This window comes from Azonexus caeni, assembly GCF_048146105.1.
GTDB lineage: Bacteria > Pseudomonadota > Gammaproteobacteria > Burkholderiales > Rhodocyclaceae > Azonexus > Azonexus aromaticus_B.
The window spans coordinates 55,610-106,495 of record NZ_JBKJAD010000002.1; the positions used below are offsets into that span (position 1 = coordinate 55,610).

General features: G+C 62.1%; 70 protein-coding genes, 3 tRNA genes and 2 riboswitches (2 of these 75 only partly in view). Of the genes, 32 read left to right on the plus strand and 41 right to left on the minus strand.

Going from position 1 to position 50,886, the window contains the following annotated elements; all coding sequences use genetic code 11:
* From ACLIIZ_RS03115 to ACLIIZ_RS03195, 17 genes are all read right to left on the minus strand, one after another.
* A protein-coding gene (locus ACLIIZ_RS03115) for a phage portal protein (protein ID WP_416690747.1) crosses the window boundary here: on the minus strand, nt 1-560 show its start. It extends 721 nt beyond the left edge of the window; the window shows 560 of its 1,281 coding nt (coding positions 1-560); it begins with the start codon at nt 558-560; its stop codon lies off the left edge, out of view.
* Complete coding sequence (locus tag ACLIIZ_RS03120) at nt 557-2,281, minus strand: terminase large subunit (RefSeq protein WP_416690748.1); 1,725 nt, start codon at nt 2,279-2,281, stop codon at nt 557-559. Before ACLIIZ_RS03120 ends, ACLIIZ_RS03115 begins: the two co-directional genes overlap by 4 nt.
* A 3-nt stretch (nt 2,282-2,284) precedes the next feature.
* Nucleotides 2,285-2,761: a phage terminase small subunit P27 family gene (locus ACLIIZ_RS03125; RefSeq protein WP_416690749.1), complete on the minus strand. Its 477-nt coding sequence runs from the start codon at nt 2,759-2,761 to the stop codon at nt 2,285-2,287.
* Nucleotides 2,762-2,830: 69 nt separating this feature from the next.
* Nucleotides 2,831-3,289 carry an HNH endonuclease gene (locus tag ACLIIZ_RS03130; RefSeq protein ID WP_416690750.1) on the minus strand — a complete coding sequence of 153 codons (459 nt, stop codon included), beginning with the start codon at nt 3,287-3,289 and terminating at the stop codon, nt 2,831-2,833.
* Between the two features lie 455 nt (nt 3,290-3,744).
* Entirely contained in the window at nt 3,745-4,281 is a 537-nt protein-coding gene (locus tag ACLIIZ_RS03135) for a hypothetical protein (protein WP_416690751.1), read from the minus strand.
* A complete protein-coding gene (locus ACLIIZ_RS03140; protein WP_416690752.1) occupies nt 4,278-4,484 on the minus strand; it encodes a hypothetical protein in 207 nt (68 codons plus the stop codon). The genes ACLIIZ_RS03135 and ACLIIZ_RS03140 overlap by 4 nt, the downstream gene beginning before the upstream one ends.
* Nucleotides 4,481-4,897: a RusA family crossover junction endodeoxyribonuclease gene (locus ACLIIZ_RS03145; RefSeq protein ID WP_416690753.1), complete on the minus strand. Its 417-nt coding sequence runs from the start codon at nt 4,895-4,897 to the stop codon at nt 4,481-4,483. The genes ACLIIZ_RS03140 and ACLIIZ_RS03145 overlap by 4 nt, the downstream gene beginning before the upstream one ends.
* Nucleotides 4,894-5,094 carry a hypothetical protein gene (locus ACLIIZ_RS03150; protein WP_416690754.1) on the minus strand — a complete coding sequence of 67 codons (201 nt, stop codon included), beginning with the start codon at nt 5,092-5,094 and terminating at the stop codon, nt 4,894-4,896. Before ACLIIZ_RS03150 ends, ACLIIZ_RS03145 begins: the two co-directional genes overlap by 4 nt.
* The gene (locus ACLIIZ_RS03155; RefSeq protein WP_416690755.1) at nt 5,091-5,423 is read right to left on the minus strand and encodes a hypothetical protein; all 333 of its coding nucleotides are present in this window, start codon (nt 5,421-5,423) and stop codon (nt 5,091-5,093) included. The genes ACLIIZ_RS03150 and ACLIIZ_RS03155 overlap by 4 nt, the downstream gene beginning before the upstream one ends.
* The gene (locus tag ACLIIZ_RS03160; protein WP_416690756.1) at nt 5,420-5,701 is read right to left on the minus strand and encodes a DUF7696 family protein; all 282 of its coding nucleotides are present in this window, start codon (nt 5,699-5,701) and stop codon (nt 5,420-5,422) included. Before ACLIIZ_RS03160 ends, ACLIIZ_RS03155 begins: the two co-directional genes overlap by 4 nt.
* A 5-nt stretch (nt 5,702-5,706) precedes the next feature.
* Nucleotides 5,707-7,095: a replicative DNA helicase gene (gene dnaB / locus ACLIIZ_RS03165; RefSeq protein ID WP_416690757.1), complete on the minus strand. Its 1,389-nt coding sequence runs from the start codon at nt 7,093-7,095 to the stop codon at nt 5,707-5,709.
* Entirely contained in the window at nt 7,092-7,838 is a 747-nt protein-coding gene (locus tag ACLIIZ_RS03170) for a hypothetical protein (protein ID WP_416690758.1), read from the minus strand. The genes dnaB and ACLIIZ_RS03170 overlap by 4 nt, the downstream gene beginning before the upstream one ends.
* Nucleotides 7,838-8,011, minus strand: coding sequence for a hypothetical protein (locus ACLIIZ_RS03175; RefSeq protein ID WP_416690759.1), 174 nt, complete (start codon nt 8,009-8,011; stop codon nt 7,838-7,840). The genes ACLIIZ_RS03170 and ACLIIZ_RS03175 overlap by 1 nt, the downstream gene beginning before the upstream one ends.
* Entirely contained in the window at nt 8,004-8,201 is a 198-nt protein-coding gene (locus ACLIIZ_RS03180) for a hypothetical protein (RefSeq protein WP_416690760.1), read from the minus strand. The genes ACLIIZ_RS03175 and ACLIIZ_RS03180 overlap by 8 nt, the downstream gene beginning before the upstream one ends.
* A gap of 106 nt (nt 8,202-8,307) precedes the next feature.
* Entirely contained in the window at nt 8,308-8,550 is a 243-nt protein-coding gene (locus ACLIIZ_RS03185; RefSeq protein ID WP_416690761.1) for a hypothetical protein, read from the minus strand.
* 1 nt (nt 8,551) lies between these two features.
* Nucleotides 8,552-9,016, minus strand: a complete 465-nt coding sequence (locus ACLIIZ_RS03190; protein ID WP_416690762.1) for a phage regulatory CII family protein — start codon at nt 9,014-9,016, stop codon at nt 8,552-8,554.
* 104 nt (nt 9,017-9,120) lie between these two features.
* Nucleotides 9,121-9,345: a hypothetical protein gene (locus ACLIIZ_RS03195; protein ID WP_416690763.1), complete on the minus strand. Its 225-nt coding sequence runs from the start codon at nt 9,343-9,345 to the stop codon at nt 9,121-9,123.
* Nucleotides 9,346-9,410: 65 nt separating this feature from the next.
* Here ACLIIZ_RS03195 and ACLIIZ_RS03200 point away from each other — a divergent pair, with 65 nt between their 5' ends.
* The 22 genes from ACLIIZ_RS03200 (at nt 9,411) to ACLIIZ_RS03305 (ending at nt 22,340) form a co-directional block, all read left to right on the plus strand.
* A complete protein-coding gene (locus ACLIIZ_RS03200) occupies nt 9,411-10,133 on the plus strand; it encodes a LexA family transcriptional regulator (protein WP_416690764.1) in 723 nt (240 codons plus the stop codon).
* Entirely contained in the window at nt 10,133-10,534 is a 402-nt protein-coding gene (locus tag ACLIIZ_RS03205) for a hypothetical protein (protein ID WP_416690765.1), read from the plus strand. Before ACLIIZ_RS03200 ends, ACLIIZ_RS03205 begins: the two co-directional genes overlap by 1 nt.
* A 136-nt stretch (nt 10,535-10,670) precedes the next feature.
* On the plus strand, nt 10,671-10,880 hold the full coding sequence (locus tag ACLIIZ_RS03210) for a hypothetical protein (RefSeq protein ID WP_416690766.1): 210 nt from the start codon (nt 10,671-10,673) through the stop codon (nt 10,878-10,880).
* A gap of 2 nt (nt 10,881-10,882) precedes the next feature.
* The gene (locus ACLIIZ_RS03215) at nt 10,883-11,080 is read left to right on the plus strand and encodes a hypothetical protein (RefSeq protein ID WP_416690767.1); all 198 of its coding nucleotides are present in this window, start codon (nt 10,883-10,885) and stop codon (nt 11,078-11,080) included.
* Nucleotides 11,068-11,292 carry a hypothetical protein gene (locus ACLIIZ_RS03220; protein ID WP_416690768.1) on the plus strand — a complete coding sequence of 75 codons (225 nt, stop codon included), beginning with the start codon at nt 11,068-11,070 and terminating at the stop codon, nt 11,290-11,292. Before ACLIIZ_RS03215 ends, ACLIIZ_RS03220 begins: the two co-directional genes overlap by 13 nt.
* A 2-nt stretch (nt 11,293-11,294) precedes the next feature.
* Nucleotides 11,295-11,606 (plus strand): hypothetical protein, encoded by a 312-nt coding sequence (locus tag ACLIIZ_RS03225; protein ID WP_416690769.1) that lies wholly within the window; start codon nt 11,295-11,297, stop codon nt 11,604-11,606.
* Between the two features lie 8 nt (nt 11,607-11,614).
* Complete coding sequence (locus ACLIIZ_RS03230) at nt 11,615-12,007, plus strand: hypothetical protein (RefSeq protein WP_416690770.1); 393 nt, start codon at nt 11,615-11,617, stop codon at nt 12,005-12,007.
* On the plus strand, nt 12,004-12,633 hold the full coding sequence (locus ACLIIZ_RS03235) for a hypothetical protein (RefSeq protein WP_416690771.1): 630 nt from the start codon (nt 12,004-12,006) through the stop codon (nt 12,631-12,633). Before ACLIIZ_RS03230 ends, ACLIIZ_RS03235 begins: the two co-directional genes overlap by 4 nt.
* 166 nt (nt 12,634-12,799) lie before the next feature.
* Entirely contained in the window at nt 12,800-13,870 is a 1,071-nt protein-coding gene (locus ACLIIZ_RS03240; protein ID WP_416690772.1) for a DUF5131 family protein, read from the plus strand.
* Nucleotides 13,867-14,706 (plus strand): RecB family exonuclease, encoded by an 840-nt coding sequence (locus ACLIIZ_RS03245; RefSeq protein WP_416690773.1) that lies wholly within the window; start codon nt 13,867-13,869, stop codon nt 14,704-14,706. Before ACLIIZ_RS03240 ends, ACLIIZ_RS03245 begins: the two co-directional genes overlap by 4 nt.
* Before the next feature lie 26 nt (nt 14,707-14,732).
* Nucleotides 14,733-15,650 (plus strand): hypothetical protein, encoded by a 918-nt coding sequence (locus ACLIIZ_RS03250; protein ID WP_416690774.1) that lies wholly within the window; start codon nt 14,733-14,735, stop codon nt 15,648-15,650.
* Nucleotides 15,651-15,731: 81 nt separating this feature from the next.
* Nucleotides 15,732-16,667 carry a recombination-associated protein RdgC gene (locus ACLIIZ_RS03255; protein ID WP_416690775.1) on the plus strand — a complete coding sequence of 312 codons (936 nt, stop codon included), beginning with the start codon at nt 15,732-15,734 and terminating at the stop codon, nt 16,665-16,667.
* Entirely contained in the window at nt 16,664-18,478 is a 1,815-nt protein-coding gene (locus tag ACLIIZ_RS03260) for an AAA family ATPase (protein ID WP_416690776.1), read from the plus strand. The genes ACLIIZ_RS03255 and ACLIIZ_RS03260 overlap by 4 nt, the downstream gene beginning before the upstream one ends.
* The gene (locus tag ACLIIZ_RS03265; protein WP_416690777.1) at nt 18,475-18,657 is read left to right on the plus strand and encodes a hypothetical protein; all 183 of its coding nucleotides are present in this window, start codon (nt 18,475-18,477) and stop codon (nt 18,655-18,657) included. The genes ACLIIZ_RS03260 and ACLIIZ_RS03265 overlap by 4 nt, the downstream gene beginning before the upstream one ends.
* 199 nt (nt 18,658-18,856) lie before the next feature.
* On the plus strand, nt 18,857-19,309 hold the full coding sequence (locus ACLIIZ_RS03270) for a hypothetical protein (protein ID WP_416690778.1): 453 nt from the start codon (nt 18,857-18,859) through the stop codon (nt 19,307-19,309).
* A complete protein-coding gene (locus ACLIIZ_RS03275; protein WP_416690779.1) occupies nt 19,299-19,514 on the plus strand; it encodes a helix-turn-helix domain-containing protein in 216 nt (71 codons plus the stop codon). The genes ACLIIZ_RS03270 and ACLIIZ_RS03275 overlap by 11 nt, the downstream gene beginning before the upstream one ends.
* Nucleotides 19,515-19,569: 55 nt before the next feature.
* Nucleotides 19,570-19,646 (plus strand) — tRNA-Arg (locus tag ACLIIZ_RS03280).
* An 11-nt stretch (nt 19,647-19,657) separates the two neighbouring features.
* Nucleotides 19,658-19,933 (plus strand): hypothetical protein, encoded by a 276-nt coding sequence (locus ACLIIZ_RS03285; protein ID WP_416690780.1) that lies wholly within the window; start codon nt 19,658-19,660, stop codon nt 19,931-19,933.
* Between the two features lie 293 nt (nt 19,934-20,226).
* The gene (locus ACLIIZ_RS03290; protein ID WP_416690781.1) at nt 20,227-20,457 is read left to right on the plus strand and encodes a hypothetical protein; all 231 of its coding nucleotides are present in this window, start codon (nt 20,227-20,229) and stop codon (nt 20,455-20,457) included.
* A complete protein-coding gene (locus ACLIIZ_RS03295; RefSeq protein ID WP_416690782.1) occupies nt 20,420-20,821 on the plus strand; it encodes a hypothetical protein in 402 nt (133 codons plus the stop codon). The genes ACLIIZ_RS03290 and ACLIIZ_RS03295 overlap by 38 nt, the downstream gene beginning before the upstream one ends.
* On the plus strand, nt 20,796-20,936 hold the full coding sequence (locus tag ACLIIZ_RS03300; RefSeq protein ID WP_465221432.1) for a tyrosine-type recombinase/integrase: 141 nt from the start codon (nt 20,796-20,798) through the stop codon (nt 20,934-20,936). Before ACLIIZ_RS03295 ends, ACLIIZ_RS03300 begins: the two co-directional genes overlap by 26 nt.
* A 162-nt stretch (nt 20,937-21,098) precedes the next feature.
* Entirely contained in the window at nt 21,099-22,340 is a 1,242-nt protein-coding gene (locus ACLIIZ_RS03305; RefSeq protein ID WP_416690783.1) for an Arm DNA-binding domain-containing protein, read from the plus strand.
* Between the two features lie 16 nt (nt 22,341-22,356).
* On the opposite strand, the gene ACLIIZ_RS03310 is transcribed toward ACLIIZ_RS03305, so the two are convergent.
* Nucleotides 22,357-22,433: transfer RNA gene (locus ACLIIZ_RS03310), tRNA-Arg, on the minus strand.
* A gap of 22 nt (nt 22,434-22,455) precedes the next feature.
* Nucleotides 22,456-22,532 (minus strand) — tRNA-Pro (locus ACLIIZ_RS03315).
* Here ACLIIZ_RS03315 and ACLIIZ_RS03320 point away from each other — a divergent pair.
* Both ACLIIZ_RS03320 and dksA read left to right on the plus strand, forming a co-directional pair.
* Nucleotides 22,505-22,753 (plus strand): hypothetical protein, encoded by a 249-nt coding sequence (locus ACLIIZ_RS03320; RefSeq protein WP_416691095.1) that lies wholly within the window; start codon nt 22,505-22,507, stop codon nt 22,751-22,753. The genes ACLIIZ_RS03315 and ACLIIZ_RS03320 overlap by 28 nt on opposite strands.
* The gene (gene dksA, locus ACLIIZ_RS03325; protein ID WP_416690784.1) at nt 22,698-23,123 is read left to right on the plus strand and encodes an RNA polymerase-binding protein DksA; all 426 of its coding nucleotides are present in this window, start codon (nt 22,698-22,700) and stop codon (nt 23,121-23,123) included. The genes ACLIIZ_RS03320 and dksA overlap by 56 nt, the downstream gene beginning before the upstream one ends.
* A 91-nt stretch (nt 23,124-23,214) precedes the next feature.
* Here dksA and pnp read toward each other — a convergent pair whose 3' ends face one another.
* The 14 genes from pnp to ACLIIZ_RS03395 all read right to left on the minus strand — a co-directional run bounded on the left by pnp (nt 23,215) and on the right by ACLIIZ_RS03395 (nt 37,791).
* Nucleotides 23,215-25,341, minus strand: a complete 2,127-nt coding sequence (gene pnp, locus ACLIIZ_RS03330; protein WP_416690785.1) for a polyribonucleotide nucleotidyltransferase — start codon at nt 25,339-25,341, stop codon at nt 23,215-23,217.
* A 137-nt stretch (nt 25,342-25,478) separates the two neighbouring features.
* The gene (gene rpsO, locus ACLIIZ_RS03335; RefSeq protein ID WP_028995750.1) at nt 25,479-25,748 is read right to left on the minus strand and encodes a 30S ribosomal protein S15; all 270 of its coding nucleotides are present in this window, start codon (nt 25,746-25,748) and stop codon (nt 25,479-25,481) included.
* 105 nt (nt 25,749-25,853) lie between these two features.
* Entirely contained in the window at nt 25,854-26,759 is a 906-nt protein-coding gene (gene truB, locus ACLIIZ_RS03340) for a tRNA pseudouridine(55) synthase TruB (protein ID WP_416690786.1), read from the minus strand.
* Between the two features lie 7 nt (nt 26,760-26,766).
* Nucleotides 26,767-27,147 carry a 30S ribosome-binding factor RbfA gene (gene rbfA, locus ACLIIZ_RS03345; protein ID WP_416690787.1) on the minus strand — a complete coding sequence of 127 codons (381 nt, stop codon included), beginning with the start codon at nt 27,145-27,147 and terminating at the stop codon, nt 26,767-26,769.
* A complete protein-coding gene (gene infB, locus ACLIIZ_RS03350) occupies nt 27,147-29,915 on the minus strand; it encodes a translation initiation factor IF-2 (protein ID WP_416690788.1) in 2,769 nt (922 codons plus the stop codon). The genes rbfA and infB overlap by 1 nt, the downstream gene beginning before the upstream one ends.
* Before the next feature lie 17 nt (nt 29,916-29,932).
* Nucleotides 29,933-31,405, minus strand: a complete 1,473-nt coding sequence (nusA, locus tag ACLIIZ_RS03355; RefSeq protein WP_416690789.1) for a transcription termination factor NusA — start codon at nt 31,403-31,405, stop codon at nt 29,933-29,935.
* A gap of 21 nt (nt 31,406-31,426) precedes the next feature.
* Complete coding sequence (gene rimP, locus ACLIIZ_RS03360; RefSeq protein ID WP_416690790.1) at nt 31,427-31,867, minus strand: ribosome maturation factor RimP; 441 nt, start codon at nt 31,865-31,867, stop codon at nt 31,427-31,429.
* 150 nt (nt 31,868-32,017) lie between these two features.
* Nucleotides 32,018-33,031 (minus strand): 23S rRNA pseudouridine(2605) synthase RluB, encoded by a 1,014-nt coding sequence (gene rluB, locus ACLIIZ_RS03365; protein ID WP_416690791.1) that lies wholly within the window; start codon nt 33,029-33,031, stop codon nt 32,018-32,020.
* Complete coding sequence (gene scpB, locus ACLIIZ_RS03370; protein ID WP_416690792.1) at nt 33,018-33,563, minus strand: SMC-Scp complex subunit ScpB; 546 nt, start codon at nt 33,561-33,563, stop codon at nt 33,018-33,020. The genes rluB and scpB overlap by 14 nt, the downstream gene beginning before the upstream one ends.
* Nucleotides 33,532-34,404, minus strand: a complete 873-nt coding sequence (locus ACLIIZ_RS03375) for a segregation and condensation protein A (RefSeq protein WP_416690793.1) — start codon at nt 34,402-34,404, stop codon at nt 33,532-33,534. Before ACLIIZ_RS03375 ends, scpB begins: the two co-directional genes overlap by 32 nt.
* Before the next feature lie 43 nt (nt 34,405-34,447).
* Nucleotides 34,448-35,650, minus strand: a complete 1,203-nt coding sequence (locus tag ACLIIZ_RS03380; protein ID WP_416690794.1) for a tryptophan--tRNA ligase — start codon at nt 35,648-35,650, stop codon at nt 34,448-34,450.
* Between the two features lie 12 nt (nt 35,651-35,662).
* Nucleotides 35,663-36,310 (minus strand): site-2 protease family protein, encoded by a 648-nt coding sequence (locus tag ACLIIZ_RS03385; RefSeq protein ID WP_416691089.1) that lies wholly within the window; start codon nt 36,308-36,310, stop codon nt 35,663-35,665.
* Between the two features lie 11 nt (nt 36,311-36,321).
* Nucleotides 36,322-36,948, minus strand: a complete 627-nt coding sequence (locus ACLIIZ_RS03390) for an L-threonylcarbamoyladenylate synthase (protein WP_416690795.1) — start codon at nt 36,946-36,948, stop codon at nt 36,322-36,324.
* Nucleotides 36,949-36,951: 3 nt separating this feature from the next.
* Entirely contained in the window at nt 36,952-37,791 is an 840-nt protein-coding gene (locus tag ACLIIZ_RS03395) for a 3',5'-nucleoside bisphosphate phosphatase (RefSeq protein WP_416690796.1), read from the minus strand.
* 110 nt (nt 37,792-37,901) lie between these two features.
* Nucleotides 37,902-37,990: riboswitch (glycine riboswitch) on the plus strand.
* Nucleotides 37,991-37,997: 7 nt separating this feature from the next.
* Nucleotides 37,998-38,087, plus strand: a riboswitch (glycine riboswitch).
* 77 nt (nt 38,088-38,164) lie between these two features.
* Between ACLIIZ_RS03395 and gcvT the strand changes: the two genes are divergently transcribed.
* From gcvT to gcvP, 3 genes are read left to right on the plus strand one after another with little or no spacing between them, the layout of a single operon-like run.
* Nucleotides 38,165-39,256 (plus strand): glycine cleavage system aminomethyltransferase GcvT, encoded by a 1,092-nt coding sequence (gene gcvT / locus ACLIIZ_RS03400; RefSeq protein WP_416690797.1) that lies wholly within the window; start codon nt 38,165-38,167, stop codon nt 39,254-39,256.
* A gap of 20 nt (nt 39,257-39,276) precedes the next feature.
* Nucleotides 39,277-39,663 (plus strand): glycine cleavage system protein GcvH, encoded by a 387-nt coding sequence (gene gcvH, locus ACLIIZ_RS03405; protein WP_416690798.1) that lies wholly within the window; start codon nt 39,277-39,279, stop codon nt 39,661-39,663.
* A gap of 12 nt (nt 39,664-39,675) precedes the next feature.
* On the plus strand, nt 39,676-42,555 hold the full coding sequence (gene gcvP, locus ACLIIZ_RS03410) for an aminomethyl-transferring glycine dehydrogenase (RefSeq protein WP_416690799.1): 2,880 nt from the start codon (nt 39,676-39,678) through the stop codon (nt 42,553-42,555).
* Nucleotides 42,556-42,625: 70 nt separating this feature from the next.
* Here the strand turns inward: gcvP and ACLIIZ_RS03415 are convergent, their stop codons facing one another.
* The 3 genes from ACLIIZ_RS03415 to ACLIIZ_RS03425 are packed head-to-tail and all read right to left on the minus strand — an operon-like array spanning nt 42,626 to nt 44,376.
* Nucleotides 42,626-43,306, minus strand: coding sequence for a DUF799 domain-containing protein (locus tag ACLIIZ_RS03415; protein WP_416690800.1), 681 nt, complete (start codon nt 43,304-43,306; stop codon nt 42,626-42,628).
* On the minus strand, nt 43,303-43,680 hold the full coding sequence (locus ACLIIZ_RS03420; RefSeq protein WP_416690801.1) for a DUF4810 domain-containing protein: 378 nt from the start codon (nt 43,678-43,680) through the stop codon (nt 43,303-43,305). The genes ACLIIZ_RS03415 and ACLIIZ_RS03420 overlap by 4 nt, the downstream gene beginning before the upstream one ends.
* 18 nt (nt 43,681-43,698) lie before the next feature.
* Entirely contained in the window at nt 43,699-44,376 is a 678-nt protein-coding gene (locus tag ACLIIZ_RS03425) for a CsgG/HfaB family protein (RefSeq protein WP_416690802.1), read from the minus strand.
* Between the two features lie 226 nt (nt 44,377-44,602).
* Between ACLIIZ_RS03425 and ACLIIZ_RS03430 the strand changes: the two genes are divergently transcribed.
* On the plus strand, nt 44,603-45,139 hold the full coding sequence (locus ACLIIZ_RS03430; protein ID WP_416690803.1) for a DUF2946 family protein: 537 nt from the start codon (nt 44,603-44,605) through the stop codon (nt 45,137-45,139).
* Between the two features lie 6 nt (nt 45,140-45,145).
* Here the strand turns inward: ACLIIZ_RS03430 and ACLIIZ_RS03435 are convergent, their stop codons facing one another.
* Nucleotides 45,146-45,349 (minus strand): hypothetical protein, encoded by a 204-nt coding sequence (locus tag ACLIIZ_RS03435; protein ID WP_374326357.1) that lies wholly within the window; start codon nt 45,347-45,349, stop codon nt 45,146-45,148.
* A gap of 147 nt (nt 45,350-45,496) precedes the next feature.
* Here ACLIIZ_RS03435 and ACLIIZ_RS03440 point away from each other — a divergent pair, with 147 nt between their 5' ends.
* The 4 genes from ACLIIZ_RS03440 to ACLIIZ_RS03455 all read left to right on the plus strand — a co-directional run bounded on the left by ACLIIZ_RS03440 (nt 45,497) and on the right by ACLIIZ_RS03455 (nt 48,240).
* Nucleotides 45,497-45,871, plus strand: a complete 375-nt coding sequence (locus ACLIIZ_RS03440) for a hypothetical protein (protein ID WP_416690804.1) — start codon at nt 45,497-45,499, stop codon at nt 45,869-45,871.
* A 74-nt stretch (nt 45,872-45,945) separates the two neighbouring features.
* Nucleotides 45,946-46,395 carry a hypothetical protein gene (locus tag ACLIIZ_RS03445; protein WP_416690805.1) on the plus strand — a complete coding sequence of 150 codons (450 nt, stop codon included), beginning with the start codon at nt 45,946-45,948 and terminating at the stop codon, nt 46,393-46,395.
* Between the two features lie 14 nt (nt 46,396-46,409).
* Nucleotides 46,410-46,727 (plus strand): hypothetical protein, encoded by a 318-nt coding sequence (locus ACLIIZ_RS03450; RefSeq protein ID WP_416690806.1) that lies wholly within the window; start codon nt 46,410-46,412, stop codon nt 46,725-46,727.
* 25 nt (nt 46,728-46,752) lie between these two features.
* Entirely contained in the window at nt 46,753-48,240 is a 1,488-nt protein-coding gene (locus ACLIIZ_RS03455; RefSeq protein ID WP_416690807.1) for an esterase/lipase family protein, read from the plus strand.
* Nucleotides 48,241-48,244: 4 nt separating this feature from the next.
* On the opposite strand, the gene ACLIIZ_RS03460 is transcribed toward ACLIIZ_RS03455, so the two are convergent.
* The 4 genes in view from ACLIIZ_RS03460 to nqrF are tightly spaced (at most 18 nt apart) and all read right to left on the minus strand, a layout consistent with a single transcriptional unit that may run on beyond the window.
* Nucleotides 48,245-49,120 (minus strand): arginase, encoded by an 876-nt coding sequence (locus tag ACLIIZ_RS03460; protein WP_416690808.1) that lies wholly within the window; start codon nt 49,118-49,120, stop codon nt 48,245-48,247.
* A gap of 4 nt (nt 49,121-49,124) precedes the next feature.
* A complete protein-coding gene (locus ACLIIZ_RS03465; RefSeq protein WP_416690809.1) occupies nt 49,125-49,490 on the minus strand; it encodes a CBS domain-containing protein in 366 nt (121 codons plus the stop codon).
* Nucleotides 49,491-49,498: 8 nt separating this feature from the next.
* Nucleotides 49,499-49,729, minus strand: a complete 231-nt coding sequence (nqrM, locus tag ACLIIZ_RS03470) for a (Na+)-NQR maturation NqrM (protein ID WP_416690810.1) — start codon at nt 49,727-49,729, stop codon at nt 49,499-49,501.
* 18 nt (nt 49,730-49,747) lie between these two features.
* Nucleotides 49,748-50,886, minus strand: the 3' portion of a protein-coding gene (gene nqrF, locus ACLIIZ_RS03475; protein ID WP_416690811.1) for an NADH:ubiquinone reductase (Na(+)-transporting) subunit F. Its footprint extends 88 nt past the window's final position; only the last 1,139 of its 1,227 coding nucleotides appear in the window; the start codon falls outside the window, past its right edge; its stop codon occupies nt 49,748-49,750.

Below are 50,886 nucleotides of genomic sequence, written 5' to 3' on the forward strand. Positions count from 1 at the left end.
GAAACGCCGGACTTCCCGTCCAGAGAAAAGCCTGGGATGTTCCAGATACGGTCGGCTGGGATGATGCGCTGCCTGCCGTTCGACTCGGTGTAGCGATATTCAGACTTCCCATCCGCCCCACGGGTGATCGACAATCGGCTCGGGTTGAGGAACTGAAGGCCGACCAGGCGATTCCCGATCATCAGCTTCTCAGCCCGCGCATTCCCGCGAAGAAGCATCGCGGCGACGGTCGCCTCCCAATGCACAGCCGCCGTCGTATCGGCGTTCGGCATGTCGTGCAGAAGAACGTGCAGCGGGTGTTGCGTTGCGATGCGCTTCCCGCTCGCTGTCCGCTCGTACATCGAGAGCGGAAGCGTCGCGATGGTTTCGCTGATCAGCCGAGCGCAGGCCCACACAGCAGACAAAGACAACATGCTGTCAGCCGTCACGGACTGTCCGGATGCTGACGACGACACGGACAGTTCGCGCCAGAACTCAGGATCAGTCAGGCCGACCGGGACGCCGAGCCAGTCAAGGATCGCCGCCTTGATCCGGCCTGGTTGTTTCGTCTGTGTCGTCATCCGTGCACCGGGTTTCTGAAGAATGATTCAAGGTCGATCTGATCTTCTGCTTCACGCAACATCACTCGACCGATTGCCATGACCAGCGCCACAGCGCCGTCAATCTTGTTCTCGACGCCCTGCTTGATCGGGCGCATTACGTCGTCGTTTCCTGGAAGTGTTTTGGCGATCAGGTTGCCAACGCACCACGTCATGATTGGATTGCCGTCATGATGGAACCGGCCGGACATGATCGCGGCTTCCAGTTCCTTCATCGGGTCGGACATGTTCGTGTAGTTCTGCACCGTGGTGATCGGTGTCAAACCTTCGTCGTCCAAATGGTGCGAAAGGTTCGTCGCACCGTGCGGATCGATCGGGCTTTGCAGAACCGGCGCCGCCTTGTTGGCCTCGACCGCCTCCGCGAGGATTTCCCGATAGTCGATCTCGGCGCCGTCAGTCGCGACCAATAGGCCGGCGTTCAGCCACCCCTGGAACCGTTCTGCCATCCGGCGATTCTCGCTGTTGAAGACAGTGTCTTCCGGCACCCAAAAGCGCGGCGCCACGCTGTAGTAGTGACGCTTTCCCTCGATGTCGCGCCAGAACAGGCGCGCCATGCTGTTCATGTCGAGCTTGCGTGCCAGGTCGAAGCCAAGAATGCACTGCTGGCCCTCGAACTGCTCAAGCGTCAGCGATCGATCTTCGCAAAACCACCACGCCTCCATGTTGATGAACGCGGTCTTCGCGGTCACCCAGACGTTCAGGTGCTTCGTCTTGAAAGTGTTGGCAAAGCGCGCATTCTTGATTGCGCGCTGCTGCTGACTCTCCAGGTACTCCCGATAGACAGAGACGCCGATGTTCGGATTCGCTTTCGCCAATACCTTCGGATCGGTCCAGTCGTCTCCTTCGTCAATCGTCCAGATCCAGCCGAACAGCTCTGGGCTGTCGGTGGTGCCTTCCAGCATCTCGACAACCTCGCGCCGCTTGTCGTAGCACGGACCTTCGATGTCGGCGCCGGCCGTCGTGATGATGAACATCAGCGGCTGACGGCGCGCCCCCATGCCGGTGAGCATGGTCTCGTACAGCGCCGCGGTCTGGTGCTCGTGGTACTCATCGACAATGGCGCACGACGGCGACGCACCGTCGCCTGGCGTACCGATGATCGGCTCGAACCGGCTGCCATCTGCCGGAAGGTTCATGTTCGAGGCGTTGACCTCGATGCCGGCATGCTCGACCAGCAGCGGAGAGCGCTTGATCATCAGCCGCGCCGGCCTGAATACTTCCCAGGCCTGCTTTTCCGTCGTTGCGCCGGAATACACCTCCGCGCCTGATTCACCGTCGGCAACGAACATCCCGATTCCGACGCCTGCGGCGACCACCGACTTCCCGTTCTTGCGCGGCACTTCCCAGTAGCTTTCGCGGAAGCGGCGCAGGCCGCTTCCCTTCTTCAGCCAGCCGAACGTCGCCATCAGGCCAAAGCACTGCCACGGCTCTAGCGTCACAAGCTGGCGCTTGAAAGCCCACTCGCCCTTAGTGTGCGGCAATAGCTCAATCAGCCGCAGCTTCAGTTCAGCCGCCCCGGGATCGAACCGGTACGGGAAGTCCTTGTCGCGCTGGCGATCAAGGTCGTCAAGGTGGCGCTTGCACGCGAGAACGACGTAGCGGCCGGCTGGAATCTTTCCGCGCACGACATCGCGGGCGAACTTCAGCCCGGCCGCAACCAGGCGGTGCTTAGCCTCGGCCATGCATCAGGCTCCGAGCAAAGCCGCGAACGGGTTTCCGTCGCCTGCCGGCTTTGCACCGACCAGACGCTGCCGGCTTGACGGATCAAGGCCAAGCAGCGCACCGAATGTCGCCATCTGGCGAGCAGCTTCGTTGATGATGGTCGCCGCCGGATTCTTCTTCAGGTTGCCGTGGTCGTCGGTGACCAAGAGCCCGCGCATTGCAACCTCGTTCTCAGCAAGCCGGAACCGGCCGTAGGCAGAGCAATAAACCTCAAGGTTCTGAACGTCTGTCATCTGCAGTATTCGCTGCTCGCACAACTGCGGCGCGAGCAATTCCCACAGGTCGCGCGCCGGGCCATCCATCCAGACAGGAGCATCGATGTTGCGAAGCTCTCCGAAGTTCGGCTCGGCCTTGTTTAAGGCGCGTTTGCCAGGGTTCCCCGCTGCGGCCTTGCGCGCTACCGGCTTCGGCTTGCGGCCCCGGCCCGGGGCTACTGGCATGGTGGATCACCTCAAGTTCTAAATTCGCGGGCGTAAAAAAAGGATTGAGCGGCCGGTTTCCAAGAGCATTTATCCAAAGATTTGCCCCACCCCTCCCCGCACTCGTCCGCGCTGAGATTCGCGCTCAGTCTTGGCTTTGTGGCAGTCGTGGCACAGCCCCTGGATGTTGCTTATGTCATCGGTGCCGCCTTCTGACAGGGGGATGATGTGATCCCTCTGCGTGGCAGGCGTGATCATTCCGTGTCTCCTGCACTCAGCGCACAGAGGATCGTCTGCGAAGAGTTGATCCCGCAGCTTCTGCAATCTGCGCCCGGTTATGCGCTTCGGTGCGTTGTTCCGCTTCTTCCATGCGGCGCCTTCTGATGCGTGCTTGGCACAGTAGCCAGGAATATCGACAAGCTCAGGACACCCGCGATGACGGCACGGTGTCTTTGTTCGTCTTGGCATGGAGTAGGTGCAAAAAAACCCGCTATGGATTCCATGCGGGTTGTGTGCCGGCCCTGCTACGTCCGGGCCGTACGACTCCATCGGTTCTCCGACATATCTCCGTGACTTGCCCGGAGCGGCTTCACTGCTGATGCTGATGCTTCAACACGTGAGGCGGCTACCTAGCCGACGCATCGGCAATCTCTCGATTTGTCGCAACCGCCTTTCGTGTTAATGCCGGTTACGCTGTCCGGCGGGATGGTGCCAATCCCCGCATATGTGTCCGCTCGTCATGCACGACGTATCCGCTGGCAAGGCGGCCTTTTCACGGCCTAGAGATTTTCCGCGAGCCTAGGCGTTTTCCCGCGTCCTTCTGGCACGCCGTTATCGCGTACCGTCATCGGATTACCTGCCTTGTGCATGCCTCAAGGCGCCCCGCACAGGCAATAAAAAACCCGCGTTGCTTTCGCTTCGCGGGTTCTGTGCGCACGACTGGTACGGTATGTGAAACAGCGTAAATCAGAACATCAAATTCCGCAAGTTGAATCGCCACTGAATCATTCCACAAGCCCCCCATCCTTCAGCCTCTCGTCAATCGCCACCTGAGCCGCGCTCTCGATCTCGCGCAGCCTCTTGAACGCTGCCGACTTCCGCCGCGTCATCGTGTCGGCAGACATGTCGTACTTGTCGCACAGGTCGGCAAGCTTGATCTTGTGTCCGTTTGCGTCTCGGATGCCGAAGTACAGGCATACCAGCGCATGCACCATCCGCCGGTTGTGGCCGCCGGTACCGAGCGCCGGCATGACGAATTGAACCAGCAGCATCGCGTACTGCAGCAACTTCTCGCGGTTGAGTTCGTGCCGGCATGCGATGGCAAGCGGTGCGGGGAACGACATGGATTCGACGTACCGTTTGACCGTCCCGGCGATGGCTGCTCCGTCCAGTCCAACGAGTCCGCGCCCGCTTCCGCAAGGGCCGCCCTTCATCATCTTTGCCAGCGCTGTCATCGCGTACTGCTGGCTGGAGTAGGCGTAGGCGAACCGGCACGCGTCGTGACCGGACCGAAACAAGGGGGTAATCTCTTCTCGCTTCATTCAGTTTCCTTCCAGAGGGAGCATTTCCCCTTGCGGCCGACCTTTCGCCCGCGGTCGCAGTTGGCGATGATCGTGGCGCCAGAGGCGTCGATGTTGAGACGGGCGCAGCCATTGCAGCCCTTCAGGCGCTTCTCGATCGCGTTTTCCTTGGCGATCAGGACTGCGAGCGGGTCGCGGTATTGGTGAGAAGGCAGGATGCTCACAGCGCACGCACCTCCACCTCGGCCTCGGCGCGCTCCGCGTATTCCTTGCGCACTGTCAATTCGACGACCTGCTTGTCGTCGAGGAAGACGATGTTGTTCATTGCGTCGAAGATTCCCTTCACGACGTTGTCGATGTCGGGCTTGCTTGTCGGACGCAAATCTCCACAAATCGCTGCCATTCGTTTTTTATTCGACCAGCTAGCCGGAGGTACCAGGCGGATTGTGATCGTCGAACTGACGGCGATTTTGAAAGGATTGGCGCCGTTCATTGCCGACTGTGCGGCGACTTTTACAAGGTTTTCATAGCTCGCCGTCTTCTCCGGCGTATAGGTGCTGACGAAGTTGCCACGCCTCGCGAACTTTGGACGCCCCTTTCCAACCGGCGTACCGGGAACCACGAATTGAACTTTCATCCCTCTCCCCTTTCCTCGGCTTCCTTGGCCGCAGAAAACGCCTCTTCCTTCGATGCGTGACGCCCAACAGCACGCGGCCGCTTTTCGTGCCACAGCTCGAAGCTGACAACACCGTTGGTGCTGACGCTGCACACCGTCCAAGGCGAGCACTGCCAGGCGTAGTCGCTGACCTGGCGCCAGTAGCGAGCGTCGGTCATGGCTCGCCTCTCGCAAGATCCTCTGCAATGAACGCCGCCAATTCCTCGACTGTCGCCACCGTCCGCATTTCCTGGCCGACGAACCCGATGTTCAACGGACGCTCGCCGAAGTGGTTTTCACACCACCATGACTCGAGCGTTCCCCAATCCCAGCCGATTTGATCCGCTACCTGGCGCGTGTAGGCGCCCATAAGCCCATAGACGGCATCACCGAGTGGGCTTTCGACCACCGGGCCGGCGACTGCTGCAAGCTGATCCATGCGCTCTTCGCATAGCTGCATTGATGTCTGCCATGCAGTCAGGATTTGGAGGATTTTGGTTTCGGTCATGCCTGCCCCGCCTCTTCAAAACGCCGCTGCTTCCAGGCTGCGCGAACGTCATCGCGCAACCGGTCAGCGGCGGGCTTTCCGCGGCTTTTCTCGACCTTGTCGAAATACTCGGCGGCCTTGTCGCCTTTTTTTGGGTAGTACCGAAGCATCACGTCATTGATTTCGCAGCGATGAAGATCTTCGGCGGCCAGTTGCTCGGCATTCTCGACGCCGGATTCCTGCATGATCGCCAGGCGCTCGGCGTGGTGCTCTGTCATGGATTCGAAGAGGTCGGTCATCGCGCTTACTCCATCCCTCGACCACGCCTTGGCGCGACCTTTGTTTCGCTTGCACGGTAGGCCGCCGCCTTGTCCTCTGGTGCCAAGTTGTTGAAGCGCGAATACTCGCCCTGGAAGCCAACGATGACAGAGCCGGTCTCGCCCATGCGCTGCTTCGAGATGATGATTTCCGCCATCCCCTTGAACGCTGAATCCTTGTTGTAGTAGTCGTCCCGATACATCATCAAGATCAGGTCTGCGTCTTGCTCGATGGCGCCGGATTCGCGCAAGTCGGACATCATTGGGCGCTTATCCGCCCGGTCTTCGACTTTCCGTGAAAGCTGGGAAAGTGCGATTACCGGGCAGTTGAATTCCTTTGCAAGGCCCTTCAGGCCTCGAGAAATCGCTGACACCTCCTGCTCTCGGTTTGCCGCCTTCCCGAGATTCGCAGCAGCCAACTGGATGTAGTCGACGACAACAAGATCGACGCTTCCGAGCTTTCGAGCAACGCGCCGGCAGCGCGATCGCATCTGCATCACAGACAACCCGCCGCGGTCATCAATGACTAGCTTCGACTTGTAGAGCTTGCCGACCGCGTAGCTCATGCGAGAAAAATCGTCGTCGGTCATTTTCCCGGTTCGCAGCGCATTCAGGCCTACCCGTCCGACAGAAGAGACGGAGCGAATTCCAAGCTGCTCCGACTGCATTTCCATCGAGAACACGACGACAGCCTTGTCTTCCTCAATGGCTGCGTGCTCGGCGATATTGAGCGCCAAAGCAGTCTTACCCATCGATGGGCGGCCGGCGATGATTACCAGGTCTCCGGGCATGAAACCGTTGGTCTTGGCGTCCAGGTCGCCCAGGCCGCTGGACATGCCTGCCATACCGCCGTCGCTATCGAACCGCTCCTGAACCGACTGAACGACCTTGCTGAGCACGGAACCGATCGTGACCGACTCACTATCGCCAATGTCTGCCGACTCCGACAACGCATAGACCATTGCTGCGGCCTCGTCGATGCGCTCCGCTGCCGGAGTTGTTGAGTCCGCAGCAGCAAGGCTAGAGATGGTTTCTGAAGCAGCCATCAAGTCTCGCAACAATCGGCGTTCGCGCACGACATCAGCGTACCTTGCAATGCTCACGGCGCTCGGCGTGTTCATCTGCAACTCGCCGAGATAGGCAAGCCCGACGTAATCTGAATCGACGCCTGACGATTCCAAAAACTCGGCAACCGTAATCACATCGACCGGCTTGCGCTCTGCGATCATCATCGAGATTGCCCGGAAAATCACTCGGTGGTCTTCGCGGTAAAAATCACCTTCGGTCAGCCAGTCGATGCGGTCAATTGCCGCCGGGTCTTGCAGCAGCGCCCCAAGAACTGATTGCTCGGACTCGACGTGAAAAAGGTTGCTCACGCGGCCTCCTTGTTCTCGTAGTTGCCGCTCAGAACCTTGGCGAAGTTCTCGGCTTTCATCAGCCAGCCAAGGTCGCAGCCTTGCCACTTACCGTCGCGTCCGGTCAGGAAATCCGACCTCGAGACGTAGGCAAAGAAACGGTCAAAGAAGCTCAGTGCCGACTCGGTGTCGGTTGCATAGCGTGCGCCGTCTGGCTTCCTTGCCGTCAGAACCCATCGCCACCGAGACGCAAGGTTCTGTTGCCGCCGGCCTTCCCAAATCCTCGGGTAAGGCAGACCAGGAAGGTGCGATCCGTAGAGATCGATGATTTTTTGGTGAGGGCAGTTCGTCGCCTGCTTGCTGGCGACACAATCCTCGTTAGAGGATTGTTTACTCTCTTCTGTATCTGTATCTAGGCCGTTAGCTACCTGTTTCTGTAACGTTACATCTGCGTTTTTCTTCTTCTCTCGATGCCTTGCAACCCGCTCTGCGCTTGAATCTGAGCGCATTTGGCGCTTATCCCAATTGACGGGGTTTGCGCCTTCGTCGATCAGTCCTTTGCCAACAAGAACGGCCTTTGTTTTAGCCCATTCATCGGCGCTGACGCGAAGTTGAAACGCGATTTCTTCGTCGTGTAACGTTACATGTCCGTTACACCTAATGCACAACAACATGATGTAACGGCGCTGGTCAGCTTCAGAAAGCATCTGAACCTTCGGGTCGGTTACAAATTCTGCGTACATGCGGAACCATTGGTTCGCCATCACAGAATCCCCTTGTCGGATTCCATTCGCTCGACCTGGCGGTCGCTTCTCCCGTTGATTAGCTCTGTCATCCAGGCGCTTGATCGGCGAGCAATTAAGTAGCCAGCAACCATCAGGCGGCGAGCAATGGCAATCTTGAATTCCCTGAACAGATCGGCGGATAGATCAATCATTTCCGCACCTGTGGCAGACAAACCCGGCCTTGGCGTGCTCGCCAGTAGCCTCTGTCCGCATCTTTCCGCACCGCACGAAGCGGCAGCGCTTCGGCGTCGACGTGACGCCAAGCATCTTTCCGGCGCGCTTCGCTGTGTTGTCGCGAAGCTGCTGGTTAGCGACTGGCTCGCCGCGGTAGTAGATGCTCATTCCGCCGCTCCGCCGCGGTTATTCATGTAGTCGTCGCGCAGCTCAAGCGCCGCCGCGAACCACAGCAAAACCACCGCCCCCCAAAAACCAATCTCGAGAAAATCCATCACTTCATCCCCATGAATTTCAGGTCTGCTTCGACCTGGGCGCCTGTTGCTCCGAATTCGTAGATCCCGGCGAGGTCACCGGGGCGCTTTTCCATTCGTCTGGCGCAAAGCGCTGTGCCAAACATCGACCACTCGACGCTGTCGCGCTCCGGCGTGACGAAGACGGCCAGCTTGATCGGCTTTACTGCGCGCTCGATCTTGTCGATAACCTTGACGGCAGCGGCTTTCGCGGTGAGCGCCATGTCAGCCCCGCACCGATTGAAGTAGCTCGCCAGCGGAGCGCATCAAGCCGAGAAGCAGCGGCTCAAGCATCGCCCGCTCGTCGCTGTCGAAGCGGCCGTCCTTGGCCGCCTCGGAGCCCTTGCCGAGAACGTCGCCGACGGTGTGCATCAGCGTCAGAAACAGCCGGATCGACTCGGCCGGTGACCGGTGCGCCATCTCGAAATCCATCGGCACTTGGCAGACCATCTGGCACAGCGAGAAAACTGCGCGGCGCGCCTGAGCAACCTTGATGATCTCGAGAAGCACGGCCAGCGACGGCGGCTGCGTGTCGTTGTCTGGGTTCAGGCAGTTGGCGAGCGTGGTCGGGTTGATGCCGATCAGCTCGGCGAGCGCCCGAATACCGCCAGGGTAGTCCTTGGCGTCAGCCTGTAGCGCCAGGAAAAAGCTGCGGTCGATGTGCTTGGCGGGGCGGTTCTGAATTCTCATGCGATTGCCTCCTGGGGTTCGCCTATCGACGGCCGGGGCCGGCGTCGATACTGGAATCGTCAAAGCAGATGAAAGAGGTGTCCGAGATGGGAAAAGACAGCATTTCAGGCGGCCTTCTGCTCGGCTTCGGCGTCATCGCCGGACTGCTCGAAAACATCCGGGCGCGCCAGCTTCAGGAACATCAGGCGGGCGCGGGGGATTCCTCGCTTCTTCCATTCAGAAACAGATGGCTGCTCGACCTCGCAAAGCCGCGCCACTTCTGCGGTTCCGCCGAGTCGGTCGATTATTTCGCTTGCGTTCATGGTGATCCTTGCGTGTTCGTTGGACATGATGTTAGGCGCACCTAATCGCCGTGTCAAGGCACACCTAATTAATTGAAAGGTAGGATTGCCTAATGAAAACCCTTGCCGAACGCGCCAAATACCTTCTAGAACTCTGCGGCAATTCGCCTTCCGAACTGGCAAGAATTGCTGACGTAACACCACCATCCGTGTCGCAATGGCTGAGCGGAAGAACAAAATCGCTCGGCATAGAGCCGGCAACGCGGCTCGGGAAACGTTTCGGCCTGAATCCGATGTGGATTAGCAAAGGCAGGGGCAACAAGAACGAACTATCACCTTCGTCAGATACCACCGGCGGCAGCGGTGATGCATACTCAATATCCGGGCGGCCGGCAAAAGAACCGGCTGGCGACCAAGTCGTCATAAACCAGTTCGACGCCGGGGGATCGATGGGCGCGGGGTTGTTGTTACGTGACCAGCCTGGGGTGATTCAGAGCTGGAGCGTGTCTCAGGAATGGATAGCGAAAAACGTCAGGTCTCACACCGGAACGAATAATCTCTGCATCGTGACCGGGTTCGGTGACTCAATGCGGCCGATGTATGAACCGGGCGATCCGCTGCTTATCGACTCCAGCGTCAAGTCGGTTGATTTCGACGGGATCTACTTCTTCAGAGTTGGCAATGAAGGATTCATCAAGCGCCTGCAGCGCATTCCCGGCGAAGGCATTCGGGCGATCTCAGAAAACAAGGCCTATGAAACCTGGACGATCAAGCGCGACATGGACTTCGAGGTGTTCGGTCGCGTCTTGAAAGCGTGGAAAAGTGAGGATTACTGATGACAAAAATATTGTGCGCACTGATGCTGGCGGCTGCGCTATCGGCCTGCGCTTCGAACGGCGTCATGGTCAGCGACGACCAAGTCAAACAATTCAAGCGCGGAGAAACTACCGAGGCCGAGGTATTGGCGGCGCTTGGCAGGCCAACGTCCGTGACTTCACACAACGGCGAGCGATACCTGATCTATTCAGGCGCCTACGCGCAGGCGCGGCCGGCAAGTTTCATTCCGATCTTCGGGCCGCTGGTTGGCGGTGCGGATGTCAGGTCGAGCATGGTGATGTTCAGGATCGTTGGCGGAACCGTGGTAGACATCACGACATCACAGACCGCTTCTGGAACCGGAACCGGCCTTGCCGCTGGCGCCCCTATCGAACCGGTATCTGATCAGCCAAGAAAATAACCAGCAGGAACCGAAGCCGCCGAAAGGCGGTTTTTTTTGGCATTTTATTAGGCGTGCCTATTGACATTGATGTTAGGTGCGCCTAATCTACCTCCATGCCGCAGACAACGCGGCGCCACAAATGGAGGTTGTCGCGATGCTCAAGCTTTTCATGCTTCACCTGCAGCGCCTGTCGCTTTTGGCGACCGCTCAGGGCCAGATGGATGTTCTGGCGCTGCCGCTGGATGCGGAATACCGCATGCGCGTTTCGATGGCGCACGCCAGCACCGAAGCGGCGCTGCTCAAGGTTGATGCCGAAATTCGCAAGCTGCAGCGCGGCGCCGGCCTGCAGGCTGTCGGGGTTTGATCGTGGAAACCGAACTTCTTGCTGAACTCAAGGCGGCCCACCTGATCATCCGACACGCGCTGAGCATCATGACCGTCGAGCAAAAAAGGAAGTGGTCAGCTTTGAACGAGCGCGCTGGCGTATCTGGCGATGGCGTGACTCGCGCAAATGAGCGCGAGGCGGTAATCAACAAAACGGAGGAAAAGAAATGGACAACATGACCAAGGGCGAACAGTTAGCTGTGCGGCGCTTGAAGCGTGCTATTGCAGGCCTGCCTGATTCTCTGGCGGTCTATGTGCTGGATACCACTGTGATCGTTTGCAAGCGCGGAGTGGCATCCAAGGATGTCCAGGAAACGGTTGGCACAGGCTTTCAGCCATGTTGTTCTCTGACCGATTTGCATGATGACGAAGGCTGTGGCCTTTGGAAATGAACATGGATGATTTGACCGTCATTGACAAACTGCTATCGCCGGAGGCGCATGCGCTTCGCCCGGTGCGTGTCGTCAATAATGTGGCGATCCACTACACGGCCACCACGTTCCCGAATGGGCCGCGCGCCGGCTGCGAACTATATTTGCGCCGCATGGAATGCTTTGGCTACTTGGTCGGCGTTCCGGGCGACAAGCTGGAAGACCTTTGGGTAGATGTGCTTGATGTCAACGGCGACATCCTCCAAGAGTGGCCTATCAACCGCAATGGCATGGAATATCTACGCCGGACCTTTCGGTTCGTGCGTGAAGCATAGGAAAAATGATGGAACTCTGCGCAAACACCTCCTACCTGCGCAAGCACATGCGCGCCATAGACGACGCAGAGCGTCGCCGCGATGAAATCGATCGCCGCACATCTGCGCTGATGGAAACTGACTACTCGATCCCGGAAATCGTCGGCGACGTGTTCCCGGAATTCAACGCGGCCGCCATCGAAGCCATCGGCGTTCTGATGTGCAACATCAATGCCGAGATCGAGGCGCAGCGACCGGCGGTTGCTGATCGCCTGCGCGTGCAATTGAGCCGGTTGATCGAAGGCATGACCGACAACTACCGGGCGAAGCTGGCCAAGGCCAAGGCTGAGGAAGAGATCAACAACGCGATCTGCCAGCGGTGTTTCGATGCCGGGTGTCTGGCTTGTCGGGAGGCGGCATGAAAGAGCGCCCGATACTTTTCAGCGCGCTGATGGTGCGCGCCATTCTCGGCGGCCGGAAGACCCAGACGCGGCGGGTGGTGAAGCCGATCCCGCAGATGGTCACAAATAAAAGCATCGTGACATGGGACGGCGATGCAGCCTACCTAATGCGCCTGTTCGATCAAGTCGGTCGCTCTTGCCCCTACGGCCATCCAGGCGACCGGCTGTGGGTGCGGGAGGCCACACATCGCCGGCCGATGTTGAACCTGCTGACAGGCGAACCGCTAGCGCCAGAGTACGACGGCGGCGCATACACCGCTGATGGTGAAGACGTGCAGGACTCTGCCGGGTTCGACTTTGTTTGGTGGTACTCGCGCAAATCTTGCCCCTCCATCCACATGCCCCGCTGGGCCAGCCGCATCCTGCTGGAGATAACCGCCGTCCGGGTCGAGCGGTTGCATGACATCAGCGAAGCCGATGCAATGAAAGAGGGAGCCGAGCCGGTTCTTGTTCCTCCTGACGGCGGATCGTGCCCACACGCTGAAGGCTTCCGCGAACTGTGGGAGTCCATCAACGGCGCCGGATCATGGGGCGCAGACCCATGGGTTTGGGTCGTCGAGTTCAAGCGTCTGGAAGGTGGTTCGTAATGGCCTCAACAGATCAAGTCATTGAGGCTGTTCGAGCAGCCAAGAACGAATCCAGATGGGGATGGTACGCAGCCCGCAGGCATGCAGAAACCGCAGGCGTCCTGCGCCACTTTTACGCCGCTCTACGGTTTGAGATTCAGCGCGCCAAGCGCGCAGGAGGTGCTGTATGAGCGACAAAACAGGAATCGAATGGACCGACGCGACATGGAACCCGGTCACGGGATGCGCGAAAGTCTCGCAGGGCTGCAAGCACTGCTACGCCGAGCGCGAGTGGCCGCGCATGACGCGCCTGGTACCGGCCTACGCCGGGCGCGATTTCACCGACGTTAGGACGCACGAAGACCGTCTCGACCAGCCGCTGCGCTGGAAGAAGCCGCGCAAGGTGTTCGTGAATTCGATGTCCGATCTTTTCCACTCGGACGTGCCGGACGAGTTCATCGACAAAGTGTTCATCACAATGGCACTTTGCCCACAGCACACATTCCAGGTGCTGACGAAACGCGCTGACCGGATGCAGGACTATGTGACCCGCCTTAACGGTGGTCGGCTTCGTAATCGCCTGATCATGGTTGATGCTCCGAACTCTACTTTGGCATGGCCGCTTCAGAACGTCTGGCTCGGCGTCTCAGTCGAGGACCAGGACGCTGCCGACGAGCGTATCCCGCTGCTGCTCGACACGCCCGCCGCTGTGCGCTGGATCAGCGCGGAGCCTCTGCTCGGGCCGGTCGATCTGACCGATTTGTGCGATGGCGTAGCCTGGCCGGATGTGCCTCGCAACTACTGGAACGAAGGATTCGACAGTGACGACAGCCCGCCATCCCTGCGCCTCGACGCCTTGGCTGGTGAGAAGCTGCAGCGCTTCGGCAACTACAGCGAATACTGTGCGCGGCTGGATTGGGTCGTCGTCGGCGGCGAGTCCGGTCCAAAGGCTCGGCCGATGAGCATCCAGTGGGCTCGCTCCCTGCGCGACCAATGCGCCGAAGCTGGCGTGCCGTTCCTGTTCAAGCAGTGGGGAGAGTGGGCTCCCGCGGCGGTTCGGCAGAGCGAGACCCCTGGGCAATTCGCATATGGGGATTACGAGCATGAGCCCGGTCACTTCGTTAATACCGACCGCTACCCGCGCGCTTTCACCAGTTTCGGCGCGCGCGCCATTGTCGAGCGCGTCGGAAAGAAAACCGCCGGCCGCCTACTCGACGGCGTGAAGCACGACGGATACCCGGAAGGCGGTGCCGCATGAACGCCCCGGAACGCATCCCGGCCGAGCCCTTGGCAACCATCCGCGCCAGTTCGTGGCCTTCGCTCTTCGACTGCGCGCACAGATGGTATTTCCAGAACATCGTCGGCCTGCGCATGCCGTCGTCCGGCAATGCCGCCCTCGGCACCGCGATCCACGCCGGCACCGCGGCCTTCGACGAGTCCCGCCTGACCGGCGAGCACATCGACGTGGTCACGGCGGTCGATACCGCCCGCGCCGCGCTCCAGAGCCCAGAGCAGGAGGTCGCCTGGGACGACAGCCTGACGCCGGTCGAGGCCGACGGCTTTGCCGTGAAGCTGACCACCCGCTACTGCCAGGAAATCAGCCCGACCCGCCAATACGCCGCCGTCGAGCTGGCCTGCGCGGCGCTGGACATTGGCACCGAGTACGGCATGGTGCGCGTCACCGGAACGACCGACCGCATTCGGATCACCGACGACGGCCGCAAGGGCATCTCTGACCTCAAGAGCGGCGGCCGGGCCACCGAGAAGACCGCCGACGGCGGCCGGCGTGCCGTCACCAAGGGCCACCACATTCAGCTGGGCATCTACACGTTGATGGCCGAGCAGGCGAGCGGCGAACGTCTGGACGCCCCAGCCGAAATCATCGGCCTGCAGACCACCAAGGACGCCCCGGTCGCCACCGGCGAGGTCGCCGACGTGAAGACCCCGCTGCTGGGTACTGATGACAACCCGGGCCTGATCCAGATCGCCGCCCGGATGCTCAAGGACGGCATTTTCCCGCCCAACCCGAAAAGCATGCTCTGCAGCGCCAAGTACTGCCCGGCCTACGGCGCTCGCTGCCATTACCACGACTGATTCAATCAACAGGAGATCGCAACACCATGAACGCCACGACCAACACCGCAAACCTCGCCGAGATGCGCCAGCAGCAGCTGGCCCCGCGCGAGGCACAGATGCCAGCCGTCAGCGCCGGATTCTTCGACCTGCAGGCATTCGAACTGATCCAGCGCGTCAGCAAGGCCTTCGCATCCTCCGACCTGGTTCCGAAGCAATACCAGGGCAACCTCGCCAACTGCATGATCGCGATGGACATGGCCCAGCGCATCGGCGCCAACCCTCTGATGGTCATGCAGAACCTGTACATCGTGCACGGCACCCCGGGCTGGTCCTCCAAGTTCCTGGTTGCCACGATCAATGCCTGCGGCCGGTACTCGTCGCTGCGCTACGAGTGGAAGGGCGAGCCCGGCCAGATGGACTACGGCTGCCGCGCCTGGGCGGTCGAGCGCGAAACCGGCGAACGCCTCGACGGCATATGGGTCGACTGGAAAATGGTCAAGGCCGAAGGCTGGGACGCCAAGAACGGTTCGAAGTGGAAGACCATGCCCGACCAGATGTTCGTGTATCGCGCCGCAGCGTTCTGGCAGCGCGCCTACGCGCCGGAGCTTGGCATGGGCCTGCAGACCGCCGAGGAAATCCAGGACACCTTCGGCGCCAAGCCGATGGCAGACGGCTCGTTCCAGGTTGATGTCGCATCACTCAAGCCGGCCGCCGAAGCGCCGGCCACGACCACGGTCGACACCACGACTGGCGAAATCATCGACGCCAAGCCGTCCGCCAGCGACCCGGACGACGACGCCCTGCGCCAGGTCGAGCAACAGAACGCGCAAGGCGATTTCAACCCGACCCCGGAAGAAATCGCCGCGATCCGCGCCCGTGAGATGGCCGAGGCGCAGCAGCAGTCCGCTACCCCTGCTCCCCGCCAGCGCCGCGAGCGTGGCCAGGGATTGGGCCTCGAGTAACCAGGTTTCGGGGCGAAAGCGGCGATCTCCCTCCCTTGATCTCCCACCCGCTAGTAGCCCCACCCATTCATCAGGAAAACCATGTTCAAAAACGCCATTGCCTATCTCGTTACCGAAGGCTTTCGCCTCGATCCCGAGATGCTGTCGCGGCGACCGTCCCGCCCATGCTCGGCCAACGAAGGCCGCACCATGGGATTTGCGCCGCCATGCAGCCACTCGACGGCCGAGTTGGTGCACCACGTCTCCGGCCACACGTTGATCTGCCTGGAAACTGAAGACCGCCTGTTGCCCGGGTCGGTTGTCGCCGAGGAAGTTGAGGCACGCGCCATCGATCTCGAAAAGCAGCAGGGCTACAAGCCCGGCCGCAAGCAGATGCGCGAACTCAAGGAGCGCGTCACTGAAGAATTGCTGCCCAAGGCCTTCACCCAGAAGCGCCGCACGCTGGGCGTGTTCGCCGGACAGTTCTTCATCGTCGATACCAGTAGCCCAGCCCGCGCCGACATGATGATCGAGGCGCTGCGCAGCGTGCTGGATGCCCTGCCGCTCTCGATGATCCAGACCGAGAATCGCATCACGGGAGAAATGATCCAGTGGCTGCTCGGTTCGACTCCCTTTGGTCTGACGGTCGACGATTTCGTCGAACTGGAAAAAGCCGAGCCAGGCAAGCCGGCGATCGCCTACAAGCGGACCACGCTCGACGAATCCGACATGCGCCGCCGGATTTCGGACGGCTACGTGCCACGCAAGATCGGCGTCACGCTCAATGACCGCCTGTCGTTCAAGGTCGATGACAGCCTGCACCTGAAGCAACTGGCTGCGCTCGAGTTGATGCAGATCGACAAGCGCCATCAGGACGATCAGGCAGAGGACATGGCGCAGATATTCGACGCGGACGTCGCGCTGATGGTCGGCGAACTGGTCCGCGCCTACAACTTCCTGATTGCCAAGCTGGGCGGCCTGCTCGAATCCGAACCCGATCTGCTTACGGGCGAGAACGACGAAAGGAAAGCAGCATGAAAATCACCCGCATCACCACCAGCAACTTCCTCGGCGCCCGCGCCGTCGACATTGAACTGCGCAAGCCGGTCGCGCTGATCGCCGGCAAGAACGGCGCCGGCAAGTCAAGCGTGCAGGAAGCCGTCCGCATGGCCCTGACCGGCGAGCCGGTGCGCGTCAGCCTCAAGAAGGACTACGGCGCGTTGCTGTCAGAAGGCGCAGATGCCGGCTTTGCCGACATCATGACCGACCAGAGCAAGTATTCGGTCGTCCTTCCCGGCGGCAAGGGCGTTCATTGCGAGGCCGCGGCCCTCCCCTACGTCCTCGACGCCCAGCGCTTCGCCCGCATGGACGACAACGAGCGACGCACCTTCCTGTTCGGTTTGATGGGCATCAAGCTGGACAGCGCCAGTGTCACCCAGCGCATGCTCGACAAGGGCCTCGACTCTAAGAAGATCGAGCAGATCGCACCGTTCCTGCGTGGCGGATTCGATGCGGCACAGAAGGAGGCGGCAGCCAAGGCGCGCGACGCCAAGGCCGCATGGAAGACCGTCACGGGCGGCGAGACATGGGGCAAGGACAAGGCTGCGTCCTGGCAGCCGGCAGCCGTCGCATGCACGGCAGCCGATGCTGAAAAGGCGCTGATCGACATCCGCCGGGTGATCGCCGCCGACGAAGCCGACATCGGCAAGCTGCAGCAGGAAATCGGCGCCGCCAAGTCCGAGATTGCACGCCGCCAGTCGGCTGAGTCTCGCCGCATGGAATTGCACGCCCGGGCCGAGCAGATCGGCCGCATCCAGGCGCGGCTTGATCACGACACCGCCGAGCTTGCTGATTGGGAAAAGAAGGTCGAGGAAACCCGCGCCCGTGCCGGCGGCAAGCCGAACCCGAAGGCGCCCGGCGAATACCTGCTGCGCGGTCTGGCCGCCGTGACAGACGAATTCGTTGCCATCGCCAACGACAAATACTTTGGTCAGTTCGACGAGGCGCTTCTGAACCGCGCATCGACCCACCTTGCAGAATACAAGAGGCTGCACGGTTGGCCGCATGGCTCGAAGCCGGCAGAGCCCGACCCGGAAGCCATCACCGACCTGCCGAAGCATGAGCAGGCCCGCGACCTGATGAAGCGGGCCGTCGCCAACGCCCAGCGCGACCTCGAAGCCGCGAAGGCGGCCAAGGCCGAATACGACCGCATCCTCGCCGAGCATGGCACCGCGCTGCCGGACGTTGCCGGTCTGGAGAAAACGTTGCGCGAAATCACGCAGCGCCGCGACCAGTACCGCGAAGAAGAGCGTCAGACCATGGATAACGCTCGCATCGCCGCTGGTCGTGACAAGCAGATTGCCGATGCCGCGAAACATCACGCCGACGTGATGGCCTTGACGGACATCGCAGGAGCGCTGGCGCCGGACGGAATTCCGGCTGAACTGCTGACCAAAGCGCTTGATCCGATCAACGAGCATCTGCGACTCAGCGCCGCCAATGCAGAGTGGGAGCCGGTGCAGATCAATGCCGACATGACCATTACCTACGGCGTGCGTGACTACGCACTGGTCAGCGAATCCGAGAAGTGGCGCGCCGACGCCATGATTGCCGAGGCTGTGTCGTTCCTGTCAGGACTGCGCCTGCTTGTCCTGGACCGCTTCGACGTGCTTGACCTCAAGGGCCGCGAGGACTTGATGTACTGGATCGACGGCATGGCCGCAGACGGCGACATCGACACCACCTTGATCTTTGGCACGCTCAAGGCACTCCCGGCGATCAGCTTCGACAACATCGGCGCGCACTGGATCGAGGGTGGCGCCGCCGGACAGATGAAGGAGGCAGCGTGAGCATCGAAATTGAAACCAAGACCGACTTCGAAATCGAATGCGAGAAATGCGGCAGCCAACTCGAAGCGAGTCTCGGCGGAAAATATTCATGGAGCCGCGACATTATCAAGGTCAAGCCATGCGAACAGTGCCTCAAAGAGGCACGCGAAGAATGGGCGCAGGAAGGCGGTGTGGAATGACAGAACAAACCACCATCTGCGCCGGAACCAGCTGTCCCAGCCGCGCCAACTGCAAGCGCTACACCGAGCGCCCTGCCGGCGCAACCTACGCCGCGCTGTGGGCTCGCCGCGGCGCTGGCGACAGCGCGTGCGATCAGTTCCTCTCGAGTCTGACGAGCACGTTTGAAGCAAAGCCGTTCCGGGGGGTCGAGTAATGCCCATGACCCGCGCACAGCTTCGCCACGTTGCCGCATGTCAGCGTTACAAGGCCGACAGGAAGCGCCCGCCGACCAGAAAGCAGGCCAAGGCATGGCTGGCGCCGATCCGCAATGCGATCGCCGAGATTCGTACCGGCGAGGTGGCGGCATTCCGTGGCTACCCTATCACGCGGATTCACTGGGCCGACGAGGATTTCGCGCGCATCGACCACGCGATCAACGGCTTTGTGGCTCTGATGGATCGGCTGATGCCTGACATCGAGACCTGGCCAATGAAGCGCATGGCGAAGAAGCTTGAGGCTGGCGTCTTGATGACGCTCGACGAAGTCGAAGAATGCGCCGCGCTGCTCTATCGAGTCGAAGACAGGCTGGTGAACATCCCGCGCGAGACGCTGGTGGATGCGGCAAACACGGAGATGATCCTGATAGAACTTGAGCGGAAAAATGATCACTGAAATCGACATTGCGCTGAAAGCCATCCAGATTTTTTCCGAGCAGCACCCTAGGCCGTCGCACGTCAGCCAGAAGCAGGCAGCGGAAATGCTCGGCGTGTCGCATGTGACGGTGGAAAAGCTGGTGCGCGCCGGAGAGATTCGCATGAATGCTGTTGGGAAGATTCCGACGTGCGAAGTGGATAGGGTTTTAGCGGCGCGTGGGTAACGCTGGCGGTAACGCGACTGAGCGTAGCGAAGGTCGCGTTGACTGAAATGTTAGGCCGCCGGTAGCTCAATTGGATAGAGCAACCGAATTCTAGTCGGCGGGTTGATGGTTCGAGTCCTTCCCGGCGGGCCAAAGGAGATGAAATGCTTGGATACATGACTGCAAAAGAAGCCGTAGCGAATGGTTTCACACACCACGGCAAATACTTCGGCATTCCGGTATGGGTAGCGCCGGAGCTTGATTTCATGGTTGCTACGAAGTGGGCGCCCATGGAGTACGTGATGACTGCTGCGCATTACGTCGAAGGTTTTCTCCGCTCGGTTTTCTACCCGGATGACGAGCCGGTGTTTCAGTTCCTGCTTGGGCCTGAAATCAAGGTGCCTAACGCAGCGGTAAGCGGGCGCGGCGACGGGCAGTAGAGAAAACGACGTGCGTTTATTCCGCGTCCGCTTGACCAACGGGTTCGGCGACGATTGGTAATACTGATGATTTCAACGAGAAGGAGTTTCAGATGGCAGAAGTAATCGTTGCTCTAAACGGCCTGACGTGGCCTGGCGCATTTGGACTTGTAGCACTGACGGCCGGCACTGTCGGCGTTGCGTTTGCATTTGTCGCATGGTGGCGCTCGTGACGCCGAACGCTAGCAGTAACTGGCCGAGCGCGTAAGCGCGAAGGTCCGCGTTGACTGAAATGTTATGCGTGGAGACGCGAAATGCAGATTGAACTGACGGAAGACGGATGTTGGGTTGATGGCGATGGAAAACGCTGGAAGCTCGTGCCTGTGAAGGCAGAACCAAAGCAGACGGATGCAGCACTGGCGAAGGCTGAACGCTGTGGGCTGAAAGGAAAGCATGCCAGAGCCGCTGCCTGGGACTACATGATTGGCTACTACGAGTTGATTGAGCATGCCACTGCGCCTGCTTCGACGACGCATAACGATTGAATTCACCGGACTGCGCGGCTTTTCGCGCAGGTCCGGTGGAATTATTGGTTCGGCCCAACTGAGCCGAGGAAAGGACAAAGCGATGTACTTCGATTGGGAAGACTGGATAGGGCCGGCGCTGGCGGTTGCTTGCGTGGCGCTGATTATTCTTGTGGCCTGGGCGGCGATTGAAGACGGCAAGAAGTGGGACGCCTTCAAGACCGAGCACAACTGCAAGATCGTTCAGCATGTGCGCGGCGATGTTGTGGTTGGCACTGGCGTTGGCGTGATGCAGAACGGCCAAGTGGGCGTGGTGACAACGACCTCAACCACACCGGACAAGACGGCTTGGGCTTGCGATGACGGCGTTACCTACTGGCGCTGACATTCGCACGGTCCAGGAACTGCTTGGCCACTCCGACGTTTCGACCACGATGATTTACACCCACGTCCTCAACCGAGGCGGGCGCGGTGTCATCAGCCCGCTGGACAGAATCTGAAATAAAAGTGCGCTACAAGCTCATCCATCAATTCTGCGCCGAGACGGGTTACACCGAAGCGGCCATCCGTGCCAAGATTCGCGACGGAATCTGGCTGGAAGGTCGCGAGTATCGCAAGGCACCGGATGGCCATGTGCTGGTAGATGTCGAGGGATACTACAAATGGGTGGAACAAAGCATTACGACGGGGTTCGCTCCCGTAGCAACACGAGCATCGAGATCGATTTCCGATATCGCGGCGAGCGGTGTCGCGAGAGCTTCAAAATCCCCCCAACCCCTACAAACCTGAAAAAGGTTGCCCAGCACCGGGCGGCAATCCTCGATGCGATCGCCAGAGGTGTATTCGATTACGCGGTCACCTTCCCGGACTCGCCGGCGCGCTTCAAATTCGCCGAACGACCGCAGAGCGCCGGACTGAAATTCGAGGCCTATCTAGAAACATGGATCGAGACCAAGAAAAAGCAGCTGAAGGCCAGCACCTGGGCGAGCTACAACAAGATCGTCACGATGATCAGCCGCACCGAACTGGGGCCCATACTGCTGCCGGAGATCAAGCGGGCATCGATCAAGGTCTGGTGCCAGAAACAGGAGTGCAGCAACAAATGGCTGGCCAACGTCCAGAGCTGCCTTCGCACCGCGCTGCAGGATGCGGTCGATGAGGATTTGCTGGAGACCAATCCGCTTTACGGCTGGAAGTACGAAAACGCCGAGGCACTGAAAACCACCGACGACGTCGATCCATTCGACGCAAAAGAGCGTGAAGCGATTCTTTCGGCCTGCCGAGACCCACAGCACCGGAACCTGTTCGAATTCGCGTTCTGGACGGGCCTGCGCACGTCTGAGCTGGTGGCTTTGACGTGGGACGATATCGACTGGATCAATAGCGAAGTGCGCGTGAGCAAGGCAAAGACCCAATTCGCCGATGCCCCCGAACCAACCAAGACGCGAAAGAGCGTGCGCGACGTCAAGCTGCTGCCACCGGCGCTTAATGCACTGACTTGGCAGAAGTCGATCACCTTTTTCCTGGACGGCGGTCATATCTTTCGAGATCCACGCACCAACGACCCCTGGACTGGCGATGAGGGCATCAGGCAAGGCCCGTGGAAGTTTGCACTGCGCAAGGCCGGTGTCCGGTACCGCCGACCCTATCAGACCAGGCACACCTACGCGTCGATGATGCTCACCGCCGGCGAGCCTCTCGGCTGGGTCGCCGGCCAGATGGGCCACAGCGACCTCAACATGCTTGGACGCGTCTACGCTAGGTGGATCAAGTCGGCCACGCCAGACGTCGGGAGCAAGGCCGTGGCCATGTTTGCATCTTGTGACCAGAATTGTGACCAGGCAAAGCAAATTGACGATAAATCAGGGTCACAAGGCGGTCACAAAAAAACCGCAAGCAATTGATTTTATTGAGCATCAATGGCGCGCCCGGAGGGACTCGAACCCCCGACCTATTGCTTAGAAGGCAATTGCTCTATCCAGTTGAGCTACGGGCGCGCGGGTTGCCGCCGGAAGAGGATGGTCGGGGCGGTGGGATTCGAACTCACGACCCTCTGCTCCCAAAGCAGATGCGCTACCAGACTGCGCTACGCCCCGACAAGGCTGCGGATTGTATCAGCGAGATCGCCGCGACGCCAGCAATGCAGCGAAAATCGGCGATCCATGACAGCGACACATTGCGCCGCAGCAAGACTTCTCCTTGCTTCACTCCGGCCTTTCTGATATTTAATCGCTTTTTTCGTCACTGGAAGCGCTCACAAAATGGCAGAAGACCTGCTTCACAAACATTTCACTCCTTACGAGCCGAAGGCTGGTGAGGATTACATGAGCAACAAGCAACTCGGTCACTTCCGGAAGATTCTGGAGTCCCTGAAAAAGGAACTGAGCGAAGACATCGATCGCACGGTGCATACCATGCAGGACGAAGCGACGGTCTTTGCCGACCCCAACGACCGGGCCAGCCAGGAAACCGACATGGCGATCGAACTGCGCAACCGCGACCGCGAGCGCAAGCTGATCAAGAAGATCGACGAAACCCTCGCCCGCATCGACGAGGGCGATTACGGCTTCTGCGACAAATGCGGCGTCGAGATCGGCATCAAGCGCCTGGAAGCCCGCCCGACGGCCACCCTGTGCATCGACTGCAAGACGCTCGACGAACTGAAGGAAAAGCAAATGGCGAAATAATCGCCACAGACTTACCGAACAAGCGCTTCGCGCAAGCAGGCGGATGAAAAAAGGGCACCTCACGGTGCCCTTTGCTTTTGCCGGGAAGCGATTACTGCTGTTGCTGCTGTTCCTGCTGGGCAGCGCCCTCTTCTTCGGCAACCGCCTTCATCGACAGCTTGACGCGGCCGCGGTCGTCGGTCTCGAGAACCTTGACGCGGACGACTTGGCCTTCCTTGACGTAGTCTTCGACCTTGTTGACGCGCTCCTTGGCGATCTGCGAGATGTGCAGCAGGCCGTCCTTGCCCGGCAGGACCGAAACGATCGCGCCGAAATCGAGGATCTTGAGCACGGTGCCTTCGTAGATCTTGCCGATCTCAACTTCCGCGGTGATCGCGTCGATCTTGGCGCGGGCAGCAGCAGCGGCATCGCCCGAAGTGGCGGCGATGGTGATCGTGCCGTCGTCCTGGATGTCGATCGTGGTGCCGGTTTCCTCGGTGATGCTGCGGATCACGGCGCCGCCCTTGCCGATCACGTCACGGATCTTCTCCGGATTGATCTTGAAGGTGTACAGACGCGGGGCATAGGCCGACATTTCTTCACGCGGGCCGGCGGCAGCTTCCTGCATCAGGTTGAGGATGTGCAGACGGGCTTCCTGGGCTTGCGCCAGCGCAACCTGCATGATTTCCTTGGTGATGCCCTGGATCTTGATGTCCATCTGCAGCGCGGTGATGCCGCTGGTCGTGCCGGCCACCTTGAAGTCCATGTCGCCGAGGTGATCTTCGTCGCCGAGGATGTCGGTGAGGACGGCAAAGCGGTTGCCTTCCTTGATCAGGCCCATGGCGATACCGGCAACGTGGGCCTTGAGCGGCACGCCGGCGTCCATCAGCGCCAGGCAGCCGCCGCAGACCGAAGCCATCGACGAGGAGCCGTTCGACTCGGTGATTTCGGAAACCACACGCATCGAGTACGAGAAGTCTTCCGGCTTCGGCAGCACGGCCAGCAGCGCGCGCTTGGCCAGACGACCGTGACCGATTTCGCGACGCTTCGGCGTACCGACACGACCGCATTCGCCGGTGGCGTACGGGGGCATGTTGTAGTGCAGCATGAAGCGGTCGCGGTATTCGCCGGACAGCGCGTCGATGATCTGCTCGTCACGATTGGTGCCGAGCGTGGCGACAGCCAGCGCCTGGGTTTCGCCACGGGTGAACAGGGCCGAACCGTGGGTGCGCGGCAGGACGCCGGAACGCATGGTGATCGGGCGCACGGTGCGCGTGTTGCGACCGTCGATACGCGGCGCGCCGGACAGGATGCGGCCACGGACGATGCCGGCTTCGAGTTCGAAGAACAGGTTGCCGACGGTGTTGGCGTCCGGCGCACCTTCTTCACCGGTGCACAGGGCGGCAACGGCTTCGGCGGAGATTTCCTTGACGCGCTGGCTGCGGGCCTGCTTGGAGGTGATGCTGTAGGCCTCTTCCAGCTTGGCACCGACCAGATCCTTCAGGCGGGCGACCAGGGCTTCGTCCTTGACCGGCGGCTGCCAGTCCCATTCCGGCTTGCCGGCTTCCTCGACCAGTTCGTTGATGGCGTTGATCGCCTTCTGCATCTCGGTGTGGCCGAAAACGACGGCGCCGAGCATGACTTCTTCCGACAGCTGGTCGGCTTCCGATTCGACCATCAGCACGGCGGCTTCGGTACCGGCGACAACCAGGTCAAGCTGGCTGTCCTTGAGCTGCGACAGCGTCGGGCAGAGCACGTACTGACCGTTGATGTAGCCGACGCGGGCGGCGCCGATCGGGCCGGCGAAGGGGATGCCGGAGATGGCCAGGGCGGCGGAAGCGCCGATCATCGCCGGGATGTCGGAATCGATTTCCGGGTTCAGCGAGATGACGGTGGCGACGACCTGCACTTCATTGTAGAAACCGTCCGGGAACAGCGGACGGATCGGGCGGTCGATCAGACGGCAGGTCAGCGTTTCCTTTTCCGAAGGACGGCCTTCGCGCTTGAAGAAGCCACCGGGGATGCGGCCGGCAGCGTAAACCTTTTCCTGATAATCGACGGTCAGCGGGAAGAAATCCTGACCGGGCTTGGCATTCTTGGCACCGACGACGGTCACCAGAACGACCGTCTCTTCCATCGAGACGACAACGGCACCGCCGGCCTGGCGGGCGATTTCGCCGGTTTCCAGGGTGACCTGGTGTTCGCCGTAGGCGAAGGTTTTTTTCACGACATTAAACATTGATTTCCTTTCTCTCTCATCACATTAACGCAACAATAACAACAACTTACACAACAACAAGAAACAACGGGACAACAAGAAAACAAAAAAGCGGCCGGGAATTTTCCGGGCCGCTTTTCGTGGCTACGCCGTGCTGCTTATTTACGCAGGCCCAGCTTGGTGATCAGCGTGCGATAACGCTCGACATCCTTGCCCTTCAGGTAGTCCAGCAGCTTGCGGCGCTGCGAGACGAGGTGCAGCAGGCCACGACGCGAGTGGTGATCCTTGCTGTGCTCCTTGAAGTGCGGCTGGAGGTCGTTGATGCGGGCGGTCAGCAGTGCGACCTGCACTTCCGGGGAACCGGTGTCGCCCTTGGACTGTGCGTATTCGGCGACGATGCTCGCCTTTTGTTCGGTGGTAACGGCCATTTCAAAACCCTCTTTCATGAAAACGACGCAGCCCCGGTTTGATAGAGCGAACGCCAATTGGAAAATTTTTCCCGACACGATCGGAAAGCGGCGGATTGTACCAGCTTACAACGCCAGTTGCACCAGTCTTTTCGGCCACAGACGCTGGCCCGGCCCGGGCTCGCCGACGCCGATCAGGCGGTCTCCGGCATAGACCCGGATCTTGCCGCTCAAGCCTTCCGGCAGGTCGACCGGATTACCGTGGCTGAAGCGCTGTTCGGCTTCACCGCTAAGATCGATCCGGGGCAGGCTCTGCAGCAGCGCATCGACCGGACGCAGGCAAGCAACACGCGCGCCCTCCTCGATGCTGTCGATCTGCGCCAGCGTCATGGCGCCATCGAGCACCAAGTCACCAACCCGGGTCCGCCGCAAGGCAGTCAGATGTGCGCCGCAGCCCAGCGCGGCGCCGATGTCCTGGGCCAGCACGCGGATATAGGTCCCCTTGCTGCAACTGACCGACAGGCGCAAACGGCTGCCGGCGAATTCCAGCAGGTCGATGGCATGAATGGTCACCGGCCGGGCCTCGCGGTCGACAGTGATGCCCTGCCGGGCGAGTTCGTAGAGCGGCCGGCCATCGCGCTTCAGCGCTGAATGCATGGGCGGCACCTGCAGGATGTCGCCGGTGAATTGCGGCAGCACGCGGGCGATGTCGGCTGGCGTGAGATTGACCTCGGCAGTCGCCGTGACGACGCCCTCGGCGTCACCGGAATCGGTGCTGACTCCGAGCAGGAGCTCGGCTTCGTAGGTCTTGTCGGCGTCGAGCAGATCGGCGGAAAACTTGGTCGCCTCGCCAAAACAGAGGGGCAGCAGGCCGGTGGCCAGCGGGTCGAGGGTACCGGTGTGACCGCCCTTGGCGGCCGAAAACAGGCGCCGTGCCTTCTGCAGCGCGTCGTTCGAAGTCATGCCCTGCGCCTTGTCGAGCAGCAGCACGCCGTCGACCTGTTTCCAGGTTTTCCTGACCCTCGGCTCCATGGCGGGCCTAGTCTTCCGGCGTCTGGTCGCTGATCGCGTTGGCCTGCTGGATCAGCGCCGTCATGCTGGCGCCGTATTCCAGGGAACTGTCGTAGACGAAATGCAGTTCTGGCAGGGTGTGAATATGGATGCGCCGCCCCAGCTCACGCCGCAGGAAACCGGCGGCACGCTTCAGACCCTGCTCGATCTCGGGCAGGTGCTCGGCGTTGAGCGTGGTGAAGAAAACCTTGGCATGCGCATAATCCGGCGTCAGTTCGACCGAAGTCAGGCTGATCATGCCGACGCGCGGATCCTTCAGTTCGGTACGGATCAGGTCGGCGAGGTCGCGGCGCACCTGCTCCGCGACCCGATCGCTACGCTGGAATCCTCGGGGTCCCTGCTTCTTCATTACAGCGAACGCGCCACTTCCTGGATTTCGTACACTTCGAGCTGATCGCCTTCCTGGATGTCGTTATTGCCACGCAGCGACAGACCGCATTCGAAGTTGGAACGCACTTCCTTGACGTCGTCCTTGAAACGCTTGAGCGAATCCAGTTCGCCATCCCACTGCACCGTGTGATTGCGGATCAGGCGGACGCGGGAATTGCGCTTGACGATACCTTCCAGGACATAACAACCGGCGATCGCGCCAACCTTCGAAACGTGGAAGACCTGACGGATCTCGACCATGCCGATGACCTGCTCGCGCTTTTCCGGCGCCAGCATGCCCGACAAGGCCGCCTTGACTTCATCGACCGCGTCGTAGATCACGTTGTAGTAACGGATATCGACGCCGAAGCTCTCGGCCAGCTTGCGCGAACCGGCATCGGCGCGGATGTTGAAGCCGATGATGACGGCGCCCGAGGCTTGTGCCAGGTTGACGTCGGATTCGCTGATCGCACCGACCGCACCGTGGATGATCTGGACGCGGACTTCCTCGTTGGAGAGCTTGGACAGGGTCTGCACCAGGGCTTCCTGCGAACCTTGCACGTCGGCCTTGACGATCAGCGGCAGGGTCTTGACCTGGCCTTCTTCCATCTGCTGGAACATGTTTTCCAGCTTGGCCGCTTGCTGCTTGGCCAGCTTGACGTCGCGGAACTTGCCCTGACGGAACAAGGCGATTTCGCGCGCCTTCTTTTCGTCGGCCAGGACAATGGCTTCCTCGCCGGCCGCCGGCACATCCGACAGACCGAGGATTTCGACCGGAATCGACGGCCCGGCTTCGTTGATCGGCTTGCCGTTCTCGTCGAGCATGGCGCGCACCTTGCCGAAGACCTGACCGGCGAGCACGACGTCGCCGCGCTTCAGGGTGCCGGACTGGACGAGCATGGTCGCCACCGCGCCGCGCCCCTTGTCGAGACGGGCTTCGATGATCAGGCCCTTGGCTGGCGCATCCTTCTGCGCCGTCAGTTCGAGCACTTCGGCCTGCAGCAGGACTTGTTCGAGCAGTTCGTCGATGCCGGTGCCCTTCTTGGCGGACACCGGGCAGAACGGCGAATCGCCGCCGTATTCTTCCGGAATCACGCCTTCGGCAACCAGTTCCTGCTTGACGCGATCCGGGTTGGCATCCGGCTTGTCGATCTTGTTCACCGCCACCACCAGCGGCACACCGGCCGCCTTGGCGTGGTGGATCGCTTCCTTGGTCTGCGGCATGACGCCGTCGTCGGCTGCCACTACCAGGATGACGATGTCGGTGGCCTTGGCACCACGCGCCCGCATCGCCGTAAAGGCTTCGTGACCCGGGGTGTCGAGGAAGGTGATCATGCCGCGATCGGTTTCGACGTGATAGGCGCCGATGTGCTGCGTGATGCCGCCAGCTTCGCCCGCGGCGACCTTGGCGCGGCGGATGTAATCGAGCAGCGAGGTCTTGCCGTGGTCGACGTGGCCCATGACGGTAACCACCGGAGCACGCGGCTCCAGCGGCACGTCCTTGTGCTCGCCGGTTTCCTCGAGGAAGGCATCGGGATCGTCGAGCTTGGCGGCCAGCGCCTTGTGACCCATTTCCTCGACGACGATCATCGCCGTTTCCTGGTCGAGGACCTGGTTGATGGTGACCATCGAGCCCATCTTCATCATCGTCTTGATGACTTCGGTCGCCTTCACCGCCATCTTGTGCGCCAGGTCGGAAACCGAGATGGTTTCCGGCACGTGCACTTCGCGGGTGATCGGCTCAGTCGGCGCCTGGAAGCTACCCTGGCCATCGTCCGACTTGTGCGATTTCTTGTGGCCGTGGCGATTGTCCTTCCAGCCACCGCCAACGTCCGAACCGCGGGTCTTCAGACCGCCCTTTTTCTTGCCATCGTCGGCTGCACGACCGCCCTTTTCGCCCTTCTTCGGCGCATCCGGACGCTTGTGCAGGGTGCCCTTTTCGCCTTCGGCGGTCTTCGCCTGGGCAGCCGCCTGCTGTTTCGCCTGTTCAGCCTGCTTGGCAGCGGCGGCAGCGGCTTCCGCCTGCTGGCGCATCTGCACCAGCTGGGCTTCGCGGGCCTGTTTTTCGCGCAGTTCACGTTCCTGGATCTCGCGCAGGCGGCTGAAGCGACGCGCCTCTTCCTCGCGCGCCTTGAGTTCCTTTTCACCAATGATCGCGGCCCGGTCCAGCGGACGACGAACGGCCAGCGTTTCGCTCGGCGCGGCTTCGACGACAGCCTCGGCTACCGGCTCGGCTTCAACCGGCGCTGCGGGTTCCGGCACAGGCTCCGGCTCCGGCTCGGGTTGCGGCTCCGGCTCGATTTCCGGTTCCGGTTCCGGTTCAACAGCGACCGGCTCGACCATCTCGAGCAGCGTTTCGACAACGGGTTCCTGCACCAGATCGGCAGCCGATTCGACCAGCTCCTGCTCTTCGAGGCCTTCAGTAGAGCCCTCCGCCAGCGCATCCGGAACATCGCGCTTGACCAGCACGCGCTTCTTGCGCACTTCGACCTGCACCGTGCGGGCCCGCCCATGGGCATCGGTCGCCTTGATCTCGGACGTCTGCTTGCGCGTCAGCGTGATCTTGTTCTTCGGCTGCGCATCGCCATGCGCCCGACGCAGATAGTCGAGCAAACCGGCCTTGTCCTGATCGGTCAGTGTATCGCTACCACCGGACTTGCCGACACCGGCACGATTGAGCTGCTCGAGCAGCGCCTCGAGCGGCATCTTGAGTTCAACGGCAAATTGTGAAACGGTTGTTGCGGACATACTTGCTACCTCCCCGCTCACTCGAACCAGTGAGCCCGAGCCTTGAGAATGAGTTCCTTGGCACGCGCTTCGTCGATGCCGGCGATTTCCAGCAGTTCATCGACCGCCAGTTCGGCGAGGTCGTCACGTGTCTTGATGTTGTGTTCGGCCAGCTTGGCCGCTAGTTCCTTGGTCATGCCTTCGAGACCGATCAGGTCCTCGGCGACGCTTTCGAGCTTCTCCTCGGTGGCGATGGCTTCCGTCAGGAGCACATTGCGCGCCCGGTTGCGCAACTCGTTGACGATGTCTTCGTCCAGGCCGTCGATCTCGAGCATTTCGGCGAGCGGCACATAGGCCACTTCCTCCAGCGTCGAGAAACCTTCCTCGATCAGCAGGTCGGCCAGTTCCTCGTCGATGTCCAGTTTTTCCATGAACATCACGCGGGTCACCGCGTATTCGGCCTCGGCGCGCTTGGCCGACTCATCCTGGGTCATCAGGTTGATCGTCCAGCCGGTCAGTTCCGAGGCCAGGCGCACGTTCTGCCCGCTGCGGCCGATGGCGATCGCCAGGTTGTCCTCGTCGACGACGACGTCCATGGCATGCTTTTCTTCATCGACGACGATCGAGGTCACTTCGGCCGGCGACAGCGCGCCGATCACGAACTGCGCCGGATCGGCCGACCACAGCACGATGTCGATGTTCTCGCCGCCGATCTCGTTGCGCACGGCGGTGACGCGCGAACCGCGCAGACCGACGCAGGTACCGATCGGGTCGATGCGCGGGTCGTTCGACTTGACGGCGATCTTGGCACGCATGCCGGGATCGCGGGCGCAAGCCTTCAATTCCATCAGACCGTCCTCGATCTCCGGAACTTCCAGCTCGAACAGCTTGATGACGAATTCCGGCGCCGTGCGCGACAGGATGATCTGCGGACCGCGGGCACCACGGTCGATGCGCAGCAGGTAGGCACGGACACGGTCGCCGACACGCAGATTTTCCTTCGGAATCATCTGGTCGCGCGGCAGCATGGCTTCGATCTTGCCTGCCTCGACGATGGCGTTACCACGTTCCATGCGCTTGATCGTGCCGGAAACGACGTGTTCCTTGCGCTCCAGGAAGTCCTGCAGGATCTGCTCGCGCTCGGCGTCGCGGATCTTTTGCAGGATCACCTGCTTGGCGGCCTGGGCACCGATGCGACCGAAATCGATCGGCTCCAGCGGCTCCTCCAGATAATCACCAGCCTCGACATCGGCGTCGTCCTTGCGCGCATCCGACAGCGGAATCTGGAGGTATTCGTTGACGTATTCGTCGTCCGCCACCACCTGCCAGCGGCGGAAGGAGTCGTAATTGCCGGTGGCGCGATCGATCGCGACACGGACTTCAGCTTCGTCGTGGATACGTTTCTTGGTCGCCGAAGCGAGCGCCAGTTCAAGGGCACCGAAAACGATTTCCTTGTTGACGTTCTTTTCGCGGGCCAGGGCATCGACCAGCAGCAACAGTTCACGGCTCATGGGCTAAGACCTCCAGGGACTTCAGTCGAATTTGGGCACCAGACGTGCCTTTTCGATATTGTTGAATTCGAGTTCCACGTCTTCCTTCTCGAGGCGAAGACCGACCTTGCCGTTCTCGCAGCCGAGCAGCAGCCCCTGGAAGTTGCGGCGGTTGTTGTGCGGGATGCGCAGCTTGATCTGGATCGACTGACCGGCGAAGCGGGCGAAATCCGCTTCCTTCTTGACCACGCGATCCATGCCCGGCGAGGAAATCTCGAGCCGGTCGTAATCGATGTTCTCGACCTCGAAGAGGCGCGACAACTGGTTCGAGACCTTGGCGCAGTCTTCGACATCGATACCACCTTCCTTGGCCGGCGCATCGATGAAGACGCGGATGGTTCTGCCGCGGGGCGACATCTCGACATCGACGAGCTCGTAGCCGAGGCCGGTCACCGTCGTTTCAAGCAGCGTATTCAAATCCATAGGCACAAATAAAAAATGGGCGAAACGCCCACCTCAGAAAAATAAGATGCCTGCAAAATTGCAGGAGAAACAAACCCGTGAATTATAACGGGTTTATTCCCTCCCGACAATTGCTTTCGCCGCTTTCCACCGTCCGACGGGCCTTCCCGCTCAGGGTTTCGGCGCCGCCTTCGGCGCTCCCAGCTCGCGCATCAGCGCCTTGACTTCAGCTTCCTCAAGCTCGTGGCAACGACCGCGCTTCAACTGCGGCGGCAGCACGAACGGACCGTAACGGACACGGATCAGCCGACTCACCGTGCACCCGACCGCCTCGAACATGCGCCGCACCTCGCGGTTGCGGCCTTCGAACAGGCTCACCCGGTACCACTTGTTGGCGCCTTCGCCACCGGCGTCGGTCAGACTGGAAAAATTCGCCGGCCCATCCTCGAGTTCGACCCCTTTGAGCAGTTGCTGCTGCGCTTCGTCAGTCAACTCCCCGAGGACGCGCACCGCGTACTCGCGCACCAGTTCCGAGCTCGGATGCATCAGCTTGTTGGCCAGCTCGCCAGAGGTGGTGAACAGCAGCAGACCCGAGGTGTTGAAGTCGAGGCGGCCGACCGCGATCCAGCGCCCGCCGCGCATCCGCGGCAAGGCGGCGAACACCGACGGACGACCGTCCGGATCGTCGCGCGAGACGATCTCGCCTTCCGGCTTGTGGTACATCAGCACGCGCGGCGCGCGGGCACCTGCCCCGGTGAAGCGGATGTTGATCAGGCGACCGCCGACCTTCACCTTGTCGGTCGGAATCACCGACTGGCCAAGCGTCGCCACCTCGCCGTTGACGCTGACCTTGCCGGCGGCGATCCATTCTTCCATCTCGCGCCGCGAACCGACGCCGGCCTGGGCCAGGATCTTCTGCAGACGCTCCGGCTTGGCCTCGATCAATGGCTTGCCGTTGCGGCCGATGTTGCCGCGATTGGCGCGCCCGGTCTGTGGTTTGCCCTGCCGCCGAGGCGCCGGCTTGGGCGCCGCCTCGGCGGCGTCCGGCAGATCGTCGCCGGCATCCGGCGCACGCCCGGCGGGCAAGGGCTGGTTGCGCCCGGCACCACGGCGCGGCCGCCCGCCAGCCGGGGCTTCAACCGCCCCGCCCGGGGCGCGGAAAGGAGTACGTTTATTGGTTTTCATGAGTCAGCTCCAGTGTCTGGCTGATTTGCTCCAGCGGCGGCAGTTCGCTGACGCTACGCAGGCCCAGATCATCGAGAAATTGTTTGGTCGTGGCAAACAGCGCCGGTCGACCGGGGGTGTCGCGGTGGCCGACGACGTCGATCCAGCCACGCTCTTCAAGGGTTTTGACGACATTCGGATTGACCGCGACGCCGCGGATCTCCTCGATGTCGCCACGCGTCACCGGCTGCCGGTAGGCGATGATGGCCAGCGTCTCCAGCACGGCGCGCGAGTATTTCGGCGGTTTTTCCGGATTCAGCCGCTCGAGGTAAGGCAGGAATTCGGCGCGCGTCCGGAAACGCCAGCCGGACGCCAGCTGCACCAGCTCGACCGGGCGCTCGGCCCATTCGGCACGGATCTGGTCGAGCAGCTTCCTGAGCGTTTCCGACGACAGTTCCTCGTCGAACAGCTTTTTCATGTCGTGCGTCGTCAGCGGCTCGCGGGTGGCGAGCAGTGCCGCTTCAAGCACTTTCTTGATCAGGCTCGCCGCCATCGCCCTCCTCCAGCATTGTTTCCTCCGCTTCGCCGTCGCGCAGATTGACGTAGATCGGCGCAAAAGCCTCGGTCTGCGTGATGCGGATCAGCTTCTCCCGCCCCAGTTCGAGCATCGCAATGAAATGCACGACCAGGCCGGGCGGTCCCATCGCCGGGTCGAACAGGGTCTCGAACTGCACGAAACCGCCCTTTTCCTGCAAAGCCCGAAGAATGATGCCCATGTGCTCGCGCACCGACAACTCCTCGCGGCTGATCTTGTGGTTGCGCTTCAGGAGCGCCTGGCGGACGACCGCCATCCAGGCATCGCGCAGATCGGCCGCCGACACTTCCGGCAGACGTTCGATCAGCGATTTCTCGACCAGCGTCTCGACCCAGAAGAATTCGCGCTCCGCCTGCGGCATCGCATTCAGCCGCTGACCGGCGAGCTTCATCTGCTCGTACTCCATCAGCCGGCGCACCAGTTCGGCGCGCGGGTCCTCGGTCTCGTCATCGCCGGGCAGCTTGGGGCGCGGCAGCAGCATGCGCGACTTGATCTCGATCAGCATCGCCGCCATCACCAGGTACTCGGCAGCGAGTTCGAGGTTACTGGCGCGCATCGCCTCGACGTAATCGAGATACTGCCGGGTCAGCGGCGCCATCGGAATGTCGAGGATGTCGACGTTGGCCTTGCGGATCAGGTAGAGCAGCAGGTCGAGCGGCCCCTCGAAGGCGTCGAGCATGATCTCGAGCGCATCCGGCGGGATGTAGAGGTCCTGCGGCAGCGTCTCGAGCGGCTCGCCGTAGATGCGGGCAACCGGCTCGAACAGCGTCGCCTGCGGCAGGTCGACCGCAAGGTTCATGCGGCAACCGCCGGGCGGCAGTGGCGGAGCGCCGCACTCGCCATCAGTGGTATTCCAGCCCCATCGACTCGCGCACGTCGCGCATCGTCTCGCGCGCCAGTTCGCGCGCTTTCTCGCAACCGTCGGCAATGATGTTCTTGACCAGCACCGGATCGTCGAGATACTGCTGGGCGCGCTCGCGCATCGGCGCCTGCTCGCGCAGGATGCCCTCGATCACCGGCTGCTTGCAGTCGATGCAGCCGATGCCGGCGGTACGGCAGCCTTGCGCCAGCGTCTCGCGCGTCGCCGCGTCGGTATACACCTGGTGCAATTGCCAGACCGGGCAGCGCGCCGGATCGCCGGGATCGGTGCGACGCACGCGCTGGGTGTCGGTCGGCATCGACTTGACCTTCTTGGCCACCGATTCTTCGGACTCACGCAGGGTGATCGTGTTGTTGTACGACTTCGACATCTTCTGCCCGTCGAGCCCCGGCATCTTCGATTCTTCGGTCAGCAGGTAGCCCGGTTCGACCAGGATCATCTTGCCGGTGCCTTCCAGGAAACCGAACAGGCGTTCGCGGTCGATCGCCGACAGGTGCTGGATTTCGTTGAGCATGGCTTTACCCTGCTCAAGCGCTTCCTTGTCGCCTTCCTGCTGGAAGCGCGTGCGCAGCTCCTCGTAGAGGCGAGCCTTCTTGCCGCCCAGCTTCTTGACCGCGTCGCGCGCCTTGTCCTCGAAACCGGGTTCGCGACCGTACATGTGGTTGAAGCGGCGCGCCAGCTCGCGGGTGAATTCGACGTGCGGAATCTGGTCCTCGCCGACCGGCACCTTGTCGGCGCGGTAGATCAGGATGTCGGCGCTCATCAGCAGCGGATAGCCGAGGAAACCGTAGGTGGTCAGGTCCTTGCCGGCCAGCTTTTCCTGCTGGTCCTTGTAGGTCGGCACCCGCTCCAGCCAGCCGAGCGGCGTCATCATCGACATCAGCAGGTGCAGTTCGGCGTGCTCAGGGACGCGCGACTGGATGAACAGCGTCGCCTGGTTGGGATCGACGCCGGCTGCAAGCCAGTCGATGACCATGTCCCAGGTCGCCTTTTCGATGCTCTGCGGGTTGTCGTAGTTGGTGGTCAGCGCGTGCCAGTCGGCGACGAAGAAGAGACAGGGATATTCGTGCTGCAGGCGGACCCAGTTCTTGAGGACGCCGTGGTAATGGCCGAGATGCAGCGCCCCGGTGGGACGCATGCCGGAAAGGACACGTTCTGCGTACATAGCGGTTGTCGTTTAGTAAAGACCGAAAAGGAATTCGATGGCGTGCGCCGTGAAGAGCACCAGAGGATTCATGATGTCGCCGAGGATACCGGTGAACAACAGGACCAGCAAAATCGGGAAACCCCACGGCTCGATGCGCGAGAACTGCCAGGCCAGCCGGTGCGGCAACAGGCTGACGGCAATCCGCCCGCCGTCGAGCGGCGGCAACGGCAGCAGGTTGAGGACCATCAGCACGCAGTTGATGATGATGCCGATCTCGGCCATGCGCGCCAGCGGCACCGCGAAGAAATCCGGCACCACCCACGACAGCTTGAACATCAGCGCCCAGAAACAGGCCATCGCCAGGTTGGCGGCCGGCCCGGCGGCGGCAACCCAGAGCATGTCCTTCTTGGGCTGGCGCAGCCGGGTGAAATCCACCGGCACCGGCTTGGCGTAACCAAACAGGAAGTTGCCTGCCGAAAAAATCAGGATCGCCAGCGGAATCAGCACGGTACCCACCGGATCGATGTGACGCAGTGGATTGAGGCTGATGCGCCCGAGCTGCCAGGCGGTCGGATCGCCGAAATGGCGGGCCGCGTAACCGTGCGCCGCCTCGTGCAGGGTGATCGCGAAAACCACCGGCAGCGCGGCGATGGCGATGGTCTGGATCAGCGCATTGATATCGAGCATGTTCAATCCAGCCCAAAGGGCGCCAGCGGCCCGCGCCCGGCGCGAACCAGCTCGGGCGAAGGCCCGGTCAGGTCAACGACAGTGGTCGGTTCGATGCCGCAGGGGCCGCTGTCGAGGATCAGTTCGAGCTGCTCGTCGAGGCGATCCTGGATTTCCCAGCCCTCGGTGAGCGGCGCGTCGTCGCCCGGCAACTGCAGCGTGGTCGTCAGCAAGGGCTCGTTCAGCTCCTCAAGCAGCGCGAGCGCCACCGCGTGCGCCGGCACGCGCAGGCCGATCGTCTTGCGCTTCGGATGCAGCACGCGGCGCGGCAACTCCTTGCTGCCTTCGAGGATGAAGACGTAGCAACCGGGCGTCGTCGCCTTGAGCAAGCGGTACTGCGCGTTATCGACGCGAGCGTAGGTGGCAATCTCCGAGAGGTCGCGCACCATCAGCGTCAGATGATGGCGCTCGTCCATCTGCCGGATCTGGCGGATGCGGTCCATCGCCTCCTTGTCACCGAGATGGCAGGCCAAGGCATACGAGGAATCGGTCGGCACGGCGACGATCGCCCCGTTGCGGATGAATTCCGCAGCCTGGACGAGCAGTCGCGGTTGCGGGGAATCGGGATGGATATTGACGACGCGGGCCATGATTCAATGAAAAAGACGCCACACCGGCTTGAGGTCCGGGGGCAGTTGAAAGGCGCGACCGAGTTCGACGTGGCTTTCTTCCGGCCCGTGAAAATCCGAACCGCGCGACGCGTGAAAGGCGTAATGCCGCGCCAGGCGGGCGAAATGCAGGACGTGGTCGGGCGAATGGCTGCCGCTCGACACCTCGATCGCCTGACCGCCGAGATCCTTGAACTCATCGAGGAACTTGCGCATGTCGCCACCCGACATCTTGTAACGCCCGGGATGCGCCACCACGGCAACGCCGCCGGCGGCGCGGATCCAACCCACCGCATCGGCCAACGTCGCCCAGCGGTGATCGACGTAACCCGGCTTGCCCGGCGTCAGATAGTGCTGGAAAACGCCGGAAATGTCGCGGGCGATGCCGATCGACACCAGATAGCGGGCGAAATGGGCGCGCGAGATCAGGTTCGGATTGGTCACATAACCGAGCGCACCTTCGTAAACACCGGAAATACCGATCTTTGCCAGCGCCTCGCCCATTCGCCGGGCGCGCTCGACACGGCCGCCGCGCAGACTTTCGAGACCGCCGACCAGCGCCGGATGCGCGGGATCGAAGGCAAGGCCGACGATATGGATCGGCATTTCCCGCCACTCGATCGAGATTTCCACGCCATTGACAAAGCTCATGCCGGCCGCTGCAGCCGCTTCAGCCGCCTCGGCCAGGCCGCCGATGTCGTCGTGATCAGTCAGCGCCCAGCAATCGACACCGTTCGCCGCCGCCCGGCGGGCGACCTCCGCAGGCGCCAACAGGCCGTCGGAAACCGAGGAATGGCAATGGAAATCGAAATTGGCTGGGGTCACGGAAATGAGCAAAAAAGCAAACCGGGAGTTTATCACGAAGGCGTGAAGCGGCCGCCGAACCTTGTGCGGCGCAACAAGTTGCTTGGACATTGATCACCGGCTATAGTGCCAACCGTTCCACGGGAGAGCGCAGCGCAAGCTGCCGCCGAAGGCGCAATTTCACCCGAAAACGCTCAGGCAAAAGGACCGCGGAACCAGTGGCAGGCCACTGAAACTCTGGAGAGCGATGACGGCCCGCCCGGCTATCATCCACCGATGGGGCAAATCTCTCAGGTATCAAGGACAGAGGGGTGAAACGCAAGACGCAAGTTTTCCGTTTCACCCCTTTTCCGTTTCCAGAAACGGCTTTAACAAAAGCCAGCAAAGGATTGATATGCTGAAGAAAACAGTGCTCAACGCCGCTCACCGCGCGCTCGGCGCCCGGATGGTCGATTTCGGCGGCTGGGACATGCCGGTCAACTACGGCTCGCAGATCGAGGAACACCACGCCGTCCGTAACGATTGCGGCATGTTCGACGTCTCGCACATGTGTCCGGTCGACCTGGTCGGCACCGATTGCCGCCCCTTCCTGTCGCGCCTGGTCGCCAACGATGTCGCCAAGCTGACGGTTTCCGGCAAGGCGCTCTACTCCGCCATGCTCAACGAGGCCGGCGGCGTCATCGACGACCTGATCATCTACTTCCTCACCGACACGCGCTTTCGCATCGTCGTCAATGCCGGCACCGCCGACAAGGACGTCGCCTGGATGCTGGCCAAGGCCGCCGAGTGGAAGCTGGACGTGACGATCACGCCGCGCCGCGACGGCAACGTGCCGCTCGGCATCATCGCCGTACAGGGTCCGAATGCCCGAGCCAAGGTCTGGCAGGTACTACCCCAGGTCAAGGCGGCAACGGAAGGCCTGAAGCCCTTCTTCGCTGCCGAAGTGGACCAGTACTTCATCGCCAGCACCGGCTACACCGGCGAGGACGGCTACGAGATCATGCTACCGGCCGGCGAAGCCGAAACCATCTGGACCGCCCTCAAGGACGCCGGCGTCGCACCCTGCGGCCTCGGCGCGCGCGATACCCTGCGCCTGGAAGCCGGCATGAACCTTTACGGTCAGGACATGGACGAGACCGTCTCGCCGCTCGACGCCGGCCTGGCCTGGACCGTCGCCATGAAGGACGAACGCGATTTCGTCGGCCGCGCCGCTTTGGCCGCCAACGGCCAGCAGAAGCAGTTCCTCGGCCTCGTCCTGCTCGACAAGGGCGTCTTGCGTGGCCATCAGAAAGTAATTACCAAACAAGGCGATGGCGAGATTACTTCAGGTAGTTTCTCACCAACGCTGCAGCAATCCATCGCCCTTGCCCGGCTGCCGCTCGGCGTCGCCGTCGGCGACGAAGTCGAGGTCGACATTCGTGGCAAGCTGCTCAAGGCCAAGGTCACCAAACCCGTTTTTGCCCGCAACGGCAAGGCTGTTCAATAACCCCCATTCAGGAGAAAACCATGTCCAACGTCCCGTCCAACCTCAAGTACGCCGCCTCCCACGAATGGGTCCTGAAGAACGAAGACGGCTCCGTCACCGTCGGCATCACCGACCACGCGCAGGAAGCGCTGGGCGATCTGGTCTTCGTCGAGCTGCCGGAAGTCGGCGCCCATTTCGACAAGGAGCAGGAAATCGCCGTCGTCGAATCGGTCAAGGCCGCCGCTGACGTCTATGCGCCGCTCGCCGGCACCGTCACCGAAGTCAACGCGGCCGCCGCCGACGCCCCGGAATCGGTGAACCAGGACGCCTACGCCGCCTGGCTGTTCAAGATGACGCCGGACAACCTGGCCGACGTCGACGCGCTGCTCGACGCCGCCGCCTACCAGGCCGTCGCCGACGCCGCCTGAGAAGGACCACCCATGCCGCTCAATCAAACGCTCTCGCTGCTCGAGCAGCACGACGAGTTCATCGACCGTCACATCGGCCCCTGCGCCGCCGAGACTGGCGAAATGCTGGCCGCCATCGGCGCCGCCAGCCTCGACCAGTTGATCGACCAGACGGTGCCGGCGGCCATCCGCCTGCCGGCCGATCTGCCCTTGCCGGCACCGCGCCGCGAACACGAGGCGCTCGCCGACCTGAAGGCGATCGCCGGCAAGAACCTGATCAAGAAGTCCTGCCTCGGCATGGGCTACTACGACACGCTGACGCCCAAGGTGATCCTGCGCAACGTCATGGAAAACCCCGGCTGGTACACCGCCTATACGCCCTACCAGGCCGAGATCGCACAGGGCCGTCTGGAAGCGCTGATGAACTTCCAGCAGATGGTGATCGACCTCACCGGCCTGGAGATCGCCAACGCCTCGCTGCTCGACGAAGCGACCGCCGCCGCCGAGGCGATGACGATGGCGCGACGCGTCTCCAAGTCGAAGTCGAACCGTTTCCTGGTCGACACTGCCTGTTTCCCGCAGACCATCGACGTCGTCCGCACGCGCGCCGGCTACTTCGGCTTCGACGTTGTCGTCGCTGCCGCCGATGCGGCGGACGGCGAATTCTTCGGCGCCCTGCTCCAGTACCCGGACGACAACGGCGAAGTACGCGACCGCAGCGCGCTGATCGCCAGCCTCAAGGCACGCGGCGCCACCGTCGCCGTCGCCTGCGACCTGATGGCGCTGGTGCTGCTCAAGTCGCCGGGCGCCATGGGCGCCGACATTGCGCTCGGTTCGAGCCAGCGTTTCGGCATCCCGATGGGCTTCGGCGGCCCGCACGCCGCCTTCTTCGCCACCCGCGAAGCCTTCGTCCGCTCGATGCCCGGCCGCATCATCGGCGTCTCCAAGGACGCCCGCGGCAACACCGCCTACCGCATGACCTTGCAGACGCGCGAACAGCACATCCGCCGCGAGAAGGCGAATTCCAACATCTGCACCTCGCAGGTGCTGCTCGCCAACATGGCCGGCATGTACGCCGTCTATCACGGCCCGCAGGGTTTGAAGACGATCGCCGCGCGCATCCACCGCCTGACCGCGATCTTCGCCGAGGGTCTGAAGCGGGCCGGCGTCAAACTGCTCACCGGGCAGTTCTTCGACACTGTCCATGTCGACCTCGGCGCCCGCGCCGAAAGCGTCTACCACGCTGCCATCGGCGCCGGCTACAATCTGCGTCGCGTCTCGGTCGGCGTCCTAGGCCTCTCCTTCGACGAAACGACGACGCGCGGTGATGTCGCCGAACTGTTCAAGCTGATCACCCAGGTCACGCTCGACATGGCCAGCCTCGACGTCCAGGTCGCCGCCGCCACGCCCGCCCTGCCGGCGGCGCTGCTGCGCAGCGATGCGATCCTGTCGCACCCGGTGTTCAACACGCACCACACCGAGCACGAGATGCTGCGCTACCTGAAGTCGCTGCAGAACAAGGACCTGGCGCTCGACCACTCGATGATCTCGCTCGGCTCGTGCACCATGAAGCTGAACGCGACCAGCGAAATGATCCCGGTCACCTGGCCGGAATTCGGCGGCATCCACCCGTTCGCCCCGCGCGATCAGGTCGCCGGCTACCACGAAATGATCGCCGGCCTCACCGAATGGCTGAAGACGGTGACCGGTTTCGACGCCATCTGCATGCAGCCGAACTCCGGCGCCCAGGGCGAATACGCCGGCCTGGTGGCGATTGCCCGCTACCACGCCAGCCGTGGCGAAGGCCACCGCAAGGTCTGCCTGATCCCGAAATCGGCGCACGGCACCAACCCGGCCACCGCCCAGATGGCCGGCATGCAGGTTGTCGTCGTCGATTGCGACGACAACGGCAACGTCGACGTCGCCGACCTGAAGGCCAAGGCCGAGCAGCACAAGGACGACCTCGCCTGCCTGATGATCACCTACCCGTCGACGCACGGCGTCTTCGAGGAAGCCATCCGCGACATCTGCGCCATCGTGCACGCCAACGGCGGCCAGGTGTACATGGACGGCGCCAACCTCAACGCCCAGGTCGGCCTGACCTCGCCCGGCTTCATCGGCGCCGACGTCAGCCACATGAACCTGCACAAGACCTTCGCCATCCCGCACGGCGGCGGCGGACCGGGCATGGGCCCGATTGGCCTCAAGGCCCACCTCGCTCCGTTCATGGCCAACCACGTGGTGGCCCCGATCGACGGCCCGCACGGCGGCCAGGGCGCGGTTTCCGCAGCGCCCTTCGGCTCCGCCTCGATCCTGCCGATTTCCTGGATGTACCTGGCCATGCTCGGCGGTGCCGGCGTCAAGAAGGCGACCCAGTTCGCCATCCTCAACGCCAACTACGTCGCCAGCCGGCTCAAGGACCACTACCCCGTGCTCTACGTCGGCAAGAACGGCCGCGTGGCGCACGAGTGCATCCTCGACATCCGCCCGCTCAAAGCCGCCACCGGCATCGCCGAGATCGACATCGCCAAGCGCCTGATGGACTACGGCTTCCACGCCCCGACGGTATCCTTCCCGGTCGCCGGCACGATCATGGTCGAGCCGACCGAGTCGGAATCGAAGGCCGAACTGGATCGCTTCATCGAAGCCATGGTGGCGATCCGCGCGGAAATCCGCGAGATCGAGAACGGCACCTGGAGCGCCAGCGACAACCCGCTGAAGAACGCGCCGCACACCCAGGCCGACCTCGTCGATGCCGAGTGGCGCCATCCCTACAGCCGGCAACAGGCGGTCTTCCCGCTGCCCTGGGTAGCGGCCAACAAGTTCTGGCCGAGCGTCAATCGCATCGACGATGTCTATGGCGACCGCAACCTGAACTGCGCCTGCCCGCCGCTGTCGACTTACCAGGACTGAAAACACTCCCGGTGAACATACAAACGGCCTCGCAAGAGGCCGTTTGCAATTGCGGAAGGATGATTTCGCGTCAGCGCAAGGCCTGACCATCCTTCTGGTACTGCGGCGAACGCGGGCCAAAAAGAATGCCGTTTGGCACACCGGCGCTCAGCAGCCGCGAACTCGTCAGACCGGCGATCACGTGCCCTTGCTCGCTGACCGTTTCGATGATCTGCCGAACGACCGCCTTGACCAGCATGCCGATCAGACCGCCGCTATTGTTGTCGCTCTCGGCACTCGATGCCGTCGCCGAACCATGCCACAGTTGCTTGCCTGTACGTAGATCGACCAGCCTGGCCTCCGCCGTGACCCGCGTTTCGCTGGCGATCACCTTGTAGGACGTGCCGTAGTCCTTGATATTGATGTAAAGCGCAGCGTCGGCACCGAATATTTCCCGCAACTTCGCCGGTGCGACGTCATGGATGTCGGTCGGCGTCGTCAGCCCATTTTGCTTGAAGGTCTCATCGACCAGGGTCACCGGAAAGACGTAATAGCCTGATTCGGCCAGCGGCAGCATGGCGTGGGAAAGCATGCTGTAGCTTGCCTTGATGTCCGGAGACTGGTTGATCGGCGGCAACACCAGGATCGACGCCGGGCGCGCCGCCCGAAATGCGGTGTAATCGTAGGCCTGCTGCGTCGCACAGCCACCGAGCGTAGCCAGGGCAAGTGCCAGAAAAGGCAGGCGCTTGGCAATGAACGATTGGGTTTTCATCGCGCACCTTCCGGTTTCTGCTTCTTCTTGAGCAGGAAATCGAGATAGACCGAGCTTTCCGGAAAACTCTGCTTCTCGGCCAGCAGATTCTGCTCGAACAGATCGGTGCGCCCCGTCAAACCGTAGAGCATGCCGAGATGCGCCTGCAAACCCGGCGGGACATGGCGCCCGCTCGCCTTTGCCTCCTCGCGAACCTTCTCGAGCGCAACAATGCCTTCTTCCGGCCCCTTGTCACCCTTGAAATAGCCGTACTGGACGGTCTGAAAATCTCCCCAGTGGTAGAGCGGCTGGCGCTGCTGGGCACAGCCCGTGAACAGTAGCGCACAGGCGCATGCCGGCAGCAGCCATCTCTGGCTGGTCTTTACTTCCCTCATAAACCCTCCCTGCCGGAATCAGTGCGCCGGACGCCAGGCGCCACTTTCGACACCCTTGACCAGAGCATCGACCGCTTCCCGGATGGCCAGATCGAGTACCTTGCCGTTCAACGTCGAGTCATAGCTGGCGGTACCGCCAAAGCCGATGACTTCGCGATTCGACAGGGCATATTCGCCGGCACCGAAGGTCGAATAAATGACTTCCGATGTCTCGACATCGACCACGTTCAGCGCCACCTTGGCGTAGGCCACCTGCTGCTTGCCGCGACCGAGCAAACCGAAAAGCTGATGGTCGCCAACTTCCTTCCGGCCAAATTCGGTGACATCACCGGTGATGACGTAGCGCGCCCCCTTCAGGGCTTGCTGCTTGCGGGCGATCTCCGCTTCCTGCTTGGTCTCGCTCAGGTTCTGGCGATCGAGGACGGAAAAACGATTGCTCTGTTGCAGGTGGGCAACCAGGATCGTCTTCGCCTGACTGCCGAGACGATCGACGCCATCGGAGAACACCCCGCGCAAGAAACTGGAACGATTGTCAAACTTGCCTACCGAGACCGGCTGTCGTTCGCCGGCGTATGGCCGGGCAGCAGCGGCGGTTTGCTGGGATTCGATCGGACGCGAGCTTTCGGTTGCGCACCCCGAAAGCATGAGAGCCAGACCCACTGCGGAAATCACCACGGCGTTTTTCTTGAATTTCACCGCAAGCTCCTGAAAATTGAAAAATTTCTACTGAAACAGGCATACAAATTGCCAAACGAAATCCGGTGCAATCCATGAATTGTCCGCCAGCTCGGGCCATTCCGGCAACAGGGAGTTCCACCGGGAAAGAGAATTCCAGCGTTTGATACCTGTTCCGGCAACAGAAAAGATCGACTGCGTGCCCAAAGACACATAACATCGTTCGCATTCGACATCGGGAAAACCAATGACTTCATCCGCAGCCCAGCTTTCCGCTCATGCCAAATGGCCGAACGTCCCCGCCTGTTACGAGTGGCTTTCGCTCGACCGGCGCGGTGACTGGCGATTGCAGGGAGAGCGGGTGACACACCGCGGCCTGATCGAGTTCATGAACCGGCAATATGCCGGCGACGAAAGTGGCCGCTGGTTCGTCCAGAACGGTCCGCAACGGGTCTATGTCGATCTCGCCGCAACGCCATGGATCTTCCACCGCGACGGCGCGGCCTTCGTCGCCCATACCGGTGCCCCGGCCGGTGAGATCAGGACCGTGTTGATCGACGGCGACGGCAGCCTCTACCTTGACGCGGCGCTCGGCATCGGTTTGCTCGACGACCGCGACCTGGCCGCTTTTTTCGAGGAATGCCGGCCCCATGACGAGGTCAGCCTGCTGCGCCTGATGGCGGGCAACGGCGGCGAAATCCGCTGGCAGGGCCTGCCGCTGCAATACATCGCGGCCGATCGGCTGGCCCAGCGCTACGCTTATCTCAAACAACCACGCCCGTAAGCGCGCTCAGGGCTCGCCCGGATCGTCGTCGCTGGCCTGCAGCCACCACAACAGATCCTCGCCCTGCAATGGCGCCGGAATCATCTGGTTGCGCTTCCAGCGATAGACCGGCCCGAACGGCAGGTAACGCGCCATCACCTGGCCCTGCCGGGTGACGCCGAAAAAAGGCAGGCCGGAACGGATCGCGGCGCGGATATCGTCGTGTGTCATGCGTCTGTCACCTTTTTTACAAACGCCCCGAGTATCCCGCGCCTGCCGCTGCCGGACAAGTCCCGAACGGCGCGAACGGCACGGGCACCCGGGCGACTGGCCCTGTTCTTGCTGTGTCTCTGGCGCCAATCACTACCACACAACGCCATGACCCCTGCTGAAATCGCCACCTGGGCAAGCAACAAGCTCGTCGCCCCGCTCGATATCGACTGCGTCATCACCCTGATGCTCAAGATACTCGACGGCAAATGCAAAATGAGCGACGCCGACCAGCTGGTCGCCAGCCAGCTCTACGACGCAGTCGGCCAGCGGCCGGTGCACCGCCTTGATGCCGCCAGTTGTCACGCGCTGATCGCCGAGTCGCGTCGGCATTGTGACGAAAACCTGAAAATGCGCATTTACGAACAGCGCCTGCTGGCCGAAACCATGCTCTCTCGCCCGGTGATGAAGGCCTTCAAGGCGCGCCTGCGCGAGGCCGGCATCTTGTACCACGACAGTGCCGACCGCTCCACAGCGGCCTAGGGCCTTGCCTTCGTCATGACGCGGTATATGATGCAGACAAGTCCATCGTCGATCACCGCCAGCCGGGAGCCTGCATGCCGAAGCGACCGCATCTCACCACCATTGCCCGCTCATTTTCGGCCGCCGTCGTACTACTGGCGCTGGTCGCCTGTACACCGCGCCTGCTGGCGCCTTACGATGAAGTCACCGACCGCAGCGTCAGCGCCCTGCAACGACAGACCGAAGCCCACCTGATCGGCCTTGAGGCGGCTGCCGGCACGCCCGATTGCGTTTTCGACAGGCACCAGCGCTTCTATACCGACGCCCGCATTGAAATCAGCGCCCTTGCCGTGCGCACCGCAGCCATCCCCGGCAACGAGCGCACCGCCGAACAGACGACACTGCTCCTCGCCAGCCTCGACAGCCTGCGCCAGTTGCACCGGCTCGGCTGTCTGGCGCCGGAACAGATCGCCATCCTGCGCACCCAGTTCAACAGCAGCTTCACCGCCATCCTCAGGCTGGAACTGGCGAAGCGGCGCCCATGACCACGGAGCCAACAATGAAGCTCGACACCGGAGAATTGAGCCAGGCCATCCTGGCCGCCTTCCAGGGCAGCCTGCACGAGCGCTGGCCGGAAATCCGCGAGTACGGCGAGAGCGAGGCGAAGAAGCTGGTCATGATCGAAGCCTTGCAGGCGTCGGGCAAGATCACGCCGGCCCAGGCCGCGCTGCATCTGGAAATCCAGAAGAACGCCTGCCGCAGCGTTTTACTGACGCTCGAAGGACTCGGCCTGCTCGCCGTCGAAGCCGCGCTCGACGCGGCGTTGGACGTCGTCCGCGAAACGGTCAACGGGGCGCTTGGCTTCGCCCTGCTGTAAGCCCATACCACCCGAGGAGACGATCATGGCCAAGACAATGGCACCGTACTACCCGATCATCTATGTCCGCGGCTACGCGATGACGCCCGGCGAAATCGCCGATGCCGTGTCGATGCCGTACATGGGCTTCAACCAGGGCGCGACCAAGTTGCGCCAGGCCTGGGATGGGCGCGTCACCAAGCACATCTTCGAGTCGCCGCTGATCCGGCTGATGAAGGAATACGGCTATCGCGACTGCTTCGCCGACGGCGCCGAGATCAGCGGCAGCCTGCCGGCGCGCAGCGTCGTCATCTATCGCTATTACGAGACGGCGGACAGCGACCTCGGCGACGGCAAGACGCTGTCGATTCCCGAAGCGGCGCGCGGCCTGCAGGCCTTGATCCAGCGCGTGCGTCGCCAGGTCTGCGGCGACGACGACGAACTGCTCGCCGCCTTCAAGGTGCATCTGGTCGCCCATTCGATGGGCGGACTGGTGATCCGCGCCTTCCTGCAGAACGATGCGATCAGCACCCCGGCCGACCGCGCTCTGGTCGCCAAGGTGTTCACCTATGGCACGCCGCACAACGGGATCGAGATGGCGGGAATCAACGTGCCGTCGGTTCTCGGCCTGTGGGACATCAACAACTTCAACCGGCAGCGGATGGCCGAATACCTCGGCCTGCCCGGGAAGCCCGAGCGGGTCGACTCGCTGGACGGGAAATTCGACCCGCAGCGCTTCTTCTGCTTCGTCGGCACCAATCACCGCGACTACGCCGCCGCGCTCGGCGTTTCCCGCCTGTTGGCGGGCGAGATGAGCGACGGCCTGGTGAAGATCGAGAACGCCACCGTCAGCGGTGCCCCGCGCGCCTTCGCCTATCGCAGCCACAGTGGCCCGTTCGGCGTCGTCAATTCGGAAGAGGGTTACCAGAACCTGGTCCGTTTCCTGTTCGGCGACCTGCGCGTCGATGGCAGTCTCGACGTCGATGCCCTGCCCCTGCCGCCCTCGGTGCAGAAGGCCAAGGACGCCGGCAAGCAGATCCGCGGCTCCTACTATTTCGAGGCGACGGTCGCGCCACGCGGCAGCTTCAGCGCCAAACTGACCGAGCGCCGCCGCGACACCTACAGCGCCGTGCTGCGCCGCTACGACGAACTGCTGCGCGTCGACCGTGCCGGCCGCGACGCGCCGCGCTCGCCCGCCCTGTTCTCGACCTTCCTCGACAGCAAGCGCATCACCGTCGGCAAGACCCTGGTCTTTTCGGTTGAACTGGCGGTGTCAAGCACCGGCTACACCATCGACGACAGCTTCTGGCTCGACCAGCACATCGAAGGCGAATACCTGTTCCGTGACACCCTGACGCTGAAGCTGACGCTGGGACAGGACGGCTTCCGGCTGCGCTACCTGAGCTCGGACGAGAACTGGAGCGAGGGCCAGGGGCGACTGGTCAACCCCACGGGCGACCAGTACCTGATCCCGCTCACCTCGAGCAAGGGATTCCGCGGCCAACTCCGTCTGAACGTCAGCCGTTCCGGCTGAGCCCTCAACCGGCCACCGTCTCGCCGATCAGGTCGGCGATCAGTTGCGCGGTCATGCCGTGGCGGTCGCGATCCGGGTTGTACTCGACGATCTCCAGGGCGCGCAGGCCGGGCAAGCCGGCCAGCCAGCGCCAGGCCGTGCGCACGTCGGTCGCCGGCAAGCCGTCCGGCTCGGGACTACCGACGCCCGGCGCGAAGCGCGGATCGATGGCGTCGAGATCGAGGCTGACGCCGAAACCGGCCGGCGCGCTGGCGACGATGCCGACCGCCTCGTCGAGGCAGGCGGCGAAGCCGCGGCGGGCGATTTCCTCGCCGTCGATGATGCGCACCTGCTGGCGGCGCAGGAAATCGATTTCTTCCGGCTCGTAGCTGCGCGCCCCGAGCACGACGCAATGCCCGGCGCTGACCTGTGCGCCGGGCAGGCCGATGCCCAGCAGACGGCGGTCGCCCTGACCGAGCAGGCAAGCCAGCGGCATGCCATGCACGGCACCGGAATAGCTGCTCTCCGGCGTATGGCTGTCGAGGTGGGCGTCGATCCACAGCAAGCCCAATGGCTGCCCGATGCCGCGGGCGACGCCGCTCCAGGTGCCAACCGCCACCGAATGGTCGCCACCGATGACCAGCGGAAACTGCCCCTGGCGCAGGGTGGTTTCGACCTCGTCGGCGAGCGTCCGGCAGAGGGCGGCGATCCGCGCCGTCCGCGACAGCCGCTCGCCGTTCGGGGCAAACAGGGTGCGTCCCCAATCGAGCGCCGGGTGGCGGGCCAGCGCCTGCCAGGCCTGCGAATGATGAAAGGCAACCGGCCCGTCGGCACAAGCCACATCCTGGGCGCCGATACCGCTGGCGGCGCCGGTCACGCGCACCCGACGGCCGTCGCTCATCGGCCTACCAGAGCTTTTCCAGCGCCGTCAGCGCATCGCGCCGGCACAGCTGACCGACCAGGCGCCCGTCATCGAGCACCGGATAACAGCGGTAGTGATGCGCCACGAACAGTTCGATGGCATCGGCCATCGACGACGACGCCGACAGGGTCAGCACCTCGCGGGTCATGTACTGGCCGACCGGGCCGCCCGGCTGTTCGTAGTAGGAGGCGTTGAGCGCCACCTTGAGGCCGTCCTTCTCGGAAAAGAAACCGAGCAGGTGACCATCGCCATCAAGCACCGGCGCACCACTGAGGTGGTGTTCGAGCAGAAGGTGCACCGCCTTCAGCACGTCCATCTCCGGGCTGAAAGCCAGGGGATCGGCGGTCATGTAATCCTTTACGAGCAACGACCTGAGCATGACTCTTCCTCCGCTTGTGCCTCAGACCCGGCCTGCAGGCGGGCCAGGCGTTTTTCACAGGGTTCCTTGCAGCCGGCCGCACAATCCAGGTTGAGCGCCTTGTAACCGCCGCAACTGCCGGCGATCGGCTTGCGCCCGAACATGACACCGATCGCCATGATCAGGACCAGGAAGGCGATGATTCCGAAAGTCACCAGAAATGTCTGCATGGCATCCTCCCTTCCCGCTCAGCCGCCGAAATCGTCGAGCATGATGTTCTCGCGCTCGACGCCGAGATCGAGCAGCATCTTGATCACCGCAGCGTTCATCATCGGTGGCCCGCACATGTAGAACTCGCAATCCTCGGGCGCCGGATGGTCCTTCAGATAGTTCTCGTAGAGCACGTTGTGGATGAAGCCGGTGTAACCAGTCCAGTTGTCTTCCGGCAAGGGATCGGACAGCGCCAGATGCCACCTGAAGTTCGGGTTCTCCTCGGCCAGCTTGTCGAATTCCTCGACGTAGAAGGCTTCGCGCATCGAGCGCGCACCGTACCAGAAGCTGATCTTGCGCGTGGACTTCAGGCGCTTGAGCTGGTCGAAGATGTGCGAGCGCATCGGCGCCATGCCGGCGCCGCCGCCGATGAAGACCATCTCGTTCTCCGTATCGCGCGCGAAAAATTCGCCGAATGGCCCGTAGACCGTGATCTTGTCGCCCGGTTTCAGGTTGAAGACGAAGGAAGACATCTTGCCTGGCGGGATGTCGTCGCGGTTCGGCGGTGGCGAGGCGACGCGGATGTTGAACTTGACGACGCCCTTCTCCTCCGGATAGTTGGCCATCGAGTAGGCGCGGATGACCGGCTCGTCGACCTTGGAGACGAAGCGCCACATGTTGAACTTGTCCCAGTCGCCGCGATACTCGGGCTGGATGTCGAAGTCCTTGTAATGCACGGTGTGCGGCGGACACTCGAGCTGGACGTAGCCGCCGGCCCGGAAATCGACGTTCTCGCCTTCCGGCAGGCGCAGCGTCAGTTCCTTGATGAAGGTGGCGACGTTCGGGTTGGACTCAACCGTACACTCCCACTTCTTGACGCCGAAAACCTCTTCCGGCACCTCGATCTTCATGTTCTGCTTGACCGGCGTCTGGCACGACAGGCGCCAGCCCTCCCTGGCCTGGCGCTTGCTGAAGTGCGACTCCTCGGTCGGCAGCATGTCGCCGCCACCTTCGTGAACCTGGCACTTGCACTGGGCGCAGGTGCCGCCGCCACCGCAGGCGGACGACAGGAAGATGTTGTTGGCGGCCAAGGTCTGCAACAGCTTGCCGCCGGCCGGCACGGTGATGGTGCGCTCGCCGTTGATCTCGATGTCGACGTCGCCAGACGACACCAGCC

Excerpts from the sequence above, each read along its gene's own strand:
- rpsO (WP_028995750.1), bottom strand. The coding sequence starts at position 25,748 with ATGGCCGTTACCACCGAACAAAAGGCGAGCATCGTCGCCGAATACGCA.
- ACLIIZ_RS03200 (WP_416690764.1), top strand. The coding sequence starts at position 9,411 with ATGAAAACCCTTGCCGAACGCGCCAAATACCTTCTAGAACTCTGCGGC.
- ACLIIZ_RS03290 (WP_416690781.1), top strand. The coding sequence starts at position 20,227 with ATGCAGATTGAACTGACGGAAGACGGATGTTGGGTTGATGGCGATGGA.
- ACLIIZ_RS03450 (WP_416690806.1), top strand. The coding sequence starts at position 46,410 with ATGAAGCTCGACACCGGAGAATTGAGCCAGGCCATCCTGGCCGCCTTC.
- ACLIIZ_RS03270 (WP_416690778.1), top strand. The coding sequence starts at position 18,857 with ATGACCCGCGCACAGCTTCGCCACGTTGCCGCATGTCAGCGTTACAAG.
- ACLIIZ_RS03415 (WP_416690800.1), bottom strand. The coding sequence starts at position 43,306 with ATGAAAACCCAATCGTTCATTGCCAAGCGCCTGCCTTTTCTGGCACTT.
- ACLIIZ_RS03210 (WP_416690766.1), top strand. The coding sequence starts at position 10,671 with ATGCTCAAGCTTTTCATGCTTCACCTGCAGCGCCTGTCGCTTTTGGCG.
- ACLIIZ_RS03190 (WP_416690762.1), bottom strand. The coding sequence starts at position 9,016 with ATGAGAATTCAGAACCGCCCCGCCAAGCACATCGACCGCAGCTTTTTC.
- nusA (WP_416690789.1), bottom strand. The coding sequence starts at position 31,405 with ATGAGCCGTGAACTGTTGCTGCTGGTCGATGCCCTGGCCCGCGAAAAG.
- ACLIIZ_RS03295 (WP_416690782.1), top strand. The coding sequence starts at position 20,420 with ATGCCACTGCGCCTGCTTCGACGACGCATAACGATTGAATTCACCGGA.
- ACLIIZ_RS03455 (WP_416690807.1), top strand. The coding sequence starts at position 46,753 with ATGGCCAAGACAATGGCACCGTACTACCCGATCATCTATGTCCGCGGC.
- rbfA (WP_416690787.1), bottom strand. The coding sequence starts at position 27,147 with ATGAAGAAGCAGGGACCCCGAGGATTCCAGCGTAGCGATCGGGTCGCG.
- ACLIIZ_RS03375 (WP_416690793.1), bottom strand. The coding sequence starts at position 34,404 with ATGAACCTTGCGGTCGACCTGCCGCAGGCGACGCTGTTCGAGCCGGTT.
- ACLIIZ_RS03285 (WP_416690780.1), top strand. The coding sequence starts at position 19,658 with ATGCTTGGATACATGACTGCAAAAGAAGCCGTAGCGAATGGTTTCACA.
- ACLIIZ_RS03420 (WP_416690801.1), bottom strand. The coding sequence starts at position 43,680 with ATGAGGGAAGTAAAGACCAGCCAGAGATGGCTGCTGCCGGCATGCGCC.
- ACLIIZ_RS03185 (WP_416690761.1), bottom strand. The coding sequence starts at position 8,550 with ATGGCGCTCACCGCGAAAGCCGCTGCCGTCAAGGTTATCGACAAGATC.
- ACLIIZ_RS03460 (WP_416690808.1), bottom strand. The coding sequence starts at position 49,120 with ATGAGCGACGGCCGTCGGGTGCGCGTGACCGGCGCCGCCAGCGGTATC.
- ACLIIZ_RS03245 (WP_416690773.1), top strand. The coding sequence starts at position 13,867 with ATGAACGCCCCGGAACGCATCCCGGCCGAGCCCTTGGCAACCATCCGC.
- ACLIIZ_RS03205 (WP_416690765.1), top strand. The coding sequence starts at position 10,133 with ATGACAAAAATATTGTGCGCACTGATGCTGGCGGCTGCGCTATCGGCC.
- nqrM (WP_416690810.1), bottom strand. The coding sequence starts at position 49,729 with ATGCAGACATTTCTGGTGACTTTCGGAATCATCGCCTTCCTGGTCCTG.
- ACLIIZ_RS03260 (WP_416690776.1), top strand. The coding sequence starts at position 16,664 with ATGAAAATCACCCGCATCACCACCAGCAACTTCCTCGGCGCCCGCGCC.
- ACLIIZ_RS03255 (WP_416690775.1), top strand. The coding sequence starts at position 15,732 with ATGTTCAAAAACGCCATTGCCTATCTCGTTACCGAAGGCTTTCGCCTC.
- ACLIIZ_RS03320 (WP_416691095.1), top strand. The coding sequence starts at position 22,505 with ATGCGCTACCAGACTGCGCTACGCCCCGACAAGGCTGCGGATTGTATC.
- truB (WP_416690786.1), bottom strand. The coding sequence starts at position 26,759 with ATGGAGCCGAGGGTCAGGAAAACCTGGAAACAGGTCGACGGCGTGCTG.
- ACLIIZ_RS03155 (WP_416690755.1), bottom strand. The coding sequence starts at position 5,423 with ATGACCGAAACCAAAATCCTCCAAATCCTGACTGCATGGCAGACATCA.
- ACLIIZ_RS03145 (WP_416690753.1), bottom strand. The coding sequence starts at position 4,897 with ATGAAAGTTCAATTCGTGGTTCCCGGTACGCCGGTTGGAAAGGGGCGT.
- ACLIIZ_RS03430 (WP_416690803.1), top strand. The coding sequence starts at position 44,603 with ATGACTTCATCCGCAGCCCAGCTTTCCGCTCATGCCAAATGGCCGAAC.
- ACLIIZ_RS03150 (WP_416690754.1), bottom strand. The coding sequence starts at position 5,094 with ATGACCGACGCTCGCTACTGGCGCCAGGTCAGCGACTACGCCTGGCAG.
- ACLIIZ_RS03380 (WP_416690794.1), bottom strand. The coding sequence starts at position 35,650 with ATGTACGCAGAACGTGTCCTTTCCGGCATGCGTCCCACCGGGGCGCTG.
- rluB (WP_416690791.1), bottom strand. The coding sequence starts at position 33,031 with ATGAAAACCAATAAACGTACTCCTTTCCGCGCCCCGGGCGGGGCGGTT.
- ACLIIZ_RS03135 (WP_416690751.1), bottom strand. The coding sequence starts at position 4,281 with ATGAAGCGAGAAGAGATTACCCCCTTGTTTCGGTCCGGTCACGACGCG.
- scpB (WP_416690792.1), bottom strand. The coding sequence starts at position 33,563 with ATGGCGGCGAGCCTGATCAAGAAAGTGCTTGAAGCGGCACTGCTCGCC.
- gcvH (WP_416690798.1), top strand. The coding sequence starts at position 39,277 with ATGTCCAACGTCCCGTCCAACCTCAAGTACGCCGCCTCCCACGAATGG.
- pnp (WP_416690785.1), bottom strand. The coding sequence starts at position 25,341 with ATGTTTAATGTCGTGAAAAAAACCTTCGCCTACGGCGAACACCAGGTC.
- ACLIIZ_RS03445 (WP_416690805.1), top strand. The coding sequence starts at position 45,946 with ATGCCGAAGCGACCGCATCTCACCACCATTGCCCGCTCATTTTCGGCC.
- ACLIIZ_RS03175 (WP_416690759.1), bottom strand. The coding sequence starts at position 8,011 with ATGATTGATCTATCCGCCGATCTGTTCAGGGAATTCAAGATTGCCATT.
- ACLIIZ_RS03435 (WP_374326357.1), bottom strand. The coding sequence starts at position 45,349 with ATGACACACGACGATATCCGCGCCGCGATCCGTTCCGGCCTGCCTTTT.
- ACLIIZ_RS03235 (WP_416690771.1), top strand. The coding sequence starts at position 12,004 with ATGAAAGAGCGCCCGATACTTTTCAGCGCGCTGATGGTGCGCGCCATT.
- ACLIIZ_RS03230 (WP_416690770.1), top strand. The coding sequence starts at position 11,615 with ATGGAACTCTGCGCAAACACCTCCTACCTGCGCAAGCACATGCGCGCC.
- dksA (WP_416690784.1), top strand. The coding sequence starts at position 22,698 with ATGGCAGAAGACCTGCTTCACAAACATTTCACTCCTTACGAGCCGAAG.
- ACLIIZ_RS03465 (WP_416690809.1), bottom strand. The coding sequence starts at position 49,490 with ATGACCGCCGATCCCCTGGCTTTCAGCCCGGAGATGGACGTGCTGAAG.
- ACLIIZ_RS03195 (WP_416690763.1), bottom strand. The coding sequence starts at position 9,345 with ATGTCCAACGAACACGCAAGGATCACCATGAACGCAAGCGAAATAATC.
- ACLIIZ_RS03125 (WP_416690749.1), bottom strand. The coding sequence starts at position 2,761 with ATGCCAGTAGCCCCGGGCCGGGGCCGCAAGCCGAAGCCGGTAGCGCGC.
- ACLIIZ_RS03390 (WP_416690795.1), bottom strand. The coding sequence starts at position 36,948 with ATGGCCCGCGTCGTCAATATCCATCCCGATTCCCCGCAACCGCGACTG.
- ACLIIZ_RS03300 (WP_465221432.1), top strand. The coding sequence starts at position 20,796 with ATGACGGCGTTACCTACTGGCGCTGACATTCGCACGGTCCAGGAACTG.
- infB (WP_416690788.1), bottom strand. The coding sequence starts at position 29,915 with ATGTCCGCAACAACCGTTTCACAATTTGCCGTTGAACTCAAGATGCCG.
- rimP (WP_416690790.1), bottom strand. The coding sequence starts at position 31,867 with ATGGATTTGAATACGCTGCTTGAAACGACGGTGACCGGCCTCGGCTAC.
- ACLIIZ_RS03180 (WP_416690760.1), bottom strand. The coding sequence starts at position 8,201 with ATGAGCATCTACTACCGCGGCGAGCCAGTCGCTAACCAGCAGCTTCGC.
- ACLIIZ_RS03305 (WP_416690783.1), top strand. The coding sequence starts at position 21,099 with ATGGGTGGAACAAAGCATTACGACGGGGTTCGCTCCCGTAGCAACACG.
- ACLIIZ_RS03275 (WP_416690779.1), top strand. The coding sequence starts at position 19,299 with ATGATCACTGAAATCGACATTGCGCTGAAAGCCATCCAGATTTTTTCC.
- ACLIIZ_RS03170 (WP_416690758.1), bottom strand. The coding sequence starts at position 7,838 with ATGGCGAACCAATGGTTCCGCATGTACGCAGAATTTGTAACCGACCCG.
- gcvP (WP_416690799.1), top strand. The coding sequence starts at position 39,676 with ATGCCGCTCAATCAAACGCTCTCGCTGCTCGAGCAGCACGACGAGTTC.
- ACLIIZ_RS03240 (WP_416690772.1), top strand. The coding sequence starts at position 12,800 with ATGAGCGACAAAACAGGAATCGAATGGACCGACGCGACATGGAACCCG.
- ACLIIZ_RS03130 (WP_416690750.1), bottom strand. The coding sequence starts at position 3,289 with ATGGAGTCGTACGGCCCGGACGTAGCAGGGCCGGCACACAACCCGCAT.
- ACLIIZ_RS03220 (WP_416690768.1), top strand. The coding sequence starts at position 11,068 with ATGGACAACATGACCAAGGGCGAACAGTTAGCTGTGCGGCGCTTGAAG.
- ACLIIZ_RS03120 (WP_416690748.1), bottom strand. The coding sequence starts at position 2,281 with ATGGCCGAGGCTAAGCACCGCCTGGTTGCGGCCGGGCTGAAGTTCGCC.
- ACLIIZ_RS03160 (WP_416690756.1), bottom strand. The coding sequence starts at position 5,701 with ATGACCGACCTCTTCGAATCCATGACAGAGCACCACGCCGAGCGCCTG.
- ACLIIZ_RS03250 (WP_416690774.1), top strand. The coding sequence starts at position 14,733 with ATGAACGCCACGACCAACACCGCAAACCTCGCCGAGATGCGCCAGCAG.
- gcvT (WP_416690797.1), top strand. The coding sequence starts at position 38,165 with ATGCTGAAGAAAACAGTGCTCAACGCCGCTCACCGCGCGCTCGGCGCC.
- ACLIIZ_RS03225 (WP_416690769.1), top strand. The coding sequence starts at position 11,295 with ATGGATGATTTGACCGTCATTGACAAACTGCTATCGCCGGAGGCGCAT.
- ACLIIZ_RS03440 (WP_416690804.1), top strand. The coding sequence starts at position 45,497 with ATGACCCCTGCTGAAATCGCCACCTGGGCAAGCAACAAGCTCGTCGCC.